The following is a 57522-nucleotide window of genomic DNA, read 5'->3' on the forward strand; positions in this document are numbered from 1 at the left end:
CCGGCCACCAATGGACATCTCGACATCATCGAACGGGCGGCCAAGCTCTTCGACGAGGTCGTCGTCGCGGTGGGGGTGAACAAGAGCAAGAAGGGCCTGTTCACCGTCGAGGAACGGATGGACATGCTGCGCGAGATCACCGCGAAGCTGCCGAACGTGCGCGTCGACTCCTGGCAAGGTCTCCTGGTCGACTACTGCCGCGAGAACGACATCGTCGCCGTCGCGAAGGGGCTGCGCTCGGTCAGCGACTTCGACTACGAACTCCAGATGGCGCAGATGAACCGCGAGCTGACCGGGCTCGAGACGCTGCTGATGGCGAACAACCCGGCGTACGGCTTCGTGTCCAGCTCGCTGGTCAAGGAGGTCGCCGCGCTCGGAGGCGACATCGAGCACCTGGTTCCGCCGATAGTGTTCAAACGGCTCATGGAGAAGTACTCCGAACGAGATTGACCCGAACGGCCGAAGTCGTTGGTCGGTCAGCGGTGAGCGGCGGTGAAGAGTTCATCTCGGCGCCTTCTGGTGAATACACGATCGGGTTACGGTCCGAAAATGACCAACAAACGATCGCGGATCTCCGCCGCGCTGCTCGTTCTGGTAGTCACCTTCTTCGGGGGGATCGGTGCCGCGCAGGCCACGGCCGCCGACGCGCCCCTCTCGATCCAGCAGAACCCTTGTGGGGATCTCACCGGATTCAAGCATTCGGCGCTCTCGTCGCTGCCCGCCGAGGCCACGACGACGTACAACCTCATCAAGAAGGGTGGCCCGTTCCCGTATCCGGACAAGGACGGAACGGTCTTCTCGAACCGGGAGAACATCCTCCCGAAGTGCGCTTCGAGCTACTACCACGAGTACACCGTCCCGACCCCGGGTTCGCCCGACCGCGGCGCGCGCCGCATCGTCACCGGGTCCGGCGGCGAGTTCTTCTACACGGGCGACCACTACGCGACCTTCTCCGTGATCGACGTCGACGGCACGCCTTCGCCGACGCCGACCTGCGGTGACACCTCGAAGCTGGCCAAGATCGGCTACTCCACGCTGTCCGCCGCGGCGAAGTCCGTCGTCGACAAGGCCCGCGGCGGTGCGACCGGCACGGTCTACGAGAACCGCGAAGGTGTGCTGCCGTCGTGCGCCGCCGGCTACTACCAGCTGTTCCCGGTGGGCACGAGCGACCGCGTGATCTCCGGCAAGGGCGGCGAGATCGTCTACACGCCGGACCGCTACGCGACCTTCAAACTGGTGAATCTCGCCGGCTGACCCGCCCGTGCAACATTTCGTGCCTCCTCGTCCGTGAGATACACCGGAACACTGACGAGGAGGCACGATGCGGTCTGGGGATGATGCGAGCTTCAGGGAGTTCGCCAGGGAAAAGGCGCTACCGCTGAGACGGACGGCGTACTTGCTCTGCGGCGACTGGCATCTCGCGGAGGACCTGGTCCAGGTCGCGCTCATCAAGCTCTACCGGGTCTGGCCGAAGGTCCGCCGGAAAGGGCCCGTCGACAACTACACGAGGCAGATCCTGATGCGCTGCTGGCTCGACGAGCGGCGACGACCATGGCGGAGCAGAGAGAACCGCGACGGTGTCGTCCCCGAAGAGTCGGTGGCCCCGGCCGATGCCGGGATTTCGGATTCGCTGCTTCGCGCCCTCGCTGAGGTTCCACCGAAACAGCGCGCCGCCGTCGTGCTGCGCTACTGCGCCGATCTCCCGGTCGCGGAGGTCGCCGTCGCGCTGCGCTGTTCGGAAGGGACGGTCAGGAGCCAGGCCGCGCGAGGGCTCGACGCCCTCCGCGCGGTCATGCAGAGACAGCACGACGAGGCTGTCTCCGGGAGGAGCGCGTGATGGACGAACTCGAAAACAGGCTGCGCGGGATCAAACTGGCCGAGCCCCCGCTCGGCTTCGATCCGGACGAGGTCGCCGGGACCGCGGCGAAGAAGCTGCGGAACCGGCGGGGAGTCGTCGCGACCGGGGTCGCGACACTCGCGGTGATCGCGGCGGCGGTGGTGTTCGTGGCGCCGGGGGACGGACCGGCGAAGGTGTCGCCTGCCGTGTCCTCGGCGCAGCCCGCGCCGAAGGATGACCTCCAGCACCTGAAGGAGGTGCTGCCGAAGGTGATCACCGGCGCGAAGGATATCGAAGTGGGGAACTTCTTGCCTGCGTATGACGACCTGAAGACCTCGCAGGTCAAGTACACCGACGCCGAGGGAAGGCGGCGGGGTGTCACCCTCACGATCGCCGGTCCGGTGAGCACGAAGAAGGGCTATCCGCGTGAAGACCGGTGCAACCCGGAAAAGATGGCCGACGGGATCGGTCCGGACCGGAAGCCGATGCGGTGCGTGGAGCTCCCCCAGCCGGACGGGAACTTCGTGGTGATCTCCGAAACCACCCCGAAGACGCCGGATCTGGTGGGGACCGACGTCATCGTCGGCCAGGGCGTTTCGACGGGGAAGGTGATCAGCCGCAACGCGATCGCCTTCCGGCCCGGCGGGGGCTCGGTCAACGTCTACGATCTCGGCACGCTGGACGACGACACCCGTGGTGGCCCGTCCCTGACCGACCAGCAGTTGCTGGCACTGGTCCTGGATCCGGCGTTCGACCCGCGGTGATCATGGCGCGCGGTACCGGGCGGGACACGCCCGGTACCGCGCGCTTTCACCCCTTACGGCGGCGATGAGGGCAAACTGATCTCAGGGAATGTGGGGATCGCTGTAGGTAGGGAGTGGGCCGTGTACCGGGTTTTCGAGGCGCTCGACGAGCTCGTCACCATCGTGGAGGAAGCCCGCGGCGTGCCGATGACCTCCAGTTGCGTCGTACCGCGGGGGGACACCCTCGAACTGCTCGACGACATCCGCGACGCCCTGCCGGGCGAGGTGGACGACGCGCAGGACGTCCTCGACAAACGTGACCAGCTGATCCAGACCGCCCGTACCGAGGCGGCGGAGACGATCTCCACGGCGAACACCGAGGCGGACCGCACGGTCGCCGAAGCGCAGGCCGAAGCCGAGCGCATCCTCGCCGACGCCCGCGCCCGCGCCGAGCAGATGATGAGCGACGCGCACGGCGAGGCCGAGCGCATGGTCGCCGCCGGGCAGGCGGAGTTCCAGAACCTCACCGACCGCTCGCGGGCCGAGTCGGAGCGGATGATCCAGGCGGGCCGCGACGCCTACGAGCGCGCCATCGAGGACGGCCGCGCCGAGCAGGCCCGGCTCGTCTCGCAGACCGAGGTCGTCCAGGCCGCGCACGGCGAGGCGGCGCGCATCGTCGACGAGGCGCACGTCGAGGCCGACAAGCAGCGCAGTGACTGCGACGCCTACGTCGACGGCAAGCTCGCCGAATTCTCCGAACTGCTGGCGACCACGCTGCGGACGGTCGACTCCGGGCGCAACCACCTGCGGTCCCCGGTCAACCTGCCGGGCAACAGCCGGACCTCGCTGTACGACTACCAGTCGTAGCCGCTGCCGCCGGCGGCGGTAGAGAGTCGCGAGCGCCACGCTTGAGACGCTGAGCGTCCCAGGCGAGGTGCATGAGGCATCCGCGCTCCTCAGCACTCACGAACCACGCACTATGCGCCCCCTGGAACTCGAGCCGGAGCAGTGGGTAAACAAATACGAGTCGCTCAAGGAGCCCTTCTCAGACTCGAAGATCGCCACAGGCGGCACACAAGCACCAGTGTCACCACAGCTGCGCGTGAAGGCCCCCTTCCCTCGGCTCAGCCGAGGGAAGGGGGCCTTCACGCGCAGCCGGTGCGGCTGGTGGTGCTGCTGAGGCTCGTGACGGCCCGGCCGCTAACGGGCTCGCCCGCCGTGGGTACCTGAAACATCCTTGGTTAGCCCCCGAATCACCACGCACGAGTCAGGACAGCAGATCCACCAGTGCGTCACCGCGGGGTGTCCGGACCACCAGGACGACCTGGCCCTCGCGGTGGCGCTGGATCAGCCCCGCCGAGACGAGCTGCTCGCAGTGGTAGGTCGCGGTGCTCGCGGCGCAGGAAAGCAGGTTCGCGATCTCGCCCATCCGCGCGGGCTTTCCCAAGTGCCGCAACAGTTTCGCGCGGTGTGCGCCGACGACGAGGTCGAGCCCTTCCGCTACGGAGGGTGCTTCGGTCCTGCCATTGTCGAGCAGGCCGTCCAGTCCGGGGAGGGGGTAGCCGATCCAGATGGCGTCCTCCTCGTCGAAGTTGGACACCACCGACCGGCAGCCCGCGAGCATCGGGACGAGGATCAGCCGACGGCCGCGGGTGGTGTACCGCGCCGGTTCGGCGTCGGGCAGCAGCAGTGCGCCGTTGCTGAACCGGAAATGGGGCCGTAGCAGGCCGAGCACCGCGTCGGTCCCGCCGCGGACGGAGGCGACGCCGATCCGTTCGATCTCGCGGTCGAGCAGGGGCCGGGCCTTGGTCCAGAGGTTTTCGGTCGCCATCCTGGTCGCGGTGAAGGCGTCCGCGAGTGAGGCGACCCAGCGTCTCGGATGGTCGGCCGCCTGCCGCCACTGCGCGGGCAACCGGTCGCCGAAGACCTCTTCGAGGCCTTTCAAAACGTCGGTTTCCGGCAATTCGCGCAGCATTTCCGCCTGGCGGGCGGCGGAAGCGTCCTCGCTGGGACTGACCGGCACGATGAAATCCGGCTGCACGGAGCTGCCGCGGCGGGCGAGCGCGCTCGCCGCGCGGTATCCCTGCTCCGGGATCGCCGAGCCTACCTGGCGGCGCCAGGGTGCGGGCAGACCGCGGTCGTACCCGCCGACGACCTCGACGAGCATCGAAACCAGCGAGATATGCGGGGAAACCGTCACCGTGACCGGGATCCTGCTGGTGTCACCGAGTTCGAGCCGGGTATAGGAGGCCTGGGGCGGCTTCTCGCGCATCCGGTCGTCCCTCCTGGGAGTGGGCGTCGCAGCACGCGATGTTAGCGCCTCCGGTCAATAGCCGACACCGCCTGAGAAAGCCAGTTGCTCATTCATGATGAGAAACGCGCCGAGACCGTGGAAATCGTTGGTGTTGCGCTTACGGGCGTAGTAATACGCCGTGTCGCCGACATTCGTGCCCTCGGAGATGTTCTTGATTTCGGTCAGCCCGTCGGAACCGGTCGAAAGCTGGGACAGGACGCCGGTGTAGCCCTTGGCGGCGACCGGTCCGTACTCCATGCCGACGTATCCGCGTTCCACCGCCCTGGAGAGCAGGAACGTGTACATCGCCGAGGCCGAGGTCTCCAGCCAGTTGTCCTTGTCGCCGCCGCGGTCGACGATCTGGAACCAGCGGCCCGAAGCCCGGTCCTGCCACCGGGTGTAGCCGGCCGCGAGGAACTTGACGATGTCCACGAGCCGCCGCCGTCGCGGGTGGTCGCGGGGAAGGATCTCGAGGAGGTCGATCGAGGTCATCCCGAGCCAGCCGATCGCGCGGGCCCAGTGGTACTTCGAATGCCGCCCGGCGCCCGAGGCCCACGGTTCCGAGCCGTCCTCGTCGTAGGCGTGGTAGAGCAGGCCCTTGGTCGGCTCCTTGAGGTGGTCGAAGTAGACGGTGACGTTCTTCGCGGCCTCTTCGTAGCAGTAGCCGCGATCGCCGAAGGTCTTGCCGTACAAGGCGAGGAACGGCTGCGCCATGTACACGCCGTCCGCCCACAACTGACCGGTCTTGCTCGTGGCGTGGAACATCCCACCGTCGGACGTCCGGGGATAGGACGGGAACCGGCGGCGTAGCTGTTCCGCCGCGGTCTGGTATTTCGCCTGCCCGGTTTCGGTGTACAGCAAGGGGAACATCTGCCCGGAGCGCATCGCGTCCAGGTTGGTGAACTCGTTGGCGATCCCGGTTTCGGTGACGAACCGGTCGTACCAGGCGAGGATGTAGTCGAGATAGCGTTTTTCGCCGGTGCGCTTGTACACCAGGTACTGGCCGTAGAGGTACAGGCCGCGCGTGTAGCCCCAGCCGCCGAGGGTGGCCGGGGTGTAGCGCGCCATCGTCGACTCGACGACCGCCCTGGACCAGTCCGTCGGGGCCGCGGTGGCCACGCCGGGCAGGGCGAGCGCGCCGAGCGCGCCCGCGGTTCCGGCCAGCACCGTACGCCGCGAAAGCCGTGCCGCGCGAAGAGGATTCGGGGACATTCGTGGCCCTTCCTGCGCCGGGGACACCGGGGGAGTGGGTGGCCGGGATGCCGATCCGCCGTCCGTCGGCATCCCGACCAGCTTTGGCGGCGACCAGGTCGCCGGGCTGAACTTTCCTTGCGGGACAACAACTACTCGCCGCCTCGACGGCAAGTCAAGAGAGGTCCGATCTCTTGTGTCATATATCAGATACAGCCACTCGAATGGCCGCTACCGGTGGCCGGGACCGTCCCGGTGGGCGGCACCGGCCGGTGCTCTCGCCTACGATCGAGGCGTGAACGAGCTGACCTTCCGCGGGCGCCGCGTCACCAGGGACCGCGCCCTGGTCATGGCGATCGTCAACCGCACCCCGGACTCCTTCTACGACAGGGGAGCGACCTTCTCCGACCCGGACGCGCTCGCCGCCGTCTCGCGGGCGGTGGAGGAGGGGGCGGACATCGTCGACATCGGTGGCGTTAAGGCCGGCCCCGGCGCGGAGGTGGACGTCGAAGAAGAGATCCGACGCGTGGTCCCGTTCGTCGAGCGGATCCGGGAACTGCATCCGGACCTGGTGATCAGCGTCGACACCTGGCGGCACGAGGTGGGCAGGCGCTCGGCCGAAGCGGGCGCGGACCTGATCAACGACACCTGGGCGGGCGCCGATCCGCGGCTGGCCGAGGTGGCGGCGGAGTTCGGCACCGGCTACGTCTGCTCGCACACCGGCAACGCCGTCCCGCGTACCCGTCCGTTCCGGGTGCGCTACCCCGACGTCGTCGCGGATGTCGTCGCGGAGACCGCGGCGCGCGCCGAAGCGGTCGTCGCACTCGGTGTCCCGCGCGAGGGCGTGCTGATCGACCCGACCCACGACTTCGGCAAGAACACGTGGCACAGTCTCGCGCTGCTGCGGCACGCCCGGGAACTGGCCGACACCGGCTGGCCGGTGCTGATGGCGCTGTCCAATAAGGACTTCGTCGGGGAGACGCTCGGCGTGGAACTCGCGGAGCGGGTCGACGGGACCCTCGCCGCGACGGCCTGGGCGGTGGCCGAGGGGGCGAAGGTGTTCCGGGTGCACGAGGTGAAGCGCACCCGGCAGGTGCTGGAGATGATCGCGTCGATCCAGGGGGTGCGGCCGCCCGCGCGCGCGATCCGCGGCCTGGCCTGACCCCACTCGTCAGGAGCCGTCCAACGGGATCACGGCCGAAACCGTGCTCCCGGAACCGGGTTCGCCGAGGACGGTGAGTTCGCCACCGAGCGCGCGGACGCGGTCGCGGAGACCGTGCAGCCCGGAACCGCCGCCGATGTCGGCCGCGCCGGTGCCGTCGTCGTGGACGTCCACCCGCAGCCCGTCCCGCTCGACGCCGATCCGTACGCGGACCTCCCCCGCCCGCGCGTGCTTCAAAGCGTTGGTGACCGCTTCGGAGACGACGAAGTACGCCGTCGCCTCGACGGCGCCGCTGAGCCGGGGCACGTCCGCCCCGGCGAGGTCGACCGCGAGCGGGATCCGGTCCAGCAGCGATCGGACGGCGGGGATCAGCCCGGCCTCGGTGAGGATCGCGGGATGCAGCCCGCGCGCGAGTTCGCGGAGTTCGGTGACGGTGGCCTGCAGTTCGTCGATGGTGTTCCTCAGCAGCTTCGCGACGGCGGGGGTCAGTTCGTCGCCGAGCCGCCGTTCCGCCATTCTCAGCAGCAGCACGACACTCACCAGTCGCTGCTGCGCGCCGTCGTGCAGATCCCGTTCGACCCGTCTCCGCTCGTCGTCGGCGGCGGCCACGATGCGCGCCCGCGAGGCCTGGACCTCGACGAGCCGCTCCTCCAGTTCCGCGGCGAGACGCTGGTTGTCCAGCACCAGCCCGGCCGCGGCGTTCAGCGCGTCGATCGACCGGGTGTCCTTCCACACCTCGTCGTCCTGCACGAGCGCGGCCAGGCCGGAGCCGTCGCGTTCCAGCAGGAGCCGGATCATCTCCGCGTTGCCGACCCGCGCCCGCAGCACCCCGATCAGGAACGCCAGCGGCCACAGGCAGAACGAGATCCGGTAGACGTCGAGCAAGGGTGCGGAGACCGGATGCCCGGAGCCGAGCGCGCTGCCGACCGTCGTGCTCACCGCGCCGATCACGGCGATGGCGACGACCGGGGAGAGCAGCCGCCGCTGCGGCAGCCGTCCGGCGAGCCAGCGGTAGACCAGCACCACGACGACACCGCCGCCGATCAGCGCGCCGACCAGCTCCAGCAGCCGTTTGACCAGCTGTTCGGCCTCCGGGGAGGCCGCGACCGCGGCGAGGTTCCGCGGATCGTCGTTGACCAGCAGACCGAGCACCGCCGAGCCGAAGACCACGCCGTAGGCGGAGAAGACGAGCGCGCGTTCCCCGCGGGACCGGAGTTTCCCGTGCGGGAAGACGAGCACCAGATGCGCGATCACCGGGCTGGACGCGGCGGACAGCGCGAGACCGGCGGTATGCGTGACGGCGTCTCCGGCGAACTGCAGGTCCTCGGCGAACAACGCGAGCCCGGCCAGCGCGATGAGGAGACCGGTGGGGTTCGAGGGCCGTCGCACATGCGCGACGGCGCCGGCGAGCAGGAAGAGGAACCCGGTCGTCGTCGACAGGGTGGTGTCGAGCACGGTGTGCGTACCGTCGGCGATCTTGAGCGTCATCGCCAGCACACCCAGCCCGAGGCCGGCGGTCAGCACGCCCGCCATCACGACAGTCCGACGGTGATTCACCATTCAGTGGTCACCATTGGAAGTCCTCCGGGGGTCTCGACGGCCCAGCTTCCCGCTGGACGCACGGCCGCAAGGCCCGAGTACAACCCGGTACGAGGACCTCGCGGCCGCACGCCCAGCGGAAACCTGGATCCGCCGAATACCCCCGAACGACTTCCCATGGCAACCACTAAGCGTGATTCGCCCGTTCGGCCCGGACCGTTACACCGGGCGGACGCTCCCGACGTCCTGAAATGTGGAACAACAGTTCCGCCTGGTGTCAAGGTTTCTCAGGATCTTTCCCGTCATTCGGATGGCGATGCAGGCGGGCGGGTGAACATGCGACTCTCGCGCCACCACCCGAGCAGCGTCGTACCCTCCGAAAGGCGACCTTCCGTGCGCACCCACCACAGAGCCCGTCTGCTGGCCGCGGCCTTCGCCGCACTGACCTTGGCCGGCGGGATCGCGGGGTGTTCGCGCGCCGACAGCGGTACCGCCCCCGCCGAGCAGAAGAGCCAGGGCGCCGCGTCCGAAGTGCGGGTCGGGTACTTCCCGAACGTGACCCACGCGCCCGCGCTGATCGGGGTGAAGAAGGGGTTCTTCGCCAAGGAGCTGGGCGCGACGAAGCTCACGCCCCAGACCTTCAACGCCGGTCCCGAAGAGGTCAACGCGCTGCTGGGCGACTCGCTCGACATCGCCTTCATCGGCTCCGGTCCGGCGATCAACGCCTTCACCAAGTCCAAGGGCGCCATCCAGCTCGTCTCCGGTGCGGTCACCGGCGGCGCGCAGCTGGTGGTGAAGCCCGAGATCACCACGCCGGAGCAGCTGTCCGGCAAGAACATCGCGACGCCGTCGCTGGCGAACACCCAGGACGTCGCACTGAAGAAGTTCGTCGCCGAGAAGAAGCTGGCGGGAGTCAAGGTCACCAACCTCGACAACCCGAAGACGTTCGACGCGTTCAAGAAGGGCGAACTGGACGGCGGCTGGCTGCCGGAGCCGTGGTCGTCGCGGCTGGTGCTCGACGCGGGCGCGAAGGTCTTGGTGGACGAGAAGAACCTGTGGCCGGAAGGCAAGTTCCCGACCACGGTCGTGATCGTCCGCAACGAGTTCCTGCAGCAGCACCCGGAGACCGTCACCGCCATCCTCAAGGGTGAACTCGCCGCCATCGAGTGGGCGAAGACCAACCCCGCCGAGGCGAAGACGGTGGTCAATGGAGAACTCAAAGCGCTGGCGGGCAGCACACTGAGCGAGGCGGTTCTCGACCGCGCGTTCTCGGGCATCGAGCTCGGCATCGACCCGGTCGCGTCGACCTTCAGTCAGCTCGCGCAGGACTCGGTGACCGCCGGCGTGGTGAAGTCCGCGGTGGACCTCAAGGGGTTCGCCGATTTCGGCCCGCTCAACGCCGTGCTCTCCCAGCAGGGCAAGCCGGGCGTGAACGCGCCCGGGCTGACGAAGTGACCGAAGGGGATCAGCGATGACGACCACCTTGGAGCCCGGCCTGTCCACCGGCGTCGCCGTGCGCCTCGACGGTGTCCGGAAGGCGTTCGGTCCCACCGGCCGTGCCGTCGTGGCCCTCGACGGGATGGACCTGACCGTCGCCCCCGGCGAGTTCGTCTGCCTGCTGGGCGCTTCCGGCTGCGGCAAGAGCACCCTGCTGAACCTGGTCGCGGGCCTCGACCAGCCGACTGCCGGCTCGATCACCCTCGAGACCTCCCGTCCCGCGGTGATGTTCCAGGAGGCCGCGCTGATGCCGTGGCTGACCGCTGCCCGCAACGTGGAACTCCCGCTGCGGCTGGCCGGGTTCGGCCGGACCGAGCGCCGCGCGAAGGCGGCCGAGCTGCTCGACCTCGTCCGTCTCGGCGGCGCGGGCGACAAGCGGCCGCACGAACTGTCCGGCGGGATGCGCCAGCGGGTCGCGCTCGCCAGGGCGCTGGCCGCGACCTTGCGCGTCGGCGGTGACCCGGAGCAGTCGCTGCTGCTGATGGACGAGCCGTTCGCCGCGCTCGACGCCATCACCCGCGACGTCCTCCAGGGTGAACTGCTGCGGGTCTACCGCAGCACCGGCACGTCGGTGCTGTTCGTGACCCACGACGTCCGCGAGGCCGTCCGGCTCGGCCAGCGGGTCGTGCTGCTCTCGTCGCGGCCGGGCCGCGTGGTGCGCGAATGGCGCGACGTCCAGGCCTCCGACGCCGAGGAGCTGACGCTGGAGATCACCGGTCACCTCCGGGAGGTGATCAGTACCCATGCCGCGGCTTGACCGCCCCGAGATCGCGGCGGAGGAGGCGGACGAGGCCGTCGGCGCGGGGCTCGACTCGCTCGACACCCCCGCCGGGGAACGCCGGGAAAGCCGGGGGAAGCGGTTCCTGCGCGGCTTCGTGCCGCCGGTGGTCTTCCTGATCTTGCTGGTCGCGCTGTGGCAGGCTTTGTGGGCCGCCGCGTTCTGGTCCGAGTCGATGCTGCCCGCGCCGCTCGCGGTCTGGGACGAACTCGTCGACATCACCACCGACGGGGAGATCTTCGAATTCGTCTGGACGTCGGTGCACCGTGCCGCGCTGGGATTCCTGATCGGTGTGCTCATCGGGACTCCGCTCGGCCTGCTGGTGGCGAAGGTCCGGCTGGTCCGTGCGGCCGTCGGCCCGTTCCTGACCGGGCTGCAAAGCCTTCCGTCGGTGGCGTGGGTGCCGGCGGCGATCCTGTGGTTCGGGCTGAACGACGCGTCGATCTACTTCGTCGTCCTGCTGGGCTCGGTGCCGTCGATCGCGAACGGGCTCGTCGCGGGCATCGACCAGATCCCGCCGATCCTGCCGCGGGTCGGCCAGGTGATGGGAGCGGGCAGGCTCTCCTCCGCCAGGCACATCCTGCTGCCCGCCGCGCTGCCGGGCTTCCTGGCCGGGCTCAAGCAGGGGTGGGCGTTCTCGTGGCGTTCGCTGATGGCCGCCGAACTGATCGCGCTGTCGCCGGCACTCGGCAAGGGTCTCGGCGCGTACCTGAACGAGGGCTCGTCGTTCAACAGCATGGAGGGCGTGATCTCGGCGATCTTCCTGATCCTGCTGGTCGGCGTCGGCATCGAGCTGATCGTGTTCCGGCCACTGGAACGGTCGGTCTTGCGGGCGCGGGGGCTGACCGCGTCGCTTTAGTTCATCTTCCGACGGTGGCCTACCTACGAGACCGTAAGTTACGGTGTCGTAGGTAGGCGTTTGCCGTATCCAGGAAGGACGAACGCATGACCACGGTCCCCGAAAGCACCCGGCTGATGCTCGAGCTCGAGGGGACGGTCGAGGAGAACCTCAACCGGCATCTCTCGGTCGCCAAGGAATGGATGCCGCACGAGTACGTGCCGTGGAGCGAGGGGAAGAACTTCGCCGAACTGGGCGGCGAGCCGTGGGATCCCGAGCAGTCGCGGGTGTCGCCGATCGCGCGGACCTCGCTGGAGGTCAACCTCCTCACCGAGGACAACCTGCCGAGCTACCACCGCGAGATCGAGCGGGCGTTCGGGCGCGATGGCGCGTGGGGCACCTGGGTGCACCGTTGGACCGCCGAAGAAGGCCGCCACGGCATCTGCATCCGCGACTACCTGCTGGTGACGCGCGCGGTGGATCCGGTCGAGCTGGAGCGGGCCAGGATGCAGACGATGCAGGCCGGCTACGACAGCGGTGACAAGGCGTTGCTGAACGTCTTCGCGTACGTGTCGTTCCAGGAACTGGCGACCCGGATTTCGCACCGGAACACCGGCCGGTACACGCAGGATCCGCTGTGCGAGAAGCTGCTTTCCCGGGTCGCGATGGACGAAAACCTGCACATGGTCTTCTACCGGAATCTGGTGCAGGCGTCGCTGGAGCTCACCCCCGACGCGATGATGCGCGCGATCACCGACGAGGTCGTCCAGTTCCAGATGCCGGGCGCGGTGATCCCGAGCTTCGTGCGAAAGGCCGCGCTGATCGCGAAGGCGGGTATCTACGACCTGCGGATCCACCACGACGAAGTGATCTGGCCGTTGCTGCGGCAGTGGAAGATCTTCGAGCTGGAAGGGCTCGGCGAGGTGGGGGAGAAGGCCAGGGACGAACTCGACCAGTTCCTGAAGACCCTCGACACCCAGGCGTCGCGGTTCGAGGAGCGGCGCGCGGCCGCCGAAGCCCGCTCCGCCGCCCGACGCACGTGATCAGACGGCCAACTCACGTGATCAGACGGAGAACTCCGTGTTCTCCATCCAATCACGTGAGTTCTCCGCCGAATCACGCGTGGCGGCCGTCAGAGTGAGCTAGCGGGAGCGGCGGCCGCCCGCGCGGGTTCCCGACGAGAACGCGGCGGCACCGCCACGGCGGGCCGGAGCCCCACCGGACTGGTTGCGCGAGGACTGGGACTTGGCGGCACCGGAACCGCGGCGCGGCTGGGACTCCGCCGCACCACGACGAGCCTGACCGCCCTTGGGTGCGCCTTCGCGACGTCCGGTGGTCTCGGCGCCGCGACGGCCCTGACCGGCGGGAGCACCACCACGGCGGTCACCCTCGGCCCGGGGCTGACGCGAGCGGCCCTCCGAGGAGCCACCACTGCGCCGTCCGCCACCGGAAGCACCCCGGCCACCGGCGGACGGGCCACGGCCACGGCCCGCCCGGTTACCTCGGCCACGGCCGCCTGCCGGACGGTCGTCTTCCTCATCGCCCTTGCCGAGGATGGCCTCGCCACTGGCGGAGACCTTCTTCGGCCGGGTGTCCACGATCGGCCGCCGCGGTGACGCGGTGAACGAACGCTCGCCGGGAGCCAGTTCGGCCAGCAGCGGATGGCCGGGGCCGAGCTGCGTCGTGGTCGGCTTGATGCCCGCCTTGCGGGTGAGGTCGCGGACGTCGCCGACCTGCGCGTCGGTCATCAGCGTGACGACGGTGCCGGACGCACCGGCCCGCGCGGTCCGGCCGGACCGGTGCAGATACGCCTTGTGCTCGACCGGCGGGTCGGCGTGGATGACCAGTGTGACGTCGTCGACGTGGATACCGCGGGCGGCGATGTCGGTGGCGACCAGTGTCTTCGCCGCACCGGAGGAGAACGCCTCCAGGTTGCGCGTCCGCGCGGTCTGACCGAGGTTGCCGTGCAGTTCGACCGCCGGTACGCCGGAGGCCATGAGCTTGCGCGTCAGCTGCTTGGCGCGGTGCTTCGTCCGGGTGAACACCAGGGTGCGGCCCGGCGCCGCGGTGAGGTCGATCAGCACCGGCAGCCGGTGGACCTCCTCCAGGTGCAGCACGTGGTGCTGCATGGTCGAGACCGGCGACTGCGCCGAGTCGACGCTGTGCGTGACCGGGTCGTGCATGAAGCGCTTGACCAGCACGTCGACGCCCGCGTCGAGGGTCGCGGAGAACAGCAGCCGCTGGCCGCGCTCCGGGGTCTCGGCCATGATGCGCCGGACGTCGGGCAGGAAGCCGAGGTCGGCCATGTGGTCGGCCTCGTCCAGCACGGTGATCTCGATGTTGTCGAGTTTCACCTCGCCGGAACGCATGTGGTCGGCGAGCCTGCCGGGGCAGGCGACGACGATGTCGACGCCGTCACGCAGCCGGGTGATCTGCGGATTGGGGCTGACCCCGCCGAAGATGGTGGTGACCTTGAGGCCGAGCGGTTTGGCCAGCGGAACGAACGAAGCCTCGATCTGGGTGGCCAGTTCACGGGTCGGCGCCAGTACCAGCGCGCGCGGACGGCCGGGGCGGCGCCGGGTCGGGCCGGCGGCGAGCCGGGCCAGGACGGGCAGCACGAAGCCGTAGGTCTTGCCGGAGCCGGTGCGGCCGCGGCCGAGGACGTCCCGGCCCGCCAGCGAATGCGGCAGCGTGGCGGCCTGGATCGGGAACGGGCTGGTGACGCCCTGCTCGGCGAGCGAGTCCACGAGGGTCTTGGGCAGGCCGAGTTCGGTGAAAGTAGGTGTGCTCATAAGCGTGTGGGCACAGGTGCGCCCTGGTATCTCCGTACGGATAGAAAGGGTTGTCCTGCCCGGCGCAGACCTCGGGGGGCCGCGGCGCGTGGTCTTCGACAACGAAACGCGGCCCGAGGCAGAACTGAGCGGACCGCGTCGTCCAGTGTACCCGGTCCTGATCTCCCGGACTACGTGATATCGCCCGCACCGGTCCGGCGATGTTCGTCGGTTCGGACGAGCCGGGCGCGGCGGCGCGGTGAAACGCTGGCCTGACCGTACGAAAGGGGACACGGGTGTCGAACGTTCAGGATCTGCAAGGCGTACTCGACGAGTGGGCGAGAGAGGCGGGTGTCCCGGGTGCCGTCGTGGGGGTGACACACCGCGGCGAGGAGTCGGTGTCCGCCACCGGAGTGTCCAGTGTGGACACCGGTCTCCCGGTCGATCCCGGCACGCTGTTCATGATCGGCTCCACCAGCAAGACCTTCGCCGCGGCCGCCGTCATGGCACTGGTCGAGGACGGACTGCTGGACCTGGACCGGCCGGTCGCCGAGTACCTGCCTGATCTCCCACTGGCGGATCCGGCCGCGCGGAAGACGGTGACGCTCCGGCATCTGCTCACCCACTCCGCCGGGTTCCTCGGCGACGTCGACTTCACGACCGGCTGGGGTGACGACGCGCTGGCGCTGGCGATCGCGAAGTTCGGCGAGCTGCCGCAGAACTTCGCACCCGGCGAGGTGTTCTCCTACTGCAACGCCGGGTTCCAGCTGGCCGGGCGGGTCGTCGAGGTGGTGGCAGGCGAACCCTTCGAGCACGTGGTCCGCACCCGGCTGCTCGAACCGCTCGGTATGACCGAGTCGTATTACCTGCCGTGGGAAGTGCTCACGCGCCGTCACGCCGTCGGTCACGTGGTGCGCGAAGGCGGACCGGCGGTCGAGCACACCGTGGGCCTGACCCGAGCGGACAGCGCGAGCGGCGGCCTGTGGTCCACGGCGGGTGACCAGCTGAAATGGGCCCGGTTCTTCCTGACCGGCGAGGCCGAGGGCGAGCCGCCGCTCAATGCCGCGTCCCGTGACCTCTTGCGCGCACCGCAGCGCAAGGCCGCCCTGCGGTTCGAGGAGGTCGGGCTGAGCTGGCTGCACACGAGCCACGGCGACGCGCGCCTGGTCCGGCACGGTGGCAACGTGAGCAACCTGCAGCTGTCGGACTTCGTGACGCTGCCGGAGGAGGACTTCGCCGTCACGGTGCTGACCAACAGCGCGGGCGGGGCGGCGCTGGGGGCGAAGATCGTCGACTGGTGCCTGGAGAAGCTGGTCGGGTTGCCTCCGCTCACGACCTTGCCGCCGGTGCCCCAGCCGGACATCGCCGAATACCTCGGCCGCTACCAGACCGGTGACCTGGCGTTCGTGGTGAGCGACCGGGACGGCGCGCTGCAGGCCCAGATGGTCGCCGAGATCGAGGACTTCCCGTCGCCGCCGCCGTTCGAAGCCGTGTTCGTCGGAGACGACGCGATCGCCCCGGCCGCGGACACCCGCAAGCCCACCGCGCGTTTCCTGCGGAATGAGCACGGGGAGGTGACTTCGGTCGAGTTCGGTGGCCGGACGGCGAAGCGGCGCGCTACGGTTACCGGGTAGTAACTTCGGCGACCAGGAGTGACGATGAGCGAAAAGGCGACCGCGTTGTTGCTGAACCCGGGTGGGTACGACCCACGGCAGTTCGACCCGGAGACGCGTCGCCTGCTGCGTGCCACCATCGAGTGGTTCGAACAGCGAGGCAAGCGCAAGCTCGTCGAGGACTACCACGAGCGGACCTTCTACGCGGACTTCATCGAGTTCGCGGGCAAGGAAGGGCTCTTTTCGACGTTCCTCACTCCCGGTGCCAACGCCGAGGGCGATCCCGACAAGCGCTGGGACACCGCGCGCGTCGCGGCGCTGTCGGAAATCCTCGGCTTCTATGGGCTGAACTACTGGTACCCCTGGCAGGTGACCATCCTGGGCCTCGGCCCGGTGTGGCAGAGCGCGAACGAGGCCGCCCGCAAACGCGCGGCGGACTCGCTCGCGGCCGGTGGCGTCGCCGCGTTCGGACTGTCCGAAAAGGAGCATGGCGCCGACATCTACTCGTCGGACCTCGTGCTGACCCCGGACGGTGCGGGCGGTTACCGCGCGAACGGGTCGAAGTACTACATCGGCAACGGGAACTGCGCGCGGACCGTGTCGGTGTTCGGCCGCATCGACGGTGTCGAGGGCCCGGACCAGTACGTGTTCTTCTACGCGGACTCGGAGCACCCGAACTACCACGTGGTGAAGAACGTCGTGCCGTCCCAGATGTACGTCGCCGAGTTCAGGCTCGACGACTACCCGGTGTCCGAAGAGGACATTCTGCACGTCGGCGCCGAAGCGTTCTCCGCGGCGCTGAACACGGTCAACATCGGCAAGTTCAACCTGTGCTTCGGCGGCATCGGGATGTCGACGCACTCGCTGTACGAGGCGATCACGCACGCGCACAACCGGGTGCTCTACGGCAAGAAGGTCACCGATTTCCCGCACGTGCGACGGGAATTCGTGGAGGCGTACGCGCGGCTCATCGCGATGAAGCTGTTCTCCGACCGCGCCGTGGACTACTTCCGCAGCGCGAACCCGGACGACCGCCGGTACCTGCTGTTCAACCCGATCACCAAGATGAAGGTGACCACCGAGGCGCAGAAGGTCATCGGCCTGGTCGCGGATGTGGTGGCGGCCAAGGGTTTCGAGGCCGACACCTACCTCGCGATGTCCAAGAACGACATCGACGGCCTGCCGAAGCTGGAAGGCACGGTGGCGGTGAACCTCGCGCTGATCGCGAAGTTCGTGCCCGCGTACCTGTTCGCGCCGCAGGCCTACGAGCCGGTGCCGACGCGCACCGACGCCGCCGACGACGAGTTCCTGTTCCGGCAGGGCCCCGCGCGCGGGCTGTCGAAGGTGCGGTTCCACGACTGGCGCGAGGCCTACGCGAAGGCGTCCGCGATCCCGAACGTCGCGCGGTTCACCGAGCAGGCCGAAGCGCTGGTGAAGCTGTTCACCGAAGCGGCCCCGGACGAGGCTCAGCAGCAGGACATCGACTTCGGCCTCGCGCTGACCGAGCTGTTCACGCTGGTCGTCTACGGGCAGCTGGTGCTGGAGCAGGCCGAGATCACCGGCATCGAGACCGAGGTCGTCGACCAGATCTTCGCCATCCTGGTGCAGGACTTCAGCGCCACCGCGATCGAGCTGCACGGGAAGTCGTCCTCGACCGAGGCGCAGCAGGCACTCGCGCTGGCGTCGATCCGGAAGCCCGTCGTCGACGCGGCCCGCTTCGACCACGTCTGGTCCCTCGTCCGCGATCTCTCCGGCACCTACGAGATGGCCCCGTGAGCTGAAGGACGCTTTCCCCGCATCTGACGCGGTGAAGGGCGCTTTCCTCGCATCACATGCGGGGAAAGCGCCCTTCAGCCGCTTCTAACGCGCCCAACCCTTACTTGCCGAAGCCGGCCTTCCGGAGCGCGTCCGCCATAGCGCCGCCCCCTCCAGAGTTCCCTCCACGGTCCCGGCCACCTCGACTACCGCCACCCTGACGCTGACCGCCCTGACGCTGGCCGCCACCGCCCTGACCGCGGTCACGACCGCCGCCGCCCTGCTCACGAGCAGGCTTGCCCGGCTCGTCGTCAAGCCGGAGCGTCAGCGAGATCCGCTTGCGCGGCACATCGACTTCCAGCACCTTCACCTTGACGATGTCGCCGGGCTTCACGACCTCACGCGGATCCTTGACGAAGTTCTTCGACAGCGCCGAGACGTGCGCGAGGCCGTCCTGGTGCACGCCGACGTCGATGAACGCGCCGAACGCGGTCACATTCGTCACGACGCCTTCCAGCCGCATCCCCGGCTTGAGGTCGGAGAGCTTGTCGACACCCTCGGCGAAGGTCGCGGTCTTGAACGCCGGACGCGGGTCGCGGCCCGGCTTTTCGAGTTCGGCGAGGATGTCGGTCACCGTCGGGAGGCCGAAGGTCTCGTCGACGAACTCCGACGGCTTCAGCGCCTGCAGCGTCCGCGAGTTGCCGATCAGCGAGCGGATGTCCGTACCGGTCGAGGACAGGATCCGCCGCACCACCGGGTACGCCTCCGGGTGCACCGAGGACGAGTCGAGCGGGTCGTCGCCGTCCGGGATCCGGAGGAAGCCCGCGCACTGCTCGAACGCCTTGGGACCGAGCCGCGCGACCTCCTTCAGCCCGGAGCGGGTCTTGAACGGCCCGTTCGCGTCGCGGTGCGCCACGATGTTCTCCGCCAGCCCGGTCGTGATGCCGGAGACGCGGGTCAGCAGCGGCGCCGACGCGGTGTTGACGTCCACGCCGACCGCGTTCACACAGTCTTCGACCACCGCGTCGAGTGAACGCGACAGTGAGACCTCCGACAGGTCGTGCTGGTACTGCCCGACACCGATCGACTTCGGGTCGATCTTCACCAGTTCGGCCAGCGGGTCCTGCAGCCGTCGCGCGATGGAGACCGCGCCGCGCAGCGACACGTCCATGCCCGGCAGTTCCTGCGAAGCGAACGCCGACGCCGAGTAGACCGACGCGCCCGCCTCGGAGACGACGGCCTTCGTCAGCTTCAGTTCCGGGTGCTTCTTGATCAGCTCACCGGCGAGCTTGTCGGTCTCGCGGGACGCGGTGCCGTTGCCGATCGAGATCAGGTCCACCTTGTGCCGGGCGCACAGCGCCGCGAGTTCGGCGATGGACTGGTCCCATTTGTTCGCGGGCTGGTGCGGGTAGATGACGTGGGTGTCGACGACCTTGCCGGTCGCGTCGACCACGGCGACCTTGACGCCGGTGCGGAAACCCGGGTCGAGGCCCATCGTGGCGCGGGTGCCCGCCGGGGCGGCGAGCAGCAGGTCGCGCAGGTTCGCGGCGAAGACGCGGACGGCGTCGTCCTCGGCCGACTGGCGCAGCCGCATCCGCAGGTCGATGCCCAGGTGCAGCAGGATCTTCGTGCGCCATGCCCAGCGGACGGTGTCGTTGAGCCACTTGTCGCCAGGACGGCCTTCGTTGGAGATGCCGAACTTGTGCGCGATGCGGGTCTCGTAGTCGGTCGGCCCGGTGCGCGGCTCTTCGGACGGCTCCTCGGACTCCATCGTGAGGTCGAGGATCTCCTCCTTCTCGCCGCGGAACATCGCGAGGATCCGGTGCGAGGGGAGTTTGGTGTAGGGCTCGGAGAAGTCGAAGTAGTCGGAGAACTTCGCGCCCTCTTCGGCCTTTCCGTCGCGGACCTTCGAAGCCAGACGGCCCTGCGACCACATCTTCTCGCGCAGTTCGCCGATGAGGTCGGCGTCCTCGGCGAAGCGTTCGACGAGGATCGCGCGGGCGCCGTCGAGCGCGGCCTGCGCGTCCGCGACACCCTTGTCGGCGTCGACGAACACCGCGGCGGCGGCCTGCGGGTCGGTGTTCGGATCGCTCAGCAGTCCGTCGGCGAGCGGCTCCAGACCGGCCTCGCGGGCGATCATCGCCTTCGTGCGCCGCTTCGGCTTGAACGGCAGGTAGATGTCCTCGAGGCGGGACTTCGTGTCCGCCGCCATGATCGACGCTTCCAGCGCTTCGTCGAGTTTGCCCTGGCTGCGGATCGAATCCAGCACCGCGACCCGGCGCTCGTCGAGTTCCCGCAGGTAGCGGAGGCGTTCCTCAAGGGTGCGGAGCTGGCTGTCGTCCAGCATCCCGGTGACCTCTTTGCGGTACCGGGCGATGAACGGCACGGTCGATCCGCCGTCCAGCAGGTCGACGGCCGCCTTGACCTGCCCTTCGCGCACACCGAGTTCTTCGGCGATCTTCTGCTCGACTGTCTGCAGGCCCTGCACGCTCACTCCCACGCTCCTGAATCCGCCCTCGGGTGCTCTTGGACCCTGCATTCTGCCGCTCGTACCGAGCCGACTTTCGTATGGCCTCCCTTAACCGAACCCTTGACAGCCGTATTGGTCTAGTCCATTTTGATGTGGCCGACGTCACCCGTTCGTGGAGGCCACCTGTGAAAGTCAAGCCGAAACACGCGTTCCTCGCCCTGCTGTCGTCACTGGCCGTGTGCCTGGGGGTGACTTTCGCGGTGTCGGGCAGCGCCTCCGCCGCCAACATCCTGACCAACCCCGGCTTCGAACTCGGGACCACGAGCGGCTGGACCTGCTCCGGCGCGAACGCGGTGGTCAGCACACCGGTCCACTCGGGCAGCCGCGCGCTCAGCGCCACCCCCGCGGGGCAGGACAACGCCCGCTGCTCGCAGAGCGTGCCGGTGAAGGCGAACACCGCGTACACGCTGTCGGCGTGGGTGCAGGGCAGCTACACCTACCTCGGCGTCACCGGAACCGGAACGGGTGACAAGAACACCTGGACCCCTGGCGGCGCCAGCTGGTCTCAGCTGTCACTGACCTTCACCACCGGCGCGTCCACCACCAGCGTCGAGATCTACCTGCACGGCTGGTACGGCCAGCCCGCCTACTTCGCCGACGACGTCAACCTCGACGGCCCAGGCGGCTCACCCACCACGACGCCGACCACACCGACGACTTCGAATCCGCCCACCACCACCACGACCAGCGAGCCGACGACCACGACGAGCACCCCGCCGACCGGGAACCTGCCGAAGCACGTGATCACCGGGTACTGGCAGAACTTCTACAACGGCGCGAAGGCGCTCAAGCTCGCCGACGTCCCGACGAAGTACAACATCATCGCGGTGTCCTTCGCCGACGCGACGTCCACGCCGGGTGCGGTCACCTTCACCCTCGACTCCGGTCTTTCGAGCCAGCTCGGCGGGTACACCGACGCGCAGTTCAAGGCCGACATCAAGACGGCACAGGCACGTGGGCAGAAGGTCATCCTCTCCGTCGGCGGCGAGAAGGGCACGATCCGCGTCGACTCCTCGGCCGCCGCGACGAACTTCTCGAACAGCATGAAGTCCCTCATCGCGACCTACGGTTTCGACGGCGTCGACATCGACCTCGAGAACGGCGTCAACGCGACCTACATGGCGCAGGCGCTGCGGGCCATCCACGCCGGCGGCGGCACGGTCATCACGATGGCGCCGCAGACGATCGACATGCAGAGCCCGGCTGCCGAGTACTTCAAGCTGGCACTCAACGTCAAGGACATCCTGACGATCGTCAACATGCAGTACTACAACAGCGGCGCGATGCTCGGCTGCGATCAGAAGGTCTACTCGCAGGGCACGGTCGACTTCCTCACCGCGCTGGCCTGCATCCAGCTGCAGGGCGGCCTGCGTGCCGACCAGGTCGGGCTCGGCCTTCCCGCGTCGGGTTCGGCGGCGGGCGGCGGTTACCAGGCGCCCGGCAACACGGTCAACGCGCTGAACTGCCTGGCGAAGGGCACGAACTGCGGTTCGTTCAAGCCGTCGGCGACGTACCCGGCGATCCGGGGCGCGATGACGTGGTCGATCAACTGGGACGCGTCGCAGGGCTACTCGTGGTCCAACACGGTGAGCGCGGGGCTCGCAGGCCTCCCGTGATACGCGTTTCGTCCTCTGAATGCGGTGGTTCGCCTACCGACCGCATTCAGAGGACGAATGCGGCGTCTCAGAGCGGGGTGAGGGGGAGGCGCAGGGCGGCCGGAGCGTGCGGGGGCACGACGGGCTTGAGGGGAGCCACCGGGGAGAGACGCCGGTAGGGGGAGCCCAGCGGCGGCCGCGGGTCGGCCTCTCCCTTGTTGGGCCACAACGCCATCGCGCGTTCGGCCTGCGCGGTGATGGTCAGCGACGGGTTCACCCCGAGGTTCGCCGAGATCGCCGAGCCGTCGGCGATGTGCAGGCCGGGATGGCCGTGCACGCGCTGGTACGGGTCGACGACGCCGGTCTCCGGGCTGTCGCCGATCGCGCAACCGCCGATGAAATGCCCGGTGATCGGGATGTTCGCCAGATCCGTCCAGGCACCCTGCGCCAGCCCGCCGATCTTGTCCGCCACCCGCCGGGTGACCTCGTGCCCGGCCGGGATCCACTCCGGATTCGGGTCGCCGACGCCCTGTTTCGTGGTCATCCGGCGGCCGAAGAGCCCGCGTTTCGTGTACGTGGTCACGGAATTGTTCAGCGTCTGCATCACCAGCAGCCCGACCATCCGCTCCGACCAGTGCCGCGGATTGTGCAGCCGCGCCAGGTGCCGCCAGTTCCGCCGTAGCTCGCGCAAGCCCAGTACCCACCGGCGTTTGCCCGGCTCGGCGTCGACGAGCACCGTCGTCAGCAGCCCCATGAAGTTGCTGCCCTTGCCGTACCGCACCGGTTCGACGTGGGTGACGGCGTCGGGGTGGATCGACGACGTGATCGCGACGCCGCGGGTGAAGTCGGTGTCCTTCCGCAGCGACCGTGCGGCGAGCACGGCCTCGGAGTTCGTCCTGGCGAGCGAGCCCAGCCGCGGCGACAGGTTCGGCAGCGTGCCGGCGTCCTTCAGGGAATGCAGGAGCCGTTGTGTCCCCAGGGAAGCGGCGGCGAAGACGACCTCCGTGGCGGTGAAGGTCCGCTTGCGCTTGCGCACCCAGCGTCCTGTTTGGACGGTGTCGACCGCGTACCCGCCTTCGATCGGCCGGACCGACATCGCGGTGGTCAGCGGATGGACCTCCGCACCCGCCTTCTCCGCCAGGTACAGATAGTTCTTGACGGTCGTGTTCTTCGCGCCGACCCGGCAACCGGTCATGCATTCGCCGCAGTGCGTGCACGGCTTCCGCCGAGGTCCCTCGCCGCCGAAGAACGGATCGACGTCGCGTTTCCCGAAATAGACGCCGACCGGGGTCGGCCGGTAGGTGTCCGCGATGCCCATGTCCTCGGCGACCTCGCGCAGCACCCGGTCGGCCGGGGTGACCAGCGGGTTCTCCACCACGCCCAGCATCCGTTTCGCCTGGTCGTAATGCGGGGCGAGTTCGGCCTTCCAGTCGGTGATATGCGCCCACTGCGGATCTTCGTAGAAGGTGTCCGGGGGTTCGTAGAGCGTGTTCGCGTAGACGAGTGAGCCGCCGCCGACGCCCGCGCCGCTCAGCACGAACGTGTTCTTCAGCAGGGTCAATCGTTGGATGCCGAAGCAGCCCAGTTTCGGGGCCCACAAGTACTTCCGCAGCCGCCAAGACGTCTTCGCGAACTCGTCGTCGGCGAATCTGCGGCCGGTCTCCAGTACGCCGACGCGGTAACCCTTCTCGGTGAGACGTAACGCGGTCACACTGCCGCCGAAACCGGAGCCGATCACCAGCACGTCGTAGTTCATCGCGGGCCCGCCGTCCGGTAGTCGCCGAGGTCGAGGGTCTTCGTCCGGCGGTCGTACTCGGTCACCAGCCCCGGCCAGTTCGTGCTCACGCGGCCGTTGTTCTGGCGGTACCAGCTGGCGCAGGCCGTCCAGACACTCTGGCCCAGCCGTCGCTGGATCTCCTCGTCGTAGCGTTGTTCGACCTCGGGCACGACGTCCATATAGGACACTCCGGGACGGCTGAGGTGTTCGACGGCTTGGCGGATGTAGCGGGCCTGCCGTTCGATCATGTAGATGATGGAGCCCGCGCCGAGGTTGGTGTTGGGGCCGTAGACGCAGAACAGGTTGGGGAATCCCGGCACGGTCATGCCGAGGTACGCCCGCGCGCCGCCGGACCAGGCGTCGGACAACGCGCGGCCGCCGAGGCCCTGCACCTTGAGATCGCCGAGGAACTCCGTCGCCGCGAAGCCGGTTCCGTAGACGATGACGTCGGCCTCGTGCTCGACGCCGTCCTCGGTGCACACCCCGGACGGCGTGATCGCGCTGATGCGGCCGGTCTCCACCGCGACGTTGTGCTGCGCCAGCGCGGGCAGGTATTCGTTGGTGAACAGGATCCGCTTGCAACCCAACGGATAGTCCGGAGTCAGCTTCGCGCGCAGCTGCCGGTCCTTGATGTGGCGGCGGCGCAACTGGGCCGCCCGGAGCTCGAAGATCTTCGCCAGCGACGGATGTTTGGTCATCGCGTAGGTCGCGTACTCGGCGAGGAGGAAGATCCGGAGCCTGCCGAGCAGTTGCGTGGCCGGCAGAGACCGGAACAACCGCTGCTGCCAGCGCCGGTAGCTGGTGTCCCGTTTGGCCAGGATGTAGGGCGCGGTGCGCTGGAACACCGTCAGCTCCGCGGCCTGGCGCTGGAGCCGGGGCACGAACTGGATCGCACTCGCGCCGGTGCCGATCACCGCGACCTTCTTGCCGCGCAGGTCGACGTCGTGGTCCCAGCGCGCGGAGTGGAAACTGGGGCCCTCGAAGGTTTCCTGGCCGGGGATGTCCGGCAGCACCGGCCGCGAGAGCTGTCCGACGGCGGGGACGAAGACGGTCGCCTCGAAGGTCTCGCCGCCCGCGGTCTCCACCCGCCAGAGCCCGCGCTCCTCGTCGAAGGACGCGCTGGTGACCCGCGTGTTGAAGCGGATGTGCGGTTCGAGCGCGTAGCGGCGGACCACGCGTTTGAGGTAGGCGTGGATGTCGGGCTGCAGCGAGAAGCGCTTCGGCCAGTCGGGATTGGGCTCGTAGGAGAACGAGTACAGCGGCGACGGGATGTCGCAGCCCGCGCCGGGATAGGTGTTCTCCCGCCAGACGCCACCCGGTTCGGCGGCGCTCTCCAGGATGGTGAAGTCGTCGAACCCGGCGCGTTTGAGTTCGATCGCCGTCCCGACCCCGCCGAAGCCCGTCCCTACGATCAGCACGCTCGTCTTGCCCATGCCGATCGAAGTTACGCACCGATCAGCCCTCCCGGAAGTGCACGTCCGGCCACTCAATCGAGATTTCCGGCCACCACTGTATGCGACTCGGCCTTCGGGTGCGCCCAGGTCAGAAGGCGGTGCGCGGAGCTTTCGAGGGCGTCCAGATCGCGCTTCGGGACGCGTTCGAACGGCGTGACGACGACCGAAGCGGCCTTCTTCACCACCTTGATCTCCCAGAAGCCCTTCACCGATCCGTCGACCAGGATGGTGCCCTTGACCAGGCCGTTCTGGGTGATGACGACCTTGCGGTACTCGTCGCTGATCACCCGCGTGCGGTCGGCGTAGGACAGGATGGTCTGGTCGAACGGCCCCAGCAGCCGCGGTGGCGCGGGGGTGTCCGGATCCGGCCGAGGCGCGTCCGGCAGATCGAACAGCTCGCGCCCGTTCTCGTCACGGAACGTCCGCAGTTCCGGCCGCAGCCGCTCGGCGACGTCGCCGAGCTTCGTGATCCCGGCCCACGCCTGCGCGTCCTGCACACTGGCCGGCCCGAACGCCGCCAGATAGCGCCGGAACATCGCTTCCGGGGACGGCGCCGAGTCCGGCTCGGCGCCCAGCCAGTCCCCGGTGGTCTGATACGTCGGCTGTCCCGACTTGCCCCACACGCCCCGCGGCGGGATCTGCACCAGCGGCAGCAACGCCCGCGCCACGTGCACCAGCGACGACGGCGCGACGCCCTCCCAATGCTTCGCCAGTTCCGCGCCGAGGCCCGCCGACGAAAGCGGCCGTTCGCCGAGCAGTTTGCGGGCGGTGCGGGCGATCTCCTGGTGGTCGAGGTCCTTGATGTCGGGGCCGAACTGGGTGTTGCCGGTCACCGAGCGGTCGTAGAGCGGCTGCACGATGGGCCGCCACGCGAGCGCGTCCTCTGGGGTCACCAGGTGCACCGTGCCGCGCATGAGCGCGATCCGCACGACACTCTTGTCCAGCAGCAGCTTGGCCAGGTCTTCCTGGCGGAAGCCGTGCAGCCGCGTCCACAGCGCGAAGTACGGCGGGTTGGGCGCCTGCGCCTGCAACCCGGCGAGATGCTCGACCGCTTCGAGCGCGGTCATCTTCGAACGCCGGAGCAGCAGCTGCCGGTCCAGCATGGCGCGGTTCAGCGCGCGCCTGCTCAACGTGTCGGACATGCCGCTCACCTTAAACGGGATCAAGGACAGCTACGGTCCTCAATGCGCCGATCGCTGCCGGGATCCATAATCCCGGCCATGGAACTACCGCCGCCGGTGATCCGCGATTGGGACTACCCCCGTGGCACGGCGAGCATCGTGCTCATGGCCCGCTTCGCCGCCGAGCACGGCGTCACCGGACTGTCCCACTACGAGCACGCCCCCGTGGACGGCCAGGTCGACGCGCGCCAGGAACTCGCCGTGGTCCGCGAGCTGATCCGCGGGCTCGGTGGCGGGGACGACGTCGCGCTGCGGCTGAGCAGACGCTACCGCGTCAGCGCGTTCGGCATCTTCGGCTTCGCGTGCATCAGCAGCCCGACGCTGGGTGACGCGATGCGTTTCGCCCTGCGTTACCTGGACCTGAGCTTCACCTTCTGCATCCCGCACGTGACCGTAGAGGCCGGGCGGTTGGCACTGACCATGGACGACAGCCGGGTGCCCGGCGACGTCGCCCGTTTCCTGACGCTGCGTGACCTCGGCGCCATCCACACCGTCATGCGCGACATCCTTCCGGACATCTCGTTGCGTTCACTGGCCTTCCGGCACGAGCGACCCTCCACTGTGGACGAATACGTGCGGACGTTCGGGCTGGCGCCCTCGTTCTCCGCGCGTTCGCAGGTCGCCACCCTGGACCCGCTCCTGCTCGACAAACCGCTGCCGCAGGCCAATGACCAGACGGTCGCGGTCTGCGCCGCGCAATGCGAGCTGCTGGTGTCGCGGAAACGGGAGCGATCCGGGATAGCCCAGCAGGTCCGGGAAAGGCTGGTGCGGCTCGGCGGGGTCGACGCGGGGATGGACGAGGTCGCGCGGCAGCTCGCGCTCAGTCCCCGCACGCTGCGGCGCCGTCTGTTCGAGGCCGGGACCGGCTACCGCGCGCTGCTGGACGAGGTCCGCCAGGCGCTGGCGGAGGAGATGCTCGACACCGGCGTGCTCAGCGTCGAGGACGTCGCGCTGCGGCTGGGCTACGCCGAGGCGTCGAGCTTCATCTACGCCTTCAAACGCTGGAAGGGGATGACGCCGGCGGCCTACGCCCGGCGGAACGCGTTGCGAGGACGGCCGGGTAGGTGACCCGCAGCAAGTGCAGGATCGACTCGGTGAGGAAGACCCGCAGTTCTTCGCGGTCGAGCGTGCCGCGGATCAGCCACTCGCGTGACGCGGCGCGCAACATCCCGCCGTACGAACGGATCATCGCGCGGAGTTCTTCACGGCCTTCGGCGATGTCGCTCATCAGCGCGGCCGCGAGCACGCGGTCGGCGGCGATCTCGTCACCCTCCAGCATGATCCGCTCGACGTCCGGATCACGGCCGACGGCCTCCTGGCCGATCGCGGTCAGCCACGCCTGCTCGTTACGCTCGACGACCTCGATCCAGTGCCGGACGCTGATCGCGAGCCGTTCCTCGGCGGTGGTGTCGGGCAGGTTCTCGACCACCGGCGCCGGCACGATCATCATCTGCCGGACCACTTCCAGGTACAGCTCGCGCTTGCCACCGAAGTAGTGGTTGATCAGCGGCCTGGCCACTCCGGCGGCCTTCGCGATGTCCGACGTCGACACGGAGGCGTACGTGCCCGCGCCGAACAGCCGTCGTGCCGCGGCCAGGATCTCCGCACGCCGGGCTGCCGGTTCGAGTCGGCGCCGCCGGATCTCCGGATCGGTGCTCATGGGCCGAGCGTAACCGTTTCACGTGAGCGGGTGCCGTTACTGAACCGGAACAACCGGCCGGTAACCCTCCGGGGCCCGCGTACGACGTTGGGGGCGAGGGAGCGGGCGTCATAGGTAGGGACGAATGGCCAGTGCCGAACGCGAACCGGTGTGCCGCCCCGGACGATGGGTCAGTGTGCGGCTGCAGCATCGTGACGTCCGGATCCAGGGTGACACCGGGGACGAAACCGTCTCCTACGCCGGGATCGTGATCACCAGTTTCGAGAACGGCACCGAGGTCGGCGAACGGTGGATCCCGCTCGGGGTCGATCCGTCGGAGGCCGACGACGAACAGCTCATCCAGCAGCTGCGGGACGCGCTGATCTGGCAGGCGCGGCAGCCGCCGAAAGCCGCGGGGGAGTAGCTGAAGGGGACTTTCCCCGCATCCGACGCGGGGAAAGCGCCCTTCACCGCGTCAGATGCGGGGAAAGTCCCCTTCAGCCCCCGCCTACTGCGCACGCAGCCCGTCGAAGGCGATCTTGCACACCGCGTCCGCCAGTTCCGTGCCCGCGGAGCCCCGGCGCGGCCGGTACCACTCGATCAGCGAGTTCACCATGCCGTACAGCAGCCTCGCGGTGACCGCGGGATCGATGTCGGGCCGCACGTCGCCCTCGGTTTCGGCCTGTTTGACCAGTTCCGTGACCAGCCGGTCGAATTCGCGCCGCCGCGCCAGCGCGGCCCGTTCGATCTTGGTGTTGCCCCGGACCCGCAGCAGCAGCGTGACGAACGGCAGCTGCTCCACCAGCACGAGGACACTGCCCCGCACCAGATGCTCCAGCTTCTCGATCGCCCTGCCCTCGAAGGACTCCGTCTCGGCGGCGACGGCGAACAGGCCGTTCAGCGCGCGGTCGACGGCGAGCCGCAGCAGCTCCTCCTTGCTCGGCACGTGGTGGTAGATCGCGGATTTCGTGATGCCGAGCTTGCGGGAGAGGTCCTCCATGCTGGTGCCGTCGTAGCCGCGTTCGTTGAACAGCTTGACCGCGACCTGCAGCAGCGATTCGAGGTCGTACCCGGGGCGCCCCCGGCGGGCGGGGGTGCTCAACCGCGGTCCCGCTCGTCGAGGACGCGGCGCATCTTGCCCAGCGAACGCTCCAAGGTGTCCGGGTCGACCACCTCGACGCCGACGCTTACGCCGACCCCGTCCTTGACCCCGGCGATCAGTCGCGCGGCGGCTTCGGCGCGCTGCTCGGCAGTCGCGTCCGGGCGGGCTTCGACGCGGACCGTCAGGTGGTCCATCCGGCCCTTCGTCGACCGGATCAGCTGGAAATGCGGAGCGAGCGCGGGGGTCACCAGCACGACTTCCTCGATCTGCGTGGGGAAGACGTTGACGCCACGCAGGATGATCATGTCATCGGTGCGGCCGGTGACCTTCTCCATCCGCCGGTACGCCGGTCGCGCGGTGCCCGGAAGTAGCCGGGTGAGGTCGCGGGTGCGGTAGCGGATGATCGGCAGCGCCTGTTTGGTGAGCGAGGTGAACAGCAGTTCACCGGTGCCGTCGATCGGTTTTTCGGTGAACGGGTCGATCACCTCGGGGAAGAAGTGGTCCTCCCAGATGTGCAGCCCGTCCTTGGTTTCGACGCATTCCTGCGCGACGCCGGGCCCCATCACCTCGGACAGGCCGTAGATGTCGACGGCGTCGATGCCGACGCGCTCTTCGATCTCGGCGCGCATCTGCTCGGTCCACGGTTCCGCGCCGAAGATGCCGACCTTGAGCGAACTGGCCTGCGGGTCGACGCCCTGCCGTTCGAACTCGTCGAGCAGGGTGAGCATGTACGACGGGGTGACCATGATGATCTCGGGTTTGAAGTCGGTGATGATCTGCACCTGGCGCGCTGTCATGCCGCCGGACGCGGGAATCACCGTGCAGCCCAGTTTCTCGGCGCCGTAGTGCGCGCCGAGGCCGCCGGTGAACAGCCCGTATCCGTAGGCCACGTGGACCTTGTCGCCCGGCCTCCCGCCCGCCGCGCGGATCGACCGCGCCATCACCGTCGCCCAGGTGTCGATGTCTTCGGCGGTGTAGCCGACGACGGTCGGCTTGCCGGTGGTGCCGCTGGACGCGTGGATCCGGCTGACCTGCGACTCCGGCACCGCGAACATGCCGAACGGGTAGTTGTCGCGCAGGTCCTGTTTGGTGGTGAACGGGAACTTCGCCAGGTCTTCCAGCGCCTTGCAGTCGTCCGGGTGGACGCCCGCCTCGTCGAACTTCCTGGTGTAGAACGGCACGTTGTCGTAGGCGTGCCGCAGGGTCCACCGGAGGCGGTTCAGTTGCAGCGCCTGGAGTTCGTCGATGGTCAGGGTCTCGGCGTCGTCGCGGAAAGTCATCGTCATGCCTTTTCGATGGTGCGGCTCCGGCCGCGGAATTCGGCGACGACCTCCGGCCCCTCGGGGGTCTCCCGGTGCACGGTGACGTCGTAGATGCCGTTGCGCCCGTAGCGGGTCCGCTCGGTGGCGGTGGCGATGAGGTGGTCGCCGAGCCGTCCGGCCGTGACGAAGGAGATCTCCGCGCCGGACGCGACGGTGACCGGGCCATGGCTGTTACAAGCACAGGCGAACGTCGTGTCGGCGAGCAGGAAGACGTAGCCGCCGTGCGCGATGCCGTGGCCGTTCACCATCGTCTCGGTGATCCGCATGGTGGCGACGGCGTGCCCTTCGGCGGCCTCGATCAGCTCGATCCCCAGCGTGCTCGACGCCAGATCGTCGGCGAACATCGCGTGCGCCGCGTTGGTCGTCATGACACCACCTGGTTACTGACCGAATGGACGGTTGTTAAAGGGCGTCGCCAGTAAAGGCGCGCTTCCGCGTGGATGTCAAGGATCCGCCGCCGTCCGGGGGTTTGCAAGACCCGGGAGGCGAGCTACAGTGAATTACTGAACGGACGGTCTGTTAATCCACCATCGAAGGGTTCGGCCCCATGGCATTGCTGCGCAGCTACGTCTCCGGCGGATGGCACACGGCGGACAACGACGGAGTACCGCTGCACGACGCCTCGACCGGCGAGGAGGTCGCCCGGGTCTCGTCCGAGGGCATCGACTTCGCCGCGGCGCTGGAGTACGGCCGCCGCACCGGCGGTCCCGCGCTGCGTGAGCTGACCTTCCACCAGCGCGCGGCGTTGCTGAAGGCACTGGCCTCGCACCTGCGCGAACACCGCGACGAGCTGTACGCGCTGTCGGCGCGCACGGGCGCGACCAAGACCGACTCGATGGTCGACATCGACGGCGGCATCGGCGTCCTGTTCGCCTACTCCAGCAAGGGCAAGCGCGAACTGCCGAACGACACCGTCTACGTCGACGGCAACGTCGAGCCGCTGAGCAAGGGTGGCACCTTCGTCGCGCAGCACATCGCCGTCCCGCTGCGCGGGGTCGCCGTCCAGATCAACGCCTTCAACTTCCCCGTCTGGGGCCCGCTGGAGAAATTCGCGCCCGCGTTCCTCGCCGGGGTGCCGAGCCTGATCAAGCCCGCCAGCCAGACGGCGTACCTGACCGCGCGCCTGGTCGAGATCATCATCGAGTCCGGCATCCTGCCCGAGGGCACGCTGCAGTTCGTCGCCGGCAGCGTGGGCGACCTGCTCGACCACGTCACCGCGCAGGACCTCGTCTCCTTCACCGGCTCCGCCTCGACGGCGCAGAAGCTGCGCGCGCATCCGGCGATCGTGCGCAACTCCGTCCGGTTCAACGCCGAGGCCGACTCGCTGAACCTGTCGATCCTCGGCCCGGACGCCAAACCCGGCACGACCGAGTTCGACCTCTTCGTCAAGCAGCTGACCACCGAGATGACGGTCAAGGCCGGTCAGAAGTGCACCGCGATCCGGCGCGCCTTCGTCCCCGCGGACCTGCTGGACGACGTCGCCGAGGCCGCGAGCGCGCGGCTGGCGAAGGTCACCATCGGCAACCCCACCGCCGAGGGCGTCCGCATGGGCGCGCTGGCCAGCCTGGAGCAGCGTGAGGAGGTCCGGCGGTCGCTGAAGGCACTGCTGGACGTCGGCACGGTCGTCTTCGGCGACCCGGAGCAGGTCGATGTCGTCGGTGCGGACGCCGAACGTGGCGCCTTCATCTCGCCGGTCTTGCTGAAGGCGGACCCGGAGCGGTCCGAGCCGCACGAGGTCGAGGCGTTCGGCCCGGTGTCGACGCTGCTGCCCTACACCTCGACCGAGCAGGTCGTCGAACTCGCCGCGCGCGGCGGCGGCAGCCTCGTGGGTTCCGTGGTCTCCGCGGACAAGGAGTTCGTGCGCGAGGTCGTCCTCGGAGTCGCGCCGTACCATGGCCGCCTGCTGGTGCTCGATGCCGACGACGCCAAGGAATCCACCGGCCACGGTTCGCCGATGCCGCAGCTGGTCCACGGCGGTCCCGGCCGCGCCGGGGGCGGCGAGGAGATGGGCGGGATCCGCGGCGTGCTGCACCATATGCAGCGCACCGCAGTCCAGGGCAGCCCGAAGGTGCTCAGCACGGTCACCGGCCGCTGGGTCGCGGGTGCCCCGCGCACCGAGGGCGACGTCCATCCGTTCCGGAAGTCCTTGGCGGAACTCAAGATCGGCGACTCCGTGGTCGCCGGGCCGCGTCAGGTCACGCAAGCCGACGTCGACCACTTCGCCGAGTTCACCGGTGACACCTTCTACGCGCACACCGATCCCGAGGCGGCTGCGGCGAACCCCCTGTTCGGCGGCATCGTGGCGCACGGATACCTCGTGGTCTCCTTCGCCGCGGGCCTGTTCGTCTCGCCGGAGCCCGGCCCGGTGCTGGCCAACTACGGCCTGGAGAACCTGCGGTTCCTCACCCCGGTCAAGGTCGACGACTCGTTGACCGTGACCCTGACCGCGAAGCAGATCACCCCGCGCATCGACCAGGAGTACGGCGAGGTCCGCTGGGACGCCGACGTGACCAACCAGGACGGCGACTCGGTCGCCAAGTACGACGTGCTGACCCTGGTGGCGAAGGAGCAGTCATGACAGCGACGCTGCCTGAGGAAGACCTCGAACAGCACTTCGAAGCGACCATCGCGCGTGATCAGCGGATCGAGCCGCGCGACTGGGTGCCCGAGGGCTACCGCAAGACGATGATCCGGCAGATCGCGCAGCACGCGCATTCGGAGATCATCGGCATGCAGCCCGAGGGCAACTGGATCACCCGCGCGCCTTCCCTGCGGCGCAAGGCGATCCTGCTCGCGAAGGTGCAGGACGAGGCCGGGCACGGGCTGTATCTGTATTCGGCGGCGGCCACGCTCGGCGCGGACCGCGCGGACCTGACCGACAAGCTGATCAACGGCAAGCAGAAGTACTCGTCGATCTTCAACTACCCGGCGCTGACCTTCGCCGACGTCGGCGTGATCGGCTGGCTGGTCGACGGCGCCGCGATCTGCAACCAGGTCCCGTTGTGCCGCAGCTCGTACGGGCCGTACGCGCGGGCGATGATCCGCATCTGCAAGGAGGAGTCCTTCCATCAGCGGCAGGGTTTCGAACTGCTGATGACGATGATGCGCGGTACAGACAAGCAGCGGGAGATGGTGCAGGAGGCGGTGAACCGCTGGTGGTGGCCGTCGCTGATGATGTTCGGCCCGCCGGACGCGGAATCGCCGAACACCGCGCAGTCGATGGCGTGGAAGGTCAAACGCCACACCAACGACGAGCTGCGGCAGCGCTTTGTCGACATGTCTGTTCCGCAGGCGGAAGCGCTGGGCGTCACCTTCCCCGACCCGGATCTGAAGTGGAACCCCGAGCGCGGGCATTACGACTTCGGCGCGGTGGACTGGGAAGAGTTCAAGAACGTGTTGAAGGGCAACGGTCCCTGCAACGCCCAGCGCATCGCACATCGGCGGCGGGCACAGGAAGACGGTGCGTGGGTGCGCGAAGCCGCGACAGCCCACGCCGCGAAGAAAGGTGCCTCGGCATGAAGCACGACTGGCCGTTGTACGAGGTGTTCGTCCGGGGCAAGCGCGGCCTGAACCACGTCCACGTGGGTTCGCTGCACGCCGCGGACGACGACATGGCGCTGCATCACGCGCGGGATCTGTACACCCGCCGCAACGAGGGCGTGTCGATCTGGGTCGTGCGGGCGAGCGCCATCACGGCGTCCTCACCGGACGAGAAGGACCCGTTCTTCGCGCCCAGTGGCGACAAGGTGTACCGGCACCCGACGTTCTACGACATCCCCGACAACGTCCCCCACATCTGACATGAGCTTCGACAACGCCTACGAGGCGATCACCGAGGAGAACGACTCCCGCTGGGCCTTCGGGACCGGCTTCGAGGACCCACTGTCCGGTGTGGACACGACGGTTCCGTCCGGTGTGGACGGTACCCGGCTGGCGGCCTATTGCCTGATGCTCGGCGACGACGCGCTGATCTTTTCGCACCGGCTGCAGGAGTGGTGCACGAACGCGCCCGAACTCGAGGACGAGGTCGCGATCGCGAACATCGCGCTCGACCTGCTCGGCCAGGCGCGGCTCCTGCTGGCCCGCGCGGGCAAGGCCGATGGCAGTGAACGCACCGAGGACTCCTACGCCTTCTTCCGGAGCGAGCAGGAGTACCGCAACGTCCGGCTCGCCGAACTCGACGGCGGCCATTTCGGGCATCTGATCGCGCGGCTGCTGGTCTTCTCTATCTGGCGGCTCGCCCTGTTGCAGCGCTTGCAGACCAGTGTCGATCCGGTGCTGGCGGCCATCGCGGACAAGGGTGTCAAGGAGGTCGCCTACCACCGCGACTACGCCGCGCAGTGGGCCGTGCGGCTGGGCGACGGGACCGAGCTTTCGCACGAGCGGATGCAGGAGGGCCTCGACGCCGTTTGGCCCTACGTCGACGAGCTTTTCGTGGCACACCGGGACGAATTCGTCGAGTCGCCGTCGCTGCGGGGAGAGTTCGACGCGATCCTCGACCAGGTGCTGGCCGTCGCGAAGCTGACACGCCCCGAGGTCGGCGCCATCGCCGGGGTTTCCGGGCGGATGGGTCGCGACGGCGTGCACACCGAGCGGATGGGTTACCTGCTGGCGGAGTTGCAGAGTGTCGCCAGGGAACATCCGGACGCGACATGGTGACCGCGTACGCCGTGGCGGCCACGGTCACCGACCCGGAACTGCCGATGCTGACCCTCGCCGACCTCGGCGTGCTACGGGAAGTGTCCGAATCCGGCGGTCGGGTGGTCGTCGCGATCACTCCGACCTACACCGGCTGCCCGGCGATGGACACCATGCGGGACGACCTCGTGCACGCGCTCACCGGCGCGGGCTACGGCGAGGTCGAGGTCCGCACGGTGCTGCAACCCGCCTGGTCCACCGACTGGATCACCGAGGACGGCAAGCGGAAACTGGCGGAAGCGGGGATCGCGCCGCCGGGGGCCGCGCCGCGGCGGACCGGCCCGATCCCGCTCACGCTGAGCCCGCCGATGTCGTCGGTCCGCTGCCCACACTGTGGTTCCGCGGACACCGAGGAGCAGTCCCGGTTCAGCGCGACCGCGTGCAAGGCGCTGCGCCGCTGCCGGTCCTGCCTCGAACCGTTCGAACACGTCAAGGAGATCTAGCGTGACCGCGTCCACCCTGCGCCGCACCGGGTTCCACACCCTGAAGGTGGCTGACGTCCAGCGCCTGTGCGACGACGCCGTCGCGGTGACCTTCGACGTGCCCGAAGACCTCGCCGAAACCTTCCGGTTCAAGGCGGGACAGTCGCTGACCCTGCGTCGCGAAATCGACGGCAGGGACGAGCGCCGCTCGTACTCGATCTGCGCACCCGCCGGTGCGGCGCCGCGGGTCGGCGTCCGGGAGGTGCCGGGCGGGCTGTTCTCGTCGTGGCTGGTGCGCCACGTGCGGCCCGGTGACGAGATCGAGGTCGCCGCGCCGACCGGCAACTTCACCCCGGAGCTGGAAACCGCCGGGCATCACGTGCTGATCGCGGCGGGTTCGGGGATCACGCCGGTGCTGTCGATCGCGTCGTCGTTGCTCGGCGATTCCGACGCGACGGTGACCGTGCTCTACGGCAACCGGCGCACGGACACCGTCATGTTCGCCGACGACCTCGCCGACCTGAAGGACCGCTACCCGGCGCGGCTCGAACTCGTGCACGTTCTCTCCCGTGAGCCGCGTGAAGCCGAATTGTTCACCGGCCGCCTCGACGCGGAGAAGCTGCGGCGCCTGTGCACGGTGCTGATCCCGGTCGAGGACGTCGCGCACTGGTGGCTGTGCGGGCCGTTCGAGATGGTGACCGGCGCACAGGAACTGTTGCGCTCTCTTGGTGTTGCCGACGAGCGCGTCCACCAGGAACTGTTCTATGTGGACACTCCGCCGGAGCCGGTACATCACATCGATCCGGCCGTCGTGGGGTCCTCCAGCGAGGTCACGCTGGTCCTCGACGGCCGCTCGACGACGATGACGCTGCCGCGTAGCTCCTCACTGCTCGACGGCGCGCAGAAGTACCGTCCCGATCTGCCGTTCGCCTGCAAGGGCGGGGTGTGCGGCACCTGCCGGGCGAAGATCTGCGACGGCAAGGTCGACATGCGGCGCAACTTCGCGCTGGAGAAGGCCGAGGTCGACGCCGGTTTCGTGCTCACCTGCCAGTCGGTGCCGATCTCCGAGTCCGTCACCGTGGATTTCGACGCCTGACGAGAGGCACCCTCCGGGTGATGCCGATGTCGGCCAGGAACGGCCGGTCGTGGCTCGCCACGATCAGCGCGCCCCGGTAGGCCAGGAGCGCCTCGGTGAGCCGCCGCACACTCGCCAGGTCGAGATTGTTCGTCGGCTCGTCGAGCAACAACAACCGTGGCGTGGGCTCGGTCAGCAGCAACGTCGCCAGCGCGGCGCGGAACCGTTCCCCGCCGGACAGTGACGCCACCGTGCGTTCGGCCGCCATGCCCCGGAACAGGAAGCGCGCCAGCCTGGCGCGGATCTCGTTGTCGGTGAGCGACGGCGCGACCAGCCGCACGTTGTCCACAATGGACAACGTGTCGTCGAGGATGTCGAGCCGCTGGGGGAGCAGCCTGGTGGGGACGAACAGCCCCACGTCGCCCGACTTCGGCGGGAGTTCGCCGATGATCGTGCGGAGCAGGGTGGTCTTGCCCGAACCATTCGGCCCGACGAGCGCGATCCGCTCGGGCCCCATGACGTGCAGGTCCACCGCCGGGCCGAACCGGGGCACGGCGTCGATCCGGAGCACGTCCGTGCCACGGGGGACCGTGGTCTCCGGCAGTTCGACGCGGATCTCGGCGTCCTCGCGCACCAGTCCTTCCGCGGCTTTCAGCGCCTCGACGGCGGTTTCGAGCCTGTCGGTGTGGAGGTTCCGGTACTTGCCCGCGGCGATCTGCGCGTCCTCCTGGCGTTTGCGCATCCGTCCCTTGGGTTCGCGTTTGGTGTCCCACATCTTCTGGCCGTAGCGGGCCCGCCTGGCGAGTTTGATCCCGGCTTCGGCCAGCTCCCGTTTCTGTCGCTTGACGTCGGATTCCGCCGCCCGGACGTGTCGCCGCGCGGCTTCCTGCGCGACCTCGACGGCGTGCTCGTAGTCCGCGAGGTTGCCGCCGTACAGGGTGACCTCGTGGTCTCGGACCTCGGCGATCCGGTCGACCGACTGGAGCAGTTCGCGGTCGTGCGAGACCACCACGAGAATCCCGTTCCAGTCCTCCACCTCGCGGTGCACGAGTTCGCGGGCCCGCAGGTCGAGGTTGTTGGTCGGTTCGTCCAGTAGCAGCGCGGCCGGACGGCGCAGCAGCAGCGCGGCCAGCCCGAGCAGCGTGAGTTCGCCGCCGGACAGCTCCCCGGCCCGCTGGTCCAGACGGACGACACCCAGGCCGAGCCGGTCGAGGACAGCGCGGGTGCGCTCCTCGACGTCCCAGTTGTCGCCGATGGTGGCGAGGTGCTCCTCGGCGGTGTCGCCGCTCTCGACGGCCTTGATCGCCGCGCGGATCGCGGTGACGCCAAGGACGTCGTCGACGCGGCGGTCGGTGTCCAGGACGAGATTCTGCGGCAGGTAGCCGATTTCCCCCGGTGCGGTGATGGAGCCCGAGGGGGCCCGCAGGTCGCCGGCGAGCAGTCTGAGCAGCGTGGACTTACCGGAACCGTTGGTGCCGACCAGGCCCGTGCGGCCGGTGCCGATGGTGAGCGAGAGGCGCTCGAATACGGGGGCGCCGTCGGGCCAGGTGAAGGTGACGTCGGAAAGCGTCAAGGAAGAAGACATGAGACTCCCTGCGAAGGAGGTGGATGAGGGCGCAGGTTCGTCTCAGAAGATCACTCGGCCAGGTTAGCCCGGGCGTGGCCGCGTGGCGATCGATTTTTCCGGCTGATTGCCGTTTCGCGGCAACAGGGTCATAACGGTGCCTCCTCGCTGCGGGGTGTGTGCAGAGGAGGTGGCGTGCTGTCGTAGGTCTGGCCGGTCGGTGTGGTGATCGTCAGGGTCCCGTCCGGTGCCAGCCGGTAGATCCACCCGGGTTCGTCCTTGAGCCGATGGTCGCGGCGGCAGAAGGCGATGAGGTCGCCGGCGTCGGTGTGCCCCTGGAACTGCCACGGTGATTTCCTCGAGTAGCGCCACAGCGGTGGCTCCGTAAGTTTCCACCCGATCAACCTACGACCCTCCACCGACAGTTCTGGATCATGCGAGTGCCGCGAACGTCGCCGATATTCGGTAATGCCTTTCGTGGCAAGGGAAATCGGGGATGTGCGCACTTGGTGATGTCCGCCCATAGTGGAGGGTCGTCAGGTCCGCTCGGTCAGCTTGCGGGTGAGCTCGTCCAGGCGAGCGGTGAGTTCTTCTGGGCCGGCGAGGTCGTAATGAACGCAGTCGACGACGCCGGTGTCGAGGTTTCCAACCTCGAGTTCGGCTTCGCCGCTGGTCCAGATGATGAACCAGCCCACCATGTCACCGGTCTCGCAGGCGACCCAGGCCGATCTCTTCTCGTATTCAGGGCCGAGATTGAGCTGCCATTGAATCGCGATGGCTTCCCACTTCGGTGCGTAGGTATGGACGGCCGCGACGAACCGGGCGAGGTCGATCACCTGCCTATGCTATCGCTGCCGAATTCCGGCAACGGAGGACGTGACACAAGCCCCACCACCCCAAGCGCCGCCCTGTCACCTCGGCGACCCGCGACCCGCGAGGGCATACTGACGACGTGAGCGAACGCCCCCACATCCTGCTGTCCGCCGCGGTCTCACTGGACGGTTACCTCGACGACGCGACCGACACCCGTCTGGTGCTGTCCAACGAGGACGACTGGGCCAGGGTGGACGGTCTGCGGGCGGCGTCCGATGCGATCCTGGTCGGCGCGAACACGGTCCGCGCCGACAATCCCAGGTTGCTGGTCCGCTCGCCGGAGCTGGTGCGTGAGCGCGTCGCCGCCGGGCGGCCGGAACAACCGGTCAAGGTCACGCTGACGCGTAGTGGGTCACTCGATCCGGCGGCCCAGTTCTTCACTCTCGGCGACGCCGAGAAGCTGGTGTACGCGCCGCCCGGGGTCGTCACGGGTGTGAAGGCGACCGTGGTCGAGCTGACCGGACTGCGCGAGATGCTGGCGGACCTCCACGCCCGCGGCGTGCGGCGGCTGATGGTCGAAGGCGGCGGCGCGATCCACACCCAGTTCCTCACCGAGGGACTGGTCGACGAGCTGCATCTGGCGATCGCGCCCTTCTTCGTCGGTGATCCGCGCGCGCCGAGGTTCATCGGCCCCGGTGCCTTCCCGCGCGGGCTGAACCTGGTCAAAAGCAGCCGGCTGGGCGATGTCGCCGTCCTGGAGTACCACGCCACCCCGGAACCGTCCGAAGTGGACATTCTGCGGCTGCGTGAGGCCATCGCACTGGCGGATCTTTGCCCGCCGCGGACTTTCCGCGTCGGCGCGGTCATCACCGACGCCGACGGCGAAGTGATCTCCACCGGCTACTCGGGGGACGGCGATCCCGCGAACCACGCGGAAGAAGCCGCGCTCGCGAAGCTCGAACCCGGTGACCCGCGGCTGGCGGAGGCGACGATGTACACGTCGCTGGAGCCGTGCAGCTCGCGGACGTCACATCCGCGAAGCTGCACCCAGCTCATCCTCGACGCCGGCCTTCCCCGAGTCGTGTTCGCCTGGCGTGAGCCGTCGGTGTTCGTCGACTGCGTCGGCGCCGAAACGCTGGAAGCGGCCGGACGCCGGGTGATCGAGGTACCAGCCCTCGCCGCCGACGTCCGCCGCGCGAACACCCATATCCCGGGTGTCCACCCCTGAACTTACTTGCAGGCGTCGCAGCAGCCGCAGCCCAGACCGGTGCACGCCGAGCAGCAACCGTGGCGAAGCACGACCTTCAACAGACGCTTGATCATGGCTGTCCTCCCGATCCTTGACGTCCCACCGCCTCTGTCACGCTAAGTTCTGCGCATATGACAGTGGTACCGCCGGGCGGGCCATGGCGCTGCTCCAGCGGGTGACGTCAGGATTCGAGGTCGCCCTCCAGCGAGAGGTAGACCTCACGCAGCTGAGCCAAAAGGTCGGCGTCCGGCTCCGCCCAGAGTCCCCGGTCGGCCGCCTCGTTCAGGCGCTCGATGATGCCGCGCAGCGCCCACGGGTTGGCCTGGCGCAGGAACTCCTGGTTGACCTCGTCGAGCACGTAGGACTCGGTGAGCTTCTCGTACATCCAGTCGCCGACCACGCCCGCGGTGGCGTCGAAACCGAACAGGTAGTCGACCGTCGCCGCCAGCTCGAACGCGCCCTTGTAGCCGTGCTTGCGCATCGCGGCCAGCCAGCGCGGATTGACCACGCGGGCACGGAAGACACGGGCGGTCTCCTCGCCGAGGGTGCGGGTGCGGACCGCGTCCGGGGTGGTGCTGTCGCCGACGTAGGACGCGGGCGCGGTCCCGGTCAGCGCGCGGACGGTCGCGATCATCCCGCCGTGGTACTGGAAGTAGTCGTCGGAGTCGGCGATGTCGTGCTCGCGGGTGTCGGTGTTCTTGGCCGCGACCACGATCCGCTTGTACGAGTTCTCCATGTCCTCGCGCGCTGGCCTGCCGTCGAGGTCACGGCCGTAGGCGAAACCGCCCCACACCGCGTAGACCTCGGCGAGATCCTTGTCGTCACGCCAGTTCCCGGAGTCCATCAGCGGCAGCAGGCCCGCGCCGTACGCGCCGGGCTTGGAACCGAAAATCCGCGTGGTGGCCCGGCGTTCGTCACCGTGCGCGGCGAGATCCGCGCGGGTGTGGGCGCGGACGAAGTTCTGTTCGTCCGGCTCGTCCAGGTTCGCGACGAGCCGCACGGCGTCGTCCAGCAGGCTGATCACGTGCGGGAAGGCATCGCGGAAGAACCCGCTGATCCGCACGGTGACGTCGATCCGCGGACGGCCCAGCTCGGCGAGCGGGATCGCCTCGATGCCGGTGACCCGACGCGACGCCTCGTCCCAGACCGGCTGGACACCCAGCAGGGCGAGGACTTCCGCGGCGTCGTCACCCGAGGTGCGCATGGCCGATGTGCCCCAGACCGAGAGACCGACCGACCGCGGCCAATCCCCGGTGTCCTCGCGGTATCGCCGGAGAAGCGAGTCGGCGAGCGCCTGCCCGGTCTCCCAGGCGAGGCGGCTCGGGATGGCCTTCGGGTCGACGGTGTAGAAGTTGCGGCCGGTGGGCAGCACGTTGATCAGGCCGCGCAGGGGAGACCCGCTGGGGCCTGCCGCGATGTAACCGCCGTCGAGCGCGTGGAGCACCGCGTCGAGCTCTCCGCTCGTGCCCGCCAGCCGCGGCACGATCTCGGTCGCGGCGAAGGTCAGCACACGGGCGACCTCCTGGTGTTCCGGCACGTCGGCGACGACCTCGGCGACGGCGGCGGGGGACCAGTCCCTGGCCTCCATCGCCTCGACGAGCGACCGGGCCTTCTGCTCGATCGCGTCCACTTCGGACAGTGGTGCGTCGCTGTTCTCCTTCAGCCCCAACGCGGAGCGCAGACCCGGCACCGCGCCCTGCTTGCCGCCCCACATCTGCTGGGCACGCAGCATCGCGAGTACGAGGTTGATCCGCGCCTCGCCTTCCGGCGCGGCACCGAGGATGTGCAGGCCGTCGCGGATCTGGGCGTCCTTGACCTCGCACAGCCAGCCGTCGATGTGCAGCAGGAAGTCGTCGAACTCCGCGTCGTGCGGACGTTCTTCGACGCCGAGGTCGTGGTCGAGCTTCGCGGCCTGGATCAGCGTCCAGATCTGCGCGCGGATCGCGGGAAGTTTCGCCGGATCCATCGCGGCGATGTTGGCGTGCTCGTCGAGGAGCTGCTCCAGCCGGGCCATGTCGCCGTAGCTTTCGGCGCGGGCCATCGGCGGGATCAGGTGGTCGACGATCGTGGCGTGCGCACGCCGTTTCGCCTGCGCCCCCTCGCCGGGATCGTTGATCAGGAACGGGTAGATCAGCGGCAGATTGCCGAGGACGGCGTCCGGCGCGCAGGAAGCCGAGAGGCCGGCCGTCTTGCCGGGGAGCCATTCCAGCGAACCGTGCTTGCCGAGGTGGACGACGGCGTGCGCGCCGAACTCCTCCTCCAGCCACCGGTAGGCGGCCAGATAATGGTGACTCGGCGGGAGGTCCGGGTTGTGGTAGATCGCCACCGGGTTCTCGCCGAAGCCGCGGGGCGGCTGGATCATCAGGATGACGTTGCCGGACTGGAGCGACGCGAGCACGATGTCGCCGTTGTCCACATAGAGTTCGCCGGGGGCGGGGCCCCAGTGCTCCTCCATACCTTCACGGAGTTCCGCGGGAAGCTCGGCGAACCATTCGCGGTACTTGTCCGCGGGGACGCGGATCGGGTTGCCGGACAGCTGCTCCTCGGTCAGCCACTCCGGATCCTGCCCGCCCGCCGCGATGAGGGCGTGGATCAGCGCGTCACCGTCGGGCTGGTCGGTGCCGGTGGGCTCGACGCCGGGGAAGGGGTCCTCGCCGAGGTCGTACCCCTGCTCGCGCATGCGGCGCAGCAGTTCGATCGCGGACGCGGGGGTGTCGAGCCCGACGGCGTTGCCGACGCGGGAATGCTTGGTCGGGTACGCGGAAAGCATCAGCGCGATGCGGCGTTCCGGCGGAGGCGTGTGGCGCAGCCGGGCGTGCGCCAGCGCGATCTTGGCGACCCGGGACGCGCGTTCGGCGTCCGGCACGTACTTCGGGAGGCCGTCGTCGTCGATCTCCTTGAACGAGAACGGGACGGTGATCAGCCGCCCGTCGAACTCGGGGACGGCCATCTGGTTCCCGGCGTCGAGCGGGGAGAGGCCGTCGTCGTTCGCCGACCAGGTCTCGCGGTCGCTGGTGAGGCAGAGGGCCTGGAGGATCGGGATGTCGAGGGCGGCCATCTCGGAGACGTCCCACGCCTCGTCGTCGCCACCGGCGCCGACCTCGGACGGCCGGGTGCCCCCGGCGGCCAGCACGGTGACCAGGAGCGCGTCGGCCTTGGCCAGTTCGGCCATCATCTCCGGCTCGCGGGTCCGCAGGGACGCGCAGTGGATCGGGAGCGCCCGGCCCCCGGCGTCCTCGATGGCGTCGGAGAGGGAGTGGACGAACTCGGTGTTGCCGGAGAGGTGATGCGCGCGGTAGTAGAGGATCGCGATGACCGGGCCCTCGGTGTTCTTGGGCTCGCGCTCCAGGACACCCCAGAGGGGCTGCACGGCGGGCGGCTCGAAGCCGTCGCCGGTGAGCAGGAGCGTGTCGCTGAGGAACCGGTACAGCTGGGTGAGGTTGGCCGGGCCGCCCTGCGCGAGGTACGCGTGCGCCTCCGCCGCCGTGCCCGCCGGGACCGTGGACAGCTTCATGAGCTGCGCGTCCGGCGTCTGCTCGCCACCGAGGACGACCACGTGCGCGCCGCTCGCGCGGACCGTGTCCAGACCCTCCTGCCAGCTGCGCTCGGACCCGAGGATCCGGACGACGACGATCTGGGCGCCGTCGAGCAGGGCGGGCAGTTCGGCGAGGTCGAGCCGGGCCGGGTTGGCCAGCCGGTAGTCGCCTTCGCTGGAACGGGCGCTGAGCAGGTCGGTGTCCGAAGTGGACAGAAGCAGGATCACGGCAGTCCTCACTCGGGGTGTCCGCGCCCCGGGTCGTGCGGTCGCGCCGGCGGGAGTTCCTGGCTCCCCCTCTCGTGCCTGTGAGGGGTGACAGTGGCGGGACCGCCCCGGACTCTCACCGGGTTCCTCCACCTGCCGACGCGTGGGTTCCAGCCCACTCTCCGGGCGGCCCGGCCCGGCGTCAAGGTGATGTGTTCCGGCTCGTGTGAGGTAATGACGGTTCTGACCGTCATTACCTCACGCCGAGCGTTCCGAAGAGGAGTCCCCGATCCGGGGGAAAGGAGCGGTGGAGAAGATGACCTCCACCGCCACCTCGAAGAACTCCGCGATCCGCAGGGCGAGATAGAGGCTCGGGCTGTACTCGCCGCGTTCGAGATAGCCGATGGTCTGGTAATGCACACCCAGCGCATCGGCGAGTTCGCGGCGGGAGATGCCCCGCTCCGCCCGTAACATCGCGATCCGGTTGTAAACGACCTCGCTCATGAACTAGCCAATTCGCTGCATCGCCTTTTCCCGTCGTGCCGCCACCGAGGACCCGGACTCGCGCCGCGCCATGCGCCGCAGGACGACCGGGGCCAGCACCAATCCGATCACGGCCCACGCGGTCAGCACGCCCAGGGTCTCCCACGGCCGCCAGGACTGCCCGATCTCGATCATCACCGTCGAGTCCGGCAGCAGCGCCGACCGCATACCGAGGCCGAGCCAGTACATCGGGAACACCTGTCCGATGCCCTGCAGCCATTCCGGCAGCGCGGTGATCGGGTAGAAGATGCCGGAGATCGCGCCGATGCCCAAGGTCGGCAGCATGATCAGGCCGATGCTGCGCGCGTTGGTGGTCAGCGAGCCGAAGATCGCGCCGATCGGCATGGTGGCGAGCAGGCCGATCGCCAGCACCCACAGCAGGCCCAGCCACGACGTGAGGCCGCCGGGCGCGATGCCGTCGAACAGGAACAGGCAGGGGATCAGCACCAGCAGCATCCCGATGACCGTCCCGATCGAGATCGTGACGACCTTGCCGACGAGGTAACCGAGCATCCCGTTCGGCGTGGCCTTGGCGCGCAGCAGCGTGCCGTCCTCACGTTCGACGGCGAGGACGCCCGCCATCCCGAGCATGCCGCTGAACACGATCGACGCGCCCAGCACGCTCGGCACGGTGGCGGCGCCGAGTGAGAACTCCGTCCCCGGCAGTTTCGAGTCGCGCATGAAGAACATGACGACCACGAAGATCACCGGGAAGAGGAAGGTGTTGAACAGGTCCTCGCGGTTGGTCAGGGTCTGGCGCGACTCGAGGAGGCCGCGTTGGACGCCCAGCCGGAGGCTGTGCTGAACCGCGTTCATCGCGCACCCACCGCCACGAGCGGCGTTTCCGCCTTGCGGACCAGCGTCATGTACGTGTCCTCCAGGGAGGCCCGCCGGACCTCCAGATCGCCGATGGCGTCGCCATGCTGTTTGAACAGTTCGTGCACGTACTTCGTCGATTCGGTGGTCGAGTGCACGAACCGCTGGCCGTCCAGGGTCCAGCGCACCTCGGCCTCACCGGCGATCTGCCTGCTCAGCGCGTCGGCTGAACCGTCGGCCACGATCCGGCCGTGGTTCAGGATCAGGATCCGGTCGGCCAGTTTCTCGGCCTCGTCGAGGTCGTGCGTGGTCAGCAGGATCGTCGTGTCGTCGTCATCGGTCAGCCGGTGCACGAGGTCGTGGAACTCACGCCGCGCCTCAGGGTCCAGTCCGGCGGTCGGTTCGTCGAGGAACAGCAGTTCCGGACGGCCGACGATGCCGATCGCGACGTCGAGACGGCGTCGTTGCCCGCCCGACAGCATCCGGACCCGCTTGCTGGCGTGTTCGGTCAGTCCGACCGCGGCGATCAGTTCGTCCGGATCCCACGGCCGCTTGATGTGCTCGGTGGAGTACGGCGCGTAGTAACCGCCCAGGTGCTCCAGCAGTTCCCGTACCCGCCATTTCGCGTGGTCGCGCCAGGCCTGGAGGACGACCCCCAGCCGCGCCCTCCAGTTCTCGTCCGCTTGCGCCGGGTCGGTGCCCAGCACGCTGACCTCGCCTTCCGAGCGCATCCGGAAGCCTTCGAGGATCTCGATCGTCGTGGTCTTGCCCGCCCCGTTCGGCCCCAGCAGACAGATCACTTCACCCCGGTGCGCGGTGAAGTCGACGCCGTGGAGGACGTCGTTCGTCCCGTAGCGCATCCGGAGATCTTTGACGGAGACCATCACGTCATGTGGATCTCTCATTTCGTCACCCCCATCTCAGTGATGCGATCGAATGTAGCACATCTACTACATATGATCTGAGTGGTACTAACGCTGAACGCAGGCATCTACAGTGAGCGCATGTCCACGAGCGCACGTGTCCGAGCCGACGCGTGCCCCGGCGTTTTCGCCACCCACGACGCCGCCGACGGACCACTCGCGCGCGTCCGCCTTCCCGGCGGCGCCATCACCCAGGCCCAGCTCAGGGCCCTCGCGGACGCCGCCGACGACCTCGGAGACGGGGCGCTTCACCTGACCTCCCGCGGCAATGTCCAGCTTCGCGGGGTCACCCGGCCCGGTCTCGCGGCCAGGCTCTCGGCGGCCGGGCTTCTGCCCGCGCCGTCGCACGAACGCGTGCGGAACATCCTCGCCTCGCCGCTGAGTAACGTCGCCCAACGCCTCGCCCCTGCCCTCGACAAGGCCCTGTGCGCGGCCCCCGAGCTGGCCGGACTCCCCGGACGCTTCCTCTTCGCCCTCGACGGCGGCCAGGGCGATGTCGCGGGGGAGGGCGCCGACGTCTGCTGGCGCGACGGCGCGCTGCTGCTCGACGGCGCCGACACCGGACTGCGCGTCACCGCGGAGCACGCCGTCGAAGCCCTGATCTCGGTCGCGCGTGCCTTCCTCCGGATCAGAGGCACGGCCTGGCGAGTCAGCGAACTCCCCGGCACCGACGCGCTGCTGCACGACGTCCTCGGCGAGCGAGCCGAACCGGAGACCTTCGCGACGAAGCCCGGCCTGCCGATCGGGCCGATCGGCGACGGCGCCATCGGGGTCGCCCCGCCCCTCGGCCGGCTGACTTCCGCGCAGGCGCGCGCGATCGCGAAGGCCGGAAACGCCGTGGTCACGCCATGGCGCTCGATCCTCGTCCTCGGGAAGTTGGCCGGGGACACCGGCCTGATCACCGATCCGCGTGAGCCTTCGCTCGGCGTCAGCGCCTGCATCGGACATCCCGGCTGCGCGAAATCGCGTGCCGACGTCCGGGCCGACGCCGCGCGGGTCGGCCGCACGCCGAGGGCGCATTTCGCCGGTTGTGAGCGGCGATGCGGAAAACCCGCCGGTGAGCACGTCGACGTGCTCGCGGCGGAGGACGGATATCTGGTCGACGGGGCATGGGTCCCGGCCGACGAGCTGGCGACAGTGTTGGCGGAGAAGGGACAGCAGTGATCGACTACATCCGGGACGGGGCCGAGATCTACCGGCATTCGTTCGCCACCATCCGCGAGGAGGCGGATCTCGCGATCCTCCCCGACGACGTCGCGGTATTGGCCGTGCGGATGATCCACGCCTGCGGGATGGTCGACCTGGTCGACGACCTCCGCTACAGCCTCGACGTGGTGGAGTCCGGCCGCGCCGCCCTCGAAGCGGGCGCGCCGATCCTGTGTGACGCCACCATGATCGCCTCCGGCGTGACCCGCAAACGGTTGCCCGCGGCCAACGAGGTGCTGTGCACGCTGGCCGACCCGAAGGTGCCGGGGCTGGCGGAGCGGATGGGCACCACCCGCTCCGCGGCCGCGCTGGAGCTGTGGCGCGACAAGCTGCCCGGTTCCGTGGTGGCGATCGGCAACGCGCCCACCGCGCTGTTCCGGCTGCTGGAACTGCTCGAAGAGGGCGTCGGCGCCCCGGCGGCGATCATCGGTGTCCCGGTGGGTTTCATCGGCGCCGCGGAGTCCAAAGTGGAACTCGTGAAGCGGGCACCCGCCCCGTATCTGGTGGTGCACGGACGCCGGGGCGGCAGCGCGATGGCCGTCGCCGCGATCAACGCGATGGCGAGTGAGGTCGAATGAGCGGGCTCGGGAAACTCTGGGGTGTCGGGCTCGGTCCCGGTGACCCGGAACTGATGACGGTCAAGGCCGCGCGGCTGATCGGCGAGGCCGACGTCATCGCCTACCACAGCGCGCGGCACGGCCGGAGCATCGCGCGATCGGTCGCGGAGCCGTATCTGCGGGACGGCCAGCTCGAAGAGAAGCTGGTCTACCCGGTCACGACCGAGACCACCGACCACCCCGGCGGTTACGAGGGCGCGATCGCCGACTTCTACGAGCTGAGCGCGAAACGGCTGGCCGAACACCTCGACGCCGGACGCGACGTGGTCGTGCTCTGCGAGGGCGACCCGTTCTTCTACGGCTCCTACATGTACATGCACGAACGGCTCGCCGACCGCTACGAGGCGACCGTGGTGCCCGGCGTGACGTCGGTGAGCGCGGCGTCGTCGGTACTCGGCCGTCCGCTGGTGCAGCGCGACGAGGTCCTCACCATCCTGCCCGGCACGCTGCCCGCGCCGGAACTCGCGCGGCGGCTGGCCGACACGCAGGCCGCGGCGGTGCTCAAACTCGGCCGCACGTTCGGCAACGTCCGCGAGGCGCTGGCCGAGGCCGGGAAACTGGACGACGCCTTCTACGTCGAGCGCGCGACCTGGCAGGCGCAGCGCGTCGAGCCCTTCGCCGACGTCGACCCCGAGTCGGTGCCGTACTTCTCGCTGGCGCTGCTGCCCAGCCCGGCCTACGCGTCGCGGCTCGCCGACGAACCCGAAGTCACCCGGAAGCGGGAAACGCACAGCGGTGGCGAAGTCGTGGTCGTCGGGCTCGGCCCGGCGGGTCCGGACTGGCTGACACCCGAAGCGACCGAGGAACTGGCCGCGGCGGAGCACATCGTCGGCTATGGCCCGTATGTCGCGCGAGTGCCGCAGCGCGCAGGCCAGCAGCGGCACGCCTCGGGTAACCGGGTCGAGGCAGAACGTGCTGTGGAGGCACTCGAACTGGCCTCGAACGGGGCCAGGGTCGCGGTCGTGTCCTCGGGCGACCCTGGCGTGTTCGCCATGGCGTCGGCCGTGCTGGAGCAGGTCGCGGCCGGGCACGGTGCCGGTACGCGGGTGCGGATCGTGCCGGGGGTGACCGCCGCGCAGGCGGCCGCGTCCCGGGTCGGCGCGCCGCTCGGGCACGACTACTGCGTGCTTTCGCTGTCCGACCGGCTCAAGCCGTGGGAGATCATCGAACGGCGGCTCGACGCGGCGGGTGCCGCGGATCTCGTGCTCGCGCTGTACAACCCGGCGTCGCGGACGCGGACCACGCAGCTCGCGCAGGCCCGTGAAGTCCTGCTCCGGCACCGCGCGCCGGAGACGCCGGTGGTCGTCGCCCGCGACGTCGGCGGCCCGGAGGAGGACATCCGCGTGGTCACCCTCGGCACCCTCGATCCGGCGAGTGTGGACATGCGCTGCCTGGTGATCGTGGGTTCGTCGAAGACCCGCGCCGAGAACGGGGTGGTCTGGACGCCGCGCACCTACGAGTGACGGCCCAGCCCGGCGTTGCGCGCCTGGCCCAGCAGGGTCTCGCGGTCGTCCGTGCCGACCTTGGCGTGCACCGCCGAGACGACGTTGCGCACGGTCTTGGTCGCGAGCCCCAGCCGCCGCGCGACCGCCGGGATCTCCAGGCCGCCCGCCAGCAGATCGAGCACCTCGTGTTCCCGTGAGGTCAGCCGAGGGAACACCCGGATCGGCCGGGAAGCGGCCAGCAGGCCGTAGAGGCGGTCCGCGGCGCGCTCGCCGAACACGACCGCGCCCGCCGCCACCCCCTGGATGAACCGGACCAGATCGTCGTGGCCCGCGCTCCGCGACAGGACACCGCGGGCGCCCGCGAGCATCGCGGCGACCACGAGTTCGCCGTCACCGGGCGGGGTCAGCACCAGAACGGCGGTTCCCGGTACCCGGGAAGCCACTTCACGGGTCACGGCGAGCCCGTCCAGCGCGGGCGGGTGGACGGACAGGACGAGGACGTCCGGGCGCAGCACGGTGGCGTGCCAGACCGCTTCGCGTTCGTCGGGGGTATGGGCGACCACTTCCAGCTCCGAGGACGCGGGCGGTTCGGGGACACCCGCGAAGACCACTGTCACCACTGGGGTTCGAATCGGCACGCCATCGGTTGTAGCGCAGAAGTTTTGTACAGTGTCCGGCCGTTTTCGGTGAACAATGACCATTCGATAACGCTTCGACGATCAGGGGGGCCTGGTGCCGAGACGCGAGCGCCCGCTGGGGCCGGGCGACGACGTCGTCGTGCGGTTCGCGGCGGATCTTCGCCTGCTTCGCGAGAAGGCCGGAGGGCCGACCTACCGCGAGCTTTCGTCCCGTGCGGGCTACTCGGCCGCCGCGCTGTCCGAGGCGGCGGGCGGCCGGAAGCTGCCCGGTCTCGCGGTGACGGCCGCGTACGTCACCGCGTGCGGTGGCGACGTCCGTGAATGGGAGGACCGCTGGCGCGCGATCGCCGCCGAACGCGCCGCGGCCGAAGGCGGAAGCGACGACACCGAGCCTCCGTATCTGGGACTGGCCGCTTTCCAGCGATCCGACGCCGACCGGTTCTTCGGCCGCGAGCGGCTGGTCGCCGAACTGACCGGCAAACTCGCGGAACGCCGTCTCGTCGGCGTTTTCGGCGCTTCGGGCTCGGGGAAGTCTTCGGTACTGCGGGCCGGGCTCGCGGCCGCCAGTGATCAGCCGGTGGTCCTTCGCACGCCCGGCGCGCACCCGCTCGGAGAAGACCTCGACGCGCAGGGACGGCTCCTGATCGTCGACCAGTTCGAAGAGGTCTACACGCTTTGCCGCGACCAGGACGAGCGTGATCGTTTCCTCGACGCGCTACTGACACTCGCCCGCGACGAGCACGGAACCCGCGTCGTCCTGGGCGTCCGTGCCGACTTCTACGGGCACCTCTGCCGCCACGCGGGTCTCGTCGAGGCGCTCACCGACGCGCAGGTGATGGTCGGCCCGATGACCGCCGACGAACTCCGGACCGCGATCGTCGAACCCACCGTCCGCGCGGGCTGCCGGGTCGAGTCGGCACTGGTCACGACGCTCGTCGCCGACGCCACCGGCCAGCCGGCCATGCTGCCGCTGGTATCGCACGCCTTGATGGAGACCTGGCGGCGGCGCCAGGGGATCACGCTGACCAGCGCCGCGTACGAAGCATCCGGCGGGATCCTCAACGCGATCGCGCAGACCGCGGAGTCCGTCTACACGGATCTGGAGCCGGACGCCCACGCCGTCGTCCGGCAGATCTTCCTTCGCCTGACCGCGCTCGGCGAAGGCACCGAAGACACGAAGCGCCGTCTCAACCGGCGCGAACTCGACGACGATCCGGCCACGACGGAGGTACTCGAACGCCTCGCCGACGCGCGCTTGCTCGTTCTCGGCCGCGACAGTGTCGAGATCGCCCACGAGGCCCTGATCCGCGGCTGGCCCAGGCTGCGGGACTGGCTCGCGGAGGACCGCGAAGGGCATCGGCTGCACCGGCAGCTCGCCGAAGCGACTGATCTTTGGGAGTCGCTGGACCGGGACAAGGGCAGTCTCTACCGCGGCACGCGGCTGGGTCTCGCGGCCGAATGGGCGGCCAGGGAGCCGGACGCGCTGAGCGCGCGCGAGCAGCAGTTCCTGCGGGCCGGGTTGGACGCCGAAGCCGAAGAGGCCGCCGTCGGCCGCAAACGGACGCGGAGGCTGCGAAGACTTGTCGTGCTCCTCCACGTGCTGCTGGTCCTGGCGGTCGTGGCCGCCGTGTACGCCGTCGACGCCGGGCAGACCGCCACCGATCAGCGAAACGTGGCGCTGGCGCGGAAGGCCGTCGTCGACGCGAAGGCGCTACGGGAGTCGAATCCCGCGCTGTCGACGCAACTGAGCCTCGCCGCGTACCGGCTCGCACCGATCCAGGAGACGCACGACGGTCTGCTCGCGTCCATGGCGGCGCCGTTCGCCACCCGGATGATCTTCGACCCCGGTGACGTCGCCGTCGCGCTGAGCGGGCAGCTCATGATCACCTCCGACTCCTACCGGGCGACGCAGGTGTGGTCGATCGCCGATTCACGGCGACCGGTGCTCCTCTCGACGCTGCCCGGTTCGGCGGAGGTCCGCGGACCGCTGGCGTTCAGCCGGGACGGCCGGGCGCTGGCGACCACCACACGTGAGCACCGGGTCCGGCTCTGGGACCTGACGGACCCGCGGCATCCGGTGCGGAAGGCGGACGTCACCGGGCACCGGGAGGTCCTGCTCTCCGCCGAGTTCAGCGCGGACGGCCGTCGGCTCGTCACCGGCTCCGCCGACCGCACCATCCGGCTCACCGACGTCAGCGACCTCGATGCACCGGAACCGCTCGGCGGTATCCCGGCCGGGCAGCTCGAACGCGCCGCCTTCAGCCCTGACGGCAAGATGCTCGCGGTCACGAACACGAACTGGACGGCGGAACTCTGGGACGTCACCACGCCGTCCGCGCCGCGACGGCGCTCCGTCCTCGCCGGGCACCAGGACCTGCAACTCACCCCGACGTGGAGCCCGGACGGGCGGCGGCTGCTCACCACGAGCTGGGACAGCACGGCGAAGCTCTGGGAGGTCACCGATCCGGCGGCGCCGAAGCTGGTGACGACGCTGGACACCCCGGCCGTCGTCTGGGCGGCGGGTTTCAGCCCGAGCGGCAGGCTGGTGGTCACCGCGGGGGACGACCAGGCCGTGCGGGTGTGGGACGTCACGGGACCCGCGAAAGAACTGCCGTCGGTGGGCGGGCATACGAACTCCATCTGGTGGGCGGCGTTCTCCCCGGACGGCAAGACCATCGTCTCCGCCAGCGCGGACCGGACCGTCCGGCTGCAGGACGTCGGCGAACTGGCGCTCGCTTCGAGCGTCGGCTGGACCGCCGCCGCGTTCACCGGACAGGGACGGATCCTCGTCACCGGCGGGGACGACGCGCGGCTCTGGGCGATGGACGACCTTCGGGCGCCGAGGCAGCTCGCGAAGATCCCCGGCCCGGCCACCGTCACCGCCGTCGCGCTGAGTACCGACCGGCGTAGCCTCGCGCTGGCGGCGCACGACGGCGCCGGGGTCGCCGGGAAGTTCGTCATCCAACGCTGGGACATCAGCGATCCGACGGCGCCGAAACTGATGGCGTCGACCCCCGCCTGGCCGACCTACTCACTCGCGTTCAGCCCGGACGGGCGGACGTTCGCCTCCGGCCACGACGACGGCCCGATCCAGCTCTGGGACGTCAGCGATCCCACGCGGTTCGCCGAGCCGCGGATCCTCCCGGTCGGCGACGGCACCGTGTGGTCGCTCGCGTTCACCCCCGACGGACGGACGCTCGTGGCGAGTCAGGGCCTCGACTCGTCCGCGGTGACGTTGTGGGACGTCGCCGACCCTCGGCGGCCGGGTCTCGTGTCGACGCTGCGGCCCGACGGCGGCGCCCTGTTCAAGATGGCGCTGAGCCCCGACGGCCGCACGGTGGCCGCGGGCAGCAGCGACCGGGCCGTCTACCTCTGGGACATCGCCGATCGCGCGCACGCCGTGCGGCTGGCGAAACTGGACCACGCCGAGGGCGTCGGAAGCCTGGCGTTCGGCCCGACCGGCCGGGAATTGGCGACGTCGGCGTTCCGGACGGTGCGCGTCTGGGATCTCACCGATCCCCGGAAGCCGGCCGAGACGGCGCAGCTCACCGGCTTCGCCGCGACGGTCAACTCGCTGGCGTACCGCGACGACGGGCATACGCTCGCCATCGGGAGCAGCGGTGTGCAGCTGTGGCAGACGGACGCCGAGCGCGTGGGCGAGGAGATCTGCAGGATGGCGACGCCGAGGATCACGAGAGAAGAGTGGGAGAGGTACTTTCCGGGGCTCGATTACGCGCCACCATGCGGAAGCTGACTCCCTCCGTAATAAACATATAGCGCATAGGGGGACTTGCCACAAGCCCCCGGTCATGCCGCAGACTCACTCGCCGTAGCCGGAACCTGCGGAAATGGGAGCCTGTGTCAACTCAGGGTCATGAAGAAGAACTGCGATCCGAACGCGAATACGTCGCCGGGCTCTACTCGCGCCTGGACGCCGAACGCGCGCGGGTGAAGGGGGAGTTCCAGGCCGCGCTGGGGGGAACCGGCGGAACGGCCATGGAACGGGACGTCGAGGTGCGCGCGCTGGACCGGGAGGCGCGGCGGCTGAACGTCGTGGACAACGGACTGTGCTTCGGCAGGCTGGACAGCGTTTCGGGGGAGACCTCCTACATCGGCCGCATCGGTCTCTTCGACGAGGAGAAGGACTACGAACCGGTGCTGCTCGACTGGCGGGCACCGGCGGCGCGCCCGTTCTACACCGCGACCGCGGCGACGCCGGAGAAGATGCGCCGTCGCCGCCAGTTCCACACGCACGGACGCGAGCTGCGCGGATTCACCGACGAGGTGTTCGGCCGTCCCGGCGATGACGCGGAGGGCGACGCGGCACTGCTCGCGGCCGTCAACGCCCCGCGCGGGGAGGGGATGCGCGACATCGTCGCGACGATCCAGGCCGAGCAGGACGAGATCATCCGGCACGAACACCCCGGCGTACTGGTGATCGAAGGCGGGCCGGGTACCGGGAAGACCGTGGTGGCACTGCACCGCGTCGCCTACCTGCTCTACACGCAGCGCGAGCGGATGGAACGCCACGGTGTGCTCGTGGTCGGGCCGAATCCGGCGTTCCTGCACCACATCGGCCGCGTCCTGCCGTCGCTGGGCGAGACCGACGTGGTGTTCATGACCACCGGCGACTTCGTCCCCGGCAAGCACGTCACCGCCGAGGACGGACCGGAGGTGGCGCGGCTCAAGGGCACACTGAAGATGCTGGACGTCCTCAACGCCGCCGTCGCCGACCGTCAGCGGGTGCCGGAGGAGCCACTGGAGATCGAGCTGACCGACGTCACCGTCCGGATCGACGCCGAGACGGCGGAATGGGCGAGGGACGAGGGGCGCAAGAGCGAGCTGCCGCACAACGAGGCCCGCGCGGTGTTCACCGACATCGTCACCTACGTGCTCACCGAACGGGCGATCGCGCGTATCGGCCGCGGCTGGCTCAGCCGGGACGACCGCGACGAATGGGAGCGGCTGCGCAAAGATCTGCTCAAGGAGCTGGCTGAAAGCGAGGCGTTCACCGCCGCGCTCGACGCGCTCTGGCCGATCCTGACACCCGAAAGCCTGCTGGGGTCACTCCTTTCGTCGGAGGAACGGCTGCGCGCGGCCGGCGCCGACCAGGCGTTGCTGCGCGCCGACGGCGAAGCCTGGACGGTGTCGGACATGCCGCTGCTCGACGAACTCGTCGACATCCTCGGCCGGGACACGGCGGCGGAAAAGGCGGCGGAGCAGGCCGTGGCCCGGGAGAAGAAGGCCGAGGCCGAGTACGCCGAGGGCGTACTGGACACGATGAAGCTCGACCGCGAAGAGATGGACGAGGACATCATGCTGTCCGCGGAGAACCTGCTCTTCGCCGACGAACTCGCCGACCGGTTCGTCGAGCACGACACGCGCAGCCTGGTCGAACGCGCCGCGGCGGACCGGGACTGGACGTACCGGCACGTCGTGGTCGACGAGGCACAGGAACTGTCCGAAATGGACTGGCGGGTGCTGATGCGGCGCTGCCCCAACCGGTCCTTCACCGTGGTCGGCGACCTCGCGCAGCGCCGGTCCGAAGCCGGGGCACGGTCGTGGGCCTCGATGCTGGAGCCGTACGTGCCGGGCCGCTGGGTCTACCGGTCGCTGACGGTGAACTACCGCACGCCGTCGGAGATCATGGCCGTCGCCGCTTCGGTGCTCGCCGAGTTCGCACCGGACGTCCGGGCCCCCGATTCGGTCCGCTCCAACGGCGTCCAGCCGTGGGCGAGGGCCGTCACCGACGACACCTTGGCCGCCGCCATCGAGGAGTTCGTCAAGGACGAAGCCGGCCGTGAAGGCACCAGCGTCGTGATCGGACCGCCGGGAGCGCCGGGCACCGTGCCCGCCTCGGAAACGAAGGGCCTCGAGTTCGACGCGGTCCTGGTCGTGCACCCGGACCGGATCCTCGCCGACGGCCCCCGCGGCGCGGCCGAGCTCTACGTCGCCCTCACCCGCGCCACCCAGCGGCTCGGGGTGCTGCACGAGGGCCCGTTGCCATCGGAGCTGGCGGGGCTGGCCGCGCGGTGACGGGGTTGCGCCGCGTGGTGACGGGGTTGGCTGCGTGGTGACGGGGCTGGCCGGGGTGACGGGGTTGGCTGCGTGGTGACGGGGCTGGCCGGGGTGACGGGGTTGGCCGCGGTGACGGGGTTGGCCGCGCGGTGACGGGGTGCCAGGCCATTCGGTCGAGGCGGTCGTGAGGGGCGATCGGTGGCATGGGTGGCATCTTCCTGCTGTCGGGACGTCCGGCGGTTCCGGTGCTCTTTGCTCGCGGTGAAGTACGTGATGGCCCCTTCCTTGCGCTAGACACTAGAAAGGGGGCCATCACGTACTGGCGAAGGTGTGAAGGTCGAGTTGCCTCGGCTGAGCCGAGGGAAGGGTCCTTCACGCGCCCACCGTTGTGACCGGTGGTGCTACTGAGACTCGCGGTGGTGTGTCCGGGCCGTGAAGGCGCTGCGAGTGAAGGCATGGTCCTGCCCTGCCCTGCCCTGCCCTGCCCTGTCGGTCGGTCTATGTCCTGAGGTGCATGGTGTTGCGCCTCGGAGCCCCGGTGGGGTCGAGATAAGCGGGTGGGGTGAACTCCGGCAGCCCGTCTTGGGCGATCTGGACTTTCCATTCGCTGTGGTGGATGAGCCGGTGGTGCTTGGTGCAGAGGAGCACGAGGTTGTCGATCTTGGTTTCGCCGTGGTGTCGCCAGAAGATGATGTGGTGTGCGGTGCAGCGGGGTACGGGCATGTCGCAGCCGGGGAAGGCGCAGCCGCCGTCGCGGAGGGTGAGTGCGTATTTCTGGGCCAGCGACACGGTGCGTTTCGATCGGCCGATGTCGAGTGGTTCGCCTGCGGTGCCGAGGACGCCGGGCCGGACACGGGCATCACAGGCCAGGATCCGCGCATCGGTAGCACTGATCGGCCCGACCAGATCCAGATGCGCCTCACCCAGGTCCCGGATCAAGTCCTCATACGACATGGTGACGAGGATGTGGGTGGCTTCTCCGGCTTGTCCGGGGAGGTTCCGGCTGGTGGTCTTGAGACGCACGTAGTCGGTGAAGGCGTCTCCGTAGCGTTCGTCCTGGGTGCGGGAGTCGCGGACCCCGTCGATGGCTTTGTGGGGTTTGGCCATCGGGTCGAGGTCGGACTTCAACCGCGCAT

General features: G+C 69.1%; 47 protein-coding genes, 1 pseudogene and 1 riboswitch (2 of these 49 running past the window's edge). Of the genes and pseudogenes, 27 read left to right on the top strand and 21 right to left on the bottom strand.

Translation table 11 applies throughout. The features are described 5' to 3' along the window. The 5 genes from coaD to ACZ5ZX_RS09575 all read left to right on the top strand — a co-directional run. Positions 1-450, top strand: partial view of a pantetheine-phosphate adenylyltransferase gene (gene coaD / locus ACZ5ZX_RS09555; RefSeq protein WP_465501537.1) — the 3' portion only. It extends 33 nt beyond the left edge of the window; the window shows 450 of its 483 coding nt (coding positions 34-483); the start codon falls outside the window, past its left edge; it ends in the stop codon at positions 448-450. Between the two features lie 99 nt (positions 451-549). Beyond that, positions 550-1254, top strand: a complete 705-nt coding sequence (locus ACZ5ZX_RS09560) for a ribonuclease domain-containing protein (protein WP_465501538.1) — start codon at positions 550-552, stop codon at positions 1252-1254. A 67-nt stretch (positions 1255-1321) separates the two neighbouring features. Next, the gene (locus tag ACZ5ZX_RS09565) at positions 1322-1837 is read left to right on the top strand and encodes an RNA polymerase sigma factor (RefSeq protein ID WP_465501539.1); all 516 of its coding nucleotides are present in this window, start codon (positions 1322-1324) and stop codon (positions 1835-1837) included. Then, positions 1837-2601, top strand: coding sequence for a hypothetical protein (locus ACZ5ZX_RS09570; RefSeq protein ID WP_465501540.1), 765 nt, complete (start codon positions 1837-1839; stop codon positions 2599-2601). The genes ACZ5ZX_RS09565 and ACZ5ZX_RS09570 overlap by 1 nt, the downstream gene beginning before the upstream one ends. Before the next feature lie 120 nt (positions 2602-2721). Continuing rightward, the gene (locus ACZ5ZX_RS09575; RefSeq protein WP_465501541.1) at positions 2722-3447 is read left to right on the top strand and encodes a DivIVA domain-containing protein; all 726 of its coding nucleotides are present in this window, start codon (positions 2722-2724) and stop codon (positions 3445-3447) included. Positions 3448-3847: 400 nt separating this feature from the next. On the opposite strand, the gene ACZ5ZX_RS09580 is transcribed toward ACZ5ZX_RS09575, so the two are convergent. Together ACZ5ZX_RS09580 and ACZ5ZX_RS09585 are read right to left on the bottom strand one after the other, a co-directional pair. Next, on the bottom strand, positions 3848-4852 hold the full coding sequence (locus tag ACZ5ZX_RS09580; protein WP_465501542.1) for a winged helix-turn-helix domain-containing protein: 1005 nt from the start codon (positions 4850-4852) through the stop codon (positions 3848-3850). Positions 4853-4906: 54 nt separating this feature from the next. Continuing rightward, positions 4907-6085 (bottom strand): glycoside hydrolase family 88/105 protein, encoded by a 1179-nt coding sequence (locus tag ACZ5ZX_RS09585; RefSeq protein WP_465501543.1) that lies wholly within the window; start codon positions 6083-6085, stop codon positions 4907-4909. Between the two features lie 274 nt (positions 6086-6359). On the opposite strand from ACZ5ZX_RS09585, the gene folP reads away from it, so the two are divergent. Continuing rightward, positions 6360-7226, top strand: a complete 867-nt coding sequence (gene folP, locus ACZ5ZX_RS09590) for a dihydropteroate synthase (protein ID WP_465501544.1) — start codon at positions 6360-6362, stop codon at positions 7224-7226. Between the two features lie 9 nt (positions 7227-7235). On the opposite strand, the gene ACZ5ZX_RS09595 is transcribed toward folP, so the two are convergent. Beyond that, positions 7236-8786 carry a sensor histidine kinase gene (locus ACZ5ZX_RS09595; RefSeq protein WP_465501545.1) on the bottom strand — a complete coding sequence of 517 codons (1551 nt, stop codon included), beginning with the start codon at positions 8784-8786 and terminating at the stop codon, positions 7236-7238. A gap of 372 nt (positions 8787-9158) precedes the next feature. Here ACZ5ZX_RS09595 and ACZ5ZX_RS09600 point away from each other — a divergent pair, with 372 nt between their 5' ends. The 4 genes from ACZ5ZX_RS09600 (at position 9159) to ACZ5ZX_RS09615 (ending at position 12921) form a co-directional block, all read left to right on the top strand. Next, positions 9159-10220 (top strand): ABC transporter substrate-binding protein, encoded by a 1062-nt coding sequence (locus ACZ5ZX_RS09600; protein ID WP_465501546.1) that lies wholly within the window; start codon positions 9159-9161, stop codon positions 10218-10220. Between the two features lie 16 nt (positions 10221-10236). Beyond that, complete coding sequence (locus ACZ5ZX_RS09605; RefSeq protein WP_465501547.1) at positions 10237-11019, top strand: ABC transporter ATP-binding protein; 783 nt, start codon at positions 10237-10239, stop codon at positions 11017-11019. Then, on the top strand, positions 11006-11899 hold the full coding sequence (locus ACZ5ZX_RS09610; RefSeq protein ID WP_465501548.1) for an ABC transporter permease: 894 nt from the start codon (positions 11006-11008) through the stop codon (positions 11897-11899). Before ACZ5ZX_RS09605 ends, ACZ5ZX_RS09610 begins: the two co-directional genes overlap by 14 nt. A gap of 86 nt (positions 11900-11985) precedes the next feature. Next, positions 11986-12921 carry an acyl-ACP desaturase gene (locus ACZ5ZX_RS09615; RefSeq protein ID WP_465501549.1) on the top strand — a complete coding sequence of 312 codons (936 nt, stop codon included), beginning with the start codon at positions 11986-11988 and terminating at the stop codon, positions 12919-12921. 99 nt (positions 12922-13020) lie between these two features. Here the strand turns inward: ACZ5ZX_RS09615 and ACZ5ZX_RS09620 are convergent, their stop codons facing one another. Further along, positions 13021-14670, bottom strand: coding sequence for a DEAD/DEAH box helicase (locus tag ACZ5ZX_RS09620; RefSeq protein WP_465501550.1), 1650 nt, complete (start codon positions 14668-14670; stop codon positions 13021-13023). A 275-nt stretch (positions 14671-14945) separates the two neighbouring features. Here ACZ5ZX_RS09620 and ACZ5ZX_RS09625 point away from each other — a divergent pair, with 275 nt between their 5' ends. Together ACZ5ZX_RS09625 and ACZ5ZX_RS09630 are read left to right on the top strand one after the other, a co-directional pair. Then, on the top strand, positions 14946-16283 hold the full coding sequence (locus ACZ5ZX_RS09625) for a serine hydrolase domain-containing protein (RefSeq protein WP_465501551.1): 1338 nt from the start codon (positions 14946-14948) through the stop codon (positions 16281-16283). Positions 16284-16307: 24 nt separating this feature from the next. After that, entirely contained in the window at positions 16308-18038 is a 1731-nt protein-coding gene (locus ACZ5ZX_RS09630; protein WP_465501552.1) for an acyl-CoA dehydrogenase, read from the top strand. A 100-nt stretch (positions 18039-18138) separates the two neighbouring features. On the opposite strand, the gene ACZ5ZX_RS09635 is transcribed toward ACZ5ZX_RS09630, so the two are convergent. Continuing rightward, a complete protein-coding gene (locus tag ACZ5ZX_RS09635; protein WP_465501553.1) occupies positions 18139-20511 on the bottom strand; it encodes a Tex family protein in 2373 nt (790 codons plus the stop codon). 161 nt (positions 20512-20672) lie between these two features. On the opposite strand from ACZ5ZX_RS09635, the gene ACZ5ZX_RS09640 reads away from it, so the two are divergent. Beyond that, positions 20673-22163, top strand: coding sequence for a chitinase (locus ACZ5ZX_RS09640; RefSeq protein ID WP_465501554.1), 1491 nt, complete (start codon positions 20673-20675; stop codon positions 22161-22163). A gap of 67 nt (positions 22164-22230) precedes the next feature. On the opposite strand, the gene ACZ5ZX_RS09645 is transcribed toward ACZ5ZX_RS09640, so the two are convergent. From ACZ5ZX_RS09645 to ACZ5ZX_RS09655, 3 genes are read right to left on the bottom strand one after another with little or no spacing between them, the layout of a single operon-like run. Continuing rightward, a complete protein-coding gene (locus ACZ5ZX_RS09645; protein WP_465501555.1) occupies positions 22231-23898 on the bottom strand; it encodes a GMC oxidoreductase in 1668 nt (555 codons plus the stop codon). Next, a complete protein-coding gene (locus ACZ5ZX_RS09650; protein WP_465501556.1) occupies positions 23895-25352 on the bottom strand; it encodes a flavin-containing monooxygenase in 1458 nt (485 codons plus the stop codon). Before ACZ5ZX_RS09650 ends, ACZ5ZX_RS09645 begins: the two co-directional genes overlap by 4 nt. Positions 25353-25405: 53 nt before the next feature. After that, positions 25406-26515, bottom strand: coding sequence for a winged helix DNA-binding domain-containing protein (locus ACZ5ZX_RS09655; protein WP_465501557.1), 1110 nt, complete (start codon positions 26513-26515; stop codon positions 25406-25408). 78 nt (positions 26516-26593) lie between these two features. Here ACZ5ZX_RS09655 and ACZ5ZX_RS09660 point away from each other — a divergent pair, with 78 nt between their 5' ends. Continuing rightward, a complete protein-coding gene (locus tag ACZ5ZX_RS09660; RefSeq protein WP_465501558.1) occupies positions 26594-27622 on the top strand; it encodes an AraC family transcriptional regulator in 1029 nt (342 codons plus the stop codon). On the opposite strand, the gene ACZ5ZX_RS09665 is transcribed toward ACZ5ZX_RS09660, so the two are convergent. Continuing rightward, entirely contained in the window at positions 27549-28214 is a 666-nt protein-coding gene (locus ACZ5ZX_RS09665) for a TetR/AcrR family transcriptional regulator (RefSeq protein ID WP_465501559.1), read from the bottom strand. The genes ACZ5ZX_RS09660 and ACZ5ZX_RS09665 overlap by 74 nt on opposite strands. Positions 28215-28338: 124 nt before the next feature. Here ACZ5ZX_RS09665 and ACZ5ZX_RS09670 point away from each other — a divergent pair, with 124 nt between their 5' ends. Further along, positions 28339-28617, top strand: coding sequence for a hypothetical protein (locus ACZ5ZX_RS09670; protein ID WP_465501560.1), 279 nt, complete (start codon positions 28339-28341; stop codon positions 28615-28617). An 84-nt stretch (positions 28618-28701) separates the two neighbouring features. On the opposite strand, the gene ACZ5ZX_RS09675 is transcribed toward ACZ5ZX_RS09670, so the two are convergent. The 3 genes from ACZ5ZX_RS09675 to paaI are packed head-to-tail and all read right to left on the bottom strand — an operon-like array spanning position 28702 to position 30961. Then, positions 28702-29295, bottom strand: coding sequence for a TetR/AcrR family transcriptional regulator (locus ACZ5ZX_RS09675; RefSeq protein ID WP_037303334.1), 594 nt, complete (start codon positions 29293-29295; stop codon positions 28702-28704). Beyond that, positions 29292-30581 (bottom strand): phenylacetate--CoA ligase PaaK, encoded by a 1290-nt coding sequence (gene paaK, locus ACZ5ZX_RS09680; protein ID WP_465501561.1) that lies wholly within the window; start codon positions 30579-30581, stop codon positions 29292-29294. The genes ACZ5ZX_RS09675 and paaK overlap by 4 nt, the downstream gene beginning before the upstream one ends. Further along, positions 30578-30961, bottom strand: coding sequence for a hydroxyphenylacetyl-CoA thioesterase PaaI (gene paaI / locus ACZ5ZX_RS09685; protein WP_465494711.1), 384 nt, complete (start codon positions 30959-30961; stop codon positions 30578-30580). The genes paaK and paaI overlap by 4 nt, the downstream gene beginning before the upstream one ends. Positions 30962-31164: 203 nt before the next feature. On the opposite strand from paaI, the gene paaZ reads away from it, so the two are divergent. From paaZ to paaE, 6 genes are read left to right on the top strand one after another with little or no spacing between them, the layout of a single operon-like run. Beyond that, positions 31165-33195 carry a phenylacetic acid degradation bifunctional protein PaaZ gene (gene paaZ, locus ACZ5ZX_RS09690; protein WP_465501562.1) on the top strand — a complete coding sequence of 677 codons (2031 nt, stop codon included), beginning with the start codon at positions 31165-31167 and terminating at the stop codon, positions 33193-33195. After that, a complete protein-coding gene (paaA, locus tag ACZ5ZX_RS09695; protein WP_465501563.1) occupies positions 33192-34136 on the top strand; it encodes a 1,2-phenylacetyl-CoA epoxidase subunit PaaA in 945 nt (314 codons plus the stop codon). The genes paaZ and paaA overlap by 4 nt, the downstream gene beginning before the upstream one ends. After that, complete coding sequence (gene paaB, locus ACZ5ZX_RS09700) at positions 34133-34417, top strand: 1,2-phenylacetyl-CoA epoxidase subunit PaaB (RefSeq protein ID WP_037303338.1); 285 nt, start codon at positions 34133-34135, stop codon at positions 34415-34417. The genes paaA and paaB overlap by 4 nt, the downstream gene beginning before the upstream one ends. Position 34418: 1 nt before the next feature. Beyond that, on the top strand, positions 34419-35276 hold the full coding sequence (gene paaC, locus ACZ5ZX_RS09705; protein ID WP_465501564.1) for a 1,2-phenylacetyl-CoA epoxidase subunit PaaC: 858 nt from the start codon (positions 34419-34421) through the stop codon (positions 35274-35276). Then, positions 35270-35758: a 1,2-phenylacetyl-CoA epoxidase subunit PaaD gene (gene paaD, locus ACZ5ZX_RS09710; RefSeq protein WP_465501565.1), complete on the top strand. Its 489-nt coding sequence runs from the start codon at positions 35270-35272 to the stop codon at positions 35756-35758. Before paaC ends, paaD begins: the two co-directional genes overlap by 7 nt. A gap of 1 nt (position 35759) precedes the next feature. Then, positions 35760-36833 carry a 1,2-phenylacetyl-CoA epoxidase subunit PaaE gene (gene paaE, locus ACZ5ZX_RS09715; protein WP_465501566.1) on the top strand — a complete coding sequence of 358 codons (1074 nt, stop codon included), beginning with the start codon at positions 35760-35762 and terminating at the stop codon, positions 36831-36833. Here paaE and ACZ5ZX_RS09720 read toward each other — a convergent pair. From ACZ5ZX_RS09720 to ACZ5ZX_RS09730, 3 genes and pseudogenes are all read right to left on the bottom strand, one after another. Continuing rightward, positions 36811-38397, bottom strand: a complete 1587-nt coding sequence (locus ACZ5ZX_RS09720) for an ABC-F family ATP-binding cassette domain-containing protein (RefSeq protein WP_465501567.1) — start codon at positions 38395-38397, stop codon at positions 36811-36813. The genes paaE and ACZ5ZX_RS09720 overlap by 23 nt on opposite strands. A gap of 128 nt (positions 38398-38525) precedes the next feature. Next, positions 38526-38726: pseudogene (locus ACZ5ZX_RS09725) on the bottom strand (HNH endonuclease); the annotation flags it as partial. A 186-nt stretch (positions 38727-38912) separates the two neighbouring features. Further along, complete coding sequence (locus ACZ5ZX_RS09730; protein WP_465501568.1) at positions 38913-39212, bottom strand: hypothetical protein; 300 nt, start codon at positions 39210-39212, stop codon at positions 38913-38915. A 116-nt stretch (positions 39213-39328) separates the two neighbouring features. Between ACZ5ZX_RS09730 and ACZ5ZX_RS09735 the strand changes: the two genes are divergently transcribed. Then, positions 39329-40417: a dihydrofolate reductase family protein gene (locus tag ACZ5ZX_RS09735; RefSeq protein WP_465501569.1), complete on the top strand. Its 1089-nt coding sequence runs from the start codon at positions 39329-39331 to the stop codon at positions 40415-40417. 202 nt (positions 40418-40619) lie between these two features. On the opposite strand, the gene cobN is transcribed toward ACZ5ZX_RS09735, so the two are convergent. The 4 genes from cobN to ACZ5ZX_RS09755 form a co-directional block, all read right to left on the bottom strand. After that, entirely contained in the window at positions 40620-44201 is a 3582-nt protein-coding gene (gene cobN / locus ACZ5ZX_RS09740; protein ID WP_465501570.1) for a cobaltochelatase subunit CobN, read from the bottom strand. Positions 44202-44254: 53 nt separating this feature from the next. After that, positions 44255-44330, bottom strand: a riboswitch (cobalamin riboswitch). 108 nt (positions 44331-44438) lie between these two features. Beyond that, entirely contained in the window at positions 44439-44684 is a 246-nt protein-coding gene (locus ACZ5ZX_RS09745; RefSeq protein ID WP_465501571.1) for a helix-turn-helix transcriptional regulator, read from the bottom strand. 3 nt (positions 44685-44687) lie between these two features. Beyond that, the gene (locus ACZ5ZX_RS09750) at positions 44688-45539 is read right to left on the bottom strand and encodes an ABC transporter permease (protein ID WP_465501572.1); all 852 of its coding nucleotides are present in this window, start codon (positions 45537-45539) and stop codon (positions 44688-44690) included. After that, entirely contained in the window at positions 45536-46444 is a 909-nt protein-coding gene (locus ACZ5ZX_RS09755; RefSeq protein ID WP_465501573.1) for an ABC transporter ATP-binding protein, read from the bottom strand. The genes ACZ5ZX_RS09750 and ACZ5ZX_RS09755 overlap by 4 nt, the downstream gene beginning before the upstream one ends. Positions 46445-46543: 99 nt before the next feature. Here ACZ5ZX_RS09755 and ACZ5ZX_RS09760 point away from each other — a divergent pair, with 99 nt between their 5' ends. Genes ACZ5ZX_RS09760 through ACZ5ZX_RS09770 form a run of 3 tightly spaced genes read left to right on the top strand, consistent with a single transcriptional unit; the run spans position 46544 to position 49748 of the window. Continuing rightward, the gene (locus tag ACZ5ZX_RS09760) at positions 46544-47626 is read left to right on the top strand and encodes a precorrin-3B synthase (protein WP_465501574.1); all 1083 of its coding nucleotides are present in this window, start codon (positions 46544-46546) and stop codon (positions 47624-47626) included. Further along, entirely contained in the window at positions 47623-48246 is a 624-nt protein-coding gene (locus ACZ5ZX_RS09765; RefSeq protein ID WP_465501575.1) for a precorrin-8X methylmutase, read from the top strand. The genes ACZ5ZX_RS09760 and ACZ5ZX_RS09765 overlap by 4 nt, the downstream gene beginning before the upstream one ends. Then, entirely contained in the window at positions 48243-49748 is a 1506-nt protein-coding gene (locus ACZ5ZX_RS09770; RefSeq protein ID WP_465501576.1) for a precorrin-2 C(20)-methyltransferase, read from the top strand. Before ACZ5ZX_RS09765 ends, ACZ5ZX_RS09770 begins: the two co-directional genes overlap by 4 nt. Here the strand turns inward: ACZ5ZX_RS09770 and ACZ5ZX_RS09775 are convergent. Next, positions 49739-50368 carry a response regulator gene (locus ACZ5ZX_RS09775; RefSeq protein WP_465501577.1) on the bottom strand — a complete coding sequence of 210 codons (630 nt, stop codon included), beginning with the start codon at positions 50366-50368 and terminating at the stop codon, positions 49739-49741. The genes ACZ5ZX_RS09770 and ACZ5ZX_RS09775 overlap by 10 nt on opposite strands. Before the next feature lie 94 nt (positions 50369-50462). On the opposite strand from ACZ5ZX_RS09775, the gene ACZ5ZX_RS09780 reads away from it, so the two are divergent. Beyond that, positions 50463-54122 (top strand): nSTAND1 domain-containing NTPase, encoded by a 3660-nt coding sequence (locus tag ACZ5ZX_RS09780; RefSeq protein WP_465501578.1) that lies wholly within the window; start codon positions 50463-50465, stop codon positions 54120-54122. 104 nt (positions 54123-54226) lie between these two features. Next, the gene (gene helR / locus ACZ5ZX_RS09785) at positions 54227-56404 is read left to right on the top strand and encodes an RNA polymerase recycling motor ATPase HelR (protein ID WP_465501579.1); all 2178 of its coding nucleotides are present in this window, start codon (positions 54227-54229) and stop codon (positions 56402-56404) included. Between the two features lie 480 nt (positions 56405-56884). Here helR and ACZ5ZX_RS09790 read toward each other — a convergent pair whose 3' ends face one another. Then, on the bottom strand, positions 56885-57522 hold the 3' portion of the coding sequence (locus ACZ5ZX_RS09790) for an HNH endonuclease signature motif containing protein (RefSeq protein WP_465501580.1). The gene runs 619 nt beyond the window's last position; the window shows 638 of its 1257 coding nt (coding positions 620-1257); the start codon falls outside the window, past its right edge; the stop codon is at positions 56885-56887.

The organism is Amycolatopsis sp. NPDC033938, assembly GCF_055575975.1.

Coding starts and splice junctions, on each gene's coding strand:
- ACZ5ZX_RS09560 (WP_465501538.1), top strand. CDS start 550: ATGACCAACAAACGATCGCGGATCTCCGCCGCGCTGCTCGTTCTGGTA.
- ACZ5ZX_RS09565 (WP_465501539.1), top strand. CDS start 1,322: ATGCGGTCTGGGGATGATGCGAGCTTCAGGGAGTTCGCCAGGGAAAAG.
- ACZ5ZX_RS09570 (WP_465501540.1), top strand. CDS start 1,837: ATGGACGAACTCGAAAACAGGCTGCGCGGGATCAAACTGGCCGAGCCC.
- ACZ5ZX_RS09580 (WP_465501542.1), bottom strand. CDS start 4,852: ATGCGCGAGAAGCCGCCCCAGGCCTCCTATACCCGGCTCGAACTCGGT.
- ACZ5ZX_RS09585 (WP_465501543.1), bottom strand. CDS start 6,085: ATGTCCCCGAATCCTCTTCGCGCGGCACGGCTTTCGCGGCGTACGGTG.
- ACZ5ZX_RS09595 (WP_465501545.1), bottom strand. CDS start 8,786: ATGGTGAATCACCGTCGGACTGTCGTGATGGCGGGCGTGCTGACCGCC.
- ACZ5ZX_RS09605 (WP_465501547.1), top strand. CDS start 10,237: ATGACGACCACCTTGGAGCCCGGCCTGTCCACCGGCGTCGCCGTGCGC.
- ACZ5ZX_RS09610 (WP_465501548.1), top strand. CDS start 11,006: ATGCCGCGGCTTGACCGCCCCGAGATCGCGGCGGAGGAGGCGGACGAG.
- ACZ5ZX_RS09615 (WP_465501549.1), top strand. CDS start 11,986: ATGACCACGGTCCCCGAAAGCACCCGGCTGATGCTCGAGCTCGAGGGG.
- ACZ5ZX_RS09620 (WP_465501550.1), bottom strand. CDS start 14,670: ATGAGCACACCTACTTTCACCGAACTCGGCCTGCCCAAGACCCTCGTG.
- ACZ5ZX_RS09630 (WP_465501552.1), top strand. CDS start 16,308: ATGAGCGAAAAGGCGACCGCGTTGTTGCTGAACCCGGGTGGGTACGAC.
- ACZ5ZX_RS09645 (WP_465501555.1), bottom strand. CDS start 23,898: ATGAACTACGACGTGCTGGTGATCGGCTCCGGTTTCGGCGGCAGTGTG.
- ACZ5ZX_RS09650 (WP_465501556.1), bottom strand. CDS start 25,352: ATGGGCAAGACGAGCGTGCTGATCGTAGGGACGGGCTTCGGCGGGGTC.
- ACZ5ZX_RS09655 (WP_465501557.1), bottom strand. CDS start 26,515: ATGTCCGACACGTTGAGCAGGCGCGCGCTGAACCGCGCCATGCTGGAC.
- ACZ5ZX_RS09660 (WP_465501558.1), top strand. CDS start 26,594: ATGGAACTACCGCCGCCGGTGATCCGCGATTGGGACTACCCCCGTGGC.
- ACZ5ZX_RS09665 (WP_465501559.1), bottom strand. CDS start 28,214: ATGAGCACCGATCCGGAGATCCGGCGGCGCCGACTCGAACCGGCAGCC.
- ACZ5ZX_RS09670 (WP_465501560.1), top strand. CDS start 28,339: ATGGCCAGTGCCGAACGCGAACCGGTGTGCCGCCCCGGACGATGGGTC.
- paaK (WP_465501561.1), bottom strand. CDS start 30,581: ATGACGATGACTTTCCGCGACGACGCCGAGACCCTGACCATCGACGAA.
- paaI (WP_465494711.1), bottom strand. CDS start 30,961: ATGTTCGCCGACGATCTGGCGTCGAGCACGCTGGGGATCGAGCTGATC.
- paaZ (WP_465501562.1), top strand. CDS start 31,165: ATGGCATTGCTGCGCAGCTACGTCTCCGGCGGATGGCACACGGCGGAC.
- paaA (WP_465501563.1), top strand. CDS start 33,192: ATGACAGCGACGCTGCCTGAGGAAGACCTCGAACAGCACTTCGAAGCG.
- paaB (WP_037303338.1), top strand. CDS start 34,133: ATGAAGCACGACTGGCCGTTGTACGAGGTGTTCGTCCGGGGCAAGCGC.
- paaC (WP_465501564.1), top strand. CDS start 34,419: ATGAGCTTCGACAACGCCTACGAGGCGATCACCGAGGAGAACGACTCC.
- paaD (WP_465501565.1), top strand. CDS start 35,270: ATGGTGACCGCGTACGCCGTGGCGGCCACGGTCACCGACCCGGAACTG.
- ACZ5ZX_RS09720 (WP_465501567.1), bottom strand. CDS start 38,397: ATGTCTTCTTCCTTGACGCTTTCCGACGTCACCTTCACCTGGCCCGAC.
- ACZ5ZX_RS09745 (WP_465501571.1), bottom strand. CDS start 44,684: ATGAGCGAGGTCGTTTACAACCGGATCGCGATGTTACGGGCGGAGCGG.
- ACZ5ZX_RS09750 (WP_465501572.1), bottom strand. CDS start 45,539: ATGAACGCGGTTCAGCACAGCCTCCGGCTGGGCGTCCAACGCGGCCTC.
- ACZ5ZX_RS09755 (WP_465501573.1), bottom strand. CDS start 46,444: ATGAGAGATCCACATGACGTGATGGTCTCCGTCAAAGATCTCCGGATG.
- ACZ5ZX_RS09760 (WP_465501574.1), top strand. CDS start 46,544: ATGTCCACGAGCGCACGTGTCCGAGCCGACGCGTGCCCCGGCGTTTTC.
- ACZ5ZX_RS09770 (WP_465501576.1), top strand. CDS start 48,243: ATGAGCGGGCTCGGGAAACTCTGGGGTGTCGGGCTCGGTCCCGGTGAC.